The sequence below is a fragment of the Cupriavidus phytorum genome (assembly GCF_003254285.1).
Taxonomy (GTDB): Bacteria; Pseudomonadota; Gammaproteobacteria; order Burkholderiales; family Burkholderiaceae; genus Cupriavidus; species Cupriavidus phytorum.
The window spans coordinates 168,433-224,819 of record NZ_QKZN01000009.1 but is presented as its reverse complement, the minus strand read 5'-3'; the positions used below and the strand labels follow the sequence as shown (position 1 = coordinate 224,819).

The window sequence follows — 56,387 nt, the reverse complement described above, 5'->3', positions numbered from 1 at the left end:
CGCCTTCCTTCTTCGACTTCATGGCGCGGTATTCGAACGCGATGCCGATCGGGAACTCGCCCTGCGCGGCCATCTTGCACGGCTTGGAACCCGAGTGGGTGTACAGGCCGATGTTCTTGTGCAGGGCATCCATGTACTGCCAGCCCTTCTGCTCGCCCATCATCTGGAGCCATGCGCTGACGTCGAGGAAGCCCGTGCCGGACGACGCCGGATGCGGCATCACCACCTTGCCGGCATAGATCGGCTTGGTCAGGTCGGCCCACGAGGCGGGCCTGGGCAGGCCCTGCTTCTGCGCCTCGACCGTGTTGAAGCAGATCGCCGCGCCCCACACGTCCATGCCGACCCATGCCGGCGGGTTGGCCGGGCTGCGGTACCTGGCATCGATCGCGGCCAGGTTCTTCGGCGCGTACGGTTCGAGCATGCCTTCCTTGTCCAGGATCGCCAGGCTGGAGCCGGCCAGGCCCCACACCGCGTCGGCGCGCGGCGCGGCCTTTTCCGCCAGCAGCTTGGCGGTGACGATGCCGGTGGAGTCGCGCACCCACTTGATCTCGATATCGGGATGCACCTTCTCGAACGCGGCCTTGTAGGCGGCGATCTGGTCGGCTTCGAGCGCGGTGTAGACGGTCAGCACGGTGGCGGCGGCGGCGTGGCCGGCCAGCAGCGGCAGCGTGGCAGCGGCCACGGTGGCAATGGCCGCGGAAAGGCGGATGATGCGGGACATGGTTTCCTCCTGTGGAATCGATCGATGTGTAGCAGTGCAGCGGGATGACAAAAAGGGAAGGCTCAGCCGGCACGCCAGCGCTGCGCGCGGCGCAGCCAGCCGGCCGAGAGCGCGTGCAGCAACAGCGCCGCCAGCACGGCGGTCAGCAGGATCAGCGTCGACATCGCCGCGGCGGGCGCGGTATCGCCCGCATCGTCCATGTTCAGCACCGAGATCGCGGCCAGCACGGTGTCGGGGCTGTAGAGGAAGATCACCGCCGAGACCGTCGTCATCGACGACACGAACAGGTAGCGGAAGATGTCGAGCAGCGCCGGCAGGCACACCGGCACGGTCACGCGCCAGCACGTCAGCAGCGGCGCCACGCCCAGCGACAGCGCCGCGGCCTCGAACTCCTGGTCGAGCTGGCGCAGGGCGGCGGCAGCGGTCAGGTGGCCGGTGGTGTAGCAGTGCGCGACATTGCACAGCACCAGCAGCGCCATGGTGCCGTACAGCGCGTGCAGCGGATTGCCGGGTGCGTTGAAGAAAAACACATAGCCCAGCCCCAGCACCAGGCCCGGCACCGCCATCGGCAGAAGGAAGCCGGCACGCAGCACGCCATGCAGCCAGGCCGGCCCGCGCGTGCGCAGCGTCAGCCAGGCGCCGAGGAAGATCGCCACGGTGCCCGCCAGCGCGGTCAGTACGGACAGCTTCAGGCTGTTGCGGTAGGCCAGCCAGCCGCCGCCGTCCATGTTGTCGAAGTCGTAGTGCGCCAGCGTCAGGCTCAGGTTGTACGGCCACAGCTTGACCAGCGACGCGCCCACCGCGGTGATGACCACCGCCAGCAGCGCGGCGCTGACGGCCAGCACCAGCAGCAGGCAGGCGCTGTCGCGGCCGCGCTCGGGCGCCGGCACATACACCTGCGCGCGGCTGCCCAGCTGCATGCGCTGGCGCCGCTGCAGCGCCATGTCGACGGCAAAGGTCAGCAGCGCCGGCGCCAGCAGCAGCATGCCGATCAGCGCGCCGCGGTCGAACTGCTGCTGCCCCACCACGGCCTTGTACGCCTCGAGCGCCAGCACCGGGTAGCCGCCGCCCACCACCTTGGGCACGCCGAAGTCCGTGATCACCAGCGTCAGCACCAGGCATGCCGCGGCGAACAGGCCGTGGCGGGCGCTCGGCAGCGTCACCGTGCGGAAGGTGCGCCACGGGCCGGCGCCCATGGCGCGCGCCGCTTCATAGAGGCGCGCATCGGCCAGCGACAGCGTCGCCACCAGCACCATCAGCGCATGCGGGAAGGTGTAGAAGGCCTCGCCCAGCACGATGCCCCAGAAGCCATAGATGCCGCCCGGGCCGAAGGCGCCGCGGAAGATGCCCTGGTTGCCGAACAGGTAGACCAGCGCGATCGCCGGCAGCAGCGACGGCGCGAACAGCGGCAGCAGCGCAATGCCGCGCCACAGCGGCCGCAGCGCGATGCAGGAGCGCTGCAGCGCATAGGCAAAGCCGAACGCCAGCGGCACCACCAGCGCCACCACCGTCAGCGACACCGCCACGCTGCGCCCCAGCATCGGCAGGAAGTTGGGGCCGGATACCAGCGCGGCCATGCGCGCGCCCAGCACCCACTGGCCCGCGCCATCGAACCAGGCCTGGCGGAACAACGCCAGCAACGGCAGCAGCAAGCCCACGGCAAGCCCGGCGAGCCACAGCCACTTCATTGCGGCGGGGGCGCCGTGCGCCAGCCGCGCGGCCAGGCCGGTGCCGCGCTGCCGGGACGCCGGTGCCTGCGCCGGCAGCAATGCGCTGGCGACGCGCATCATGCGAACACCCGCAGCGCCGGCGCCGGCAAGGCAATCCAGAACTTGTGGCCGCCCGCCTGCGGCAGCCGGTGCCGCGCCTCGCGCGCCACGTCGGCAAACAGCGTCAGGCCGGGCAGGCGGTCGGCTTCCAGCGCCAGCCGATAGCGATTGCCGAGGTAGGTCTGGTCGACCACGCGCGCCAGCAGCCGGTTGGGCTCGGCGGGGTCCGGGTCCAGCCGCACGGCCTCCGGGCGGCAGCACAGCCGGCCGGCGCCCGCCAGCGGCTGCTGCGCGTCGACCTGCAACTCAACCGCCTGGCTGCCTTCGCCGATGGTGAAGCGCCCGGCCGGCCCGCCGTGCCCGGGCAGCCAGTTGGCCTGCCCGACAAAGCCTGCGACAAAGGCCGATGCCGGCTGTTCGTAGATCTCGGCAGGCGTGCCCGCCTGCACGATGCGCCCGCCATCCATCACGGCGATGCGGTCGGCCATGGTCATGGCCTCTTCCTGGTCGTGCGTGACCATCACGGTGGTGATGTTCAGGCGGCGCTGCAGCTGGCGCAGTTCCGCGCGCAGGTGCTCGCGCACGCGTGCATCGAGCGCCGACATCGGCTCGTCCAGCAACAGCAGCGACGGCGCCGGCGCGAGTGCGCGGGCCATCGCCACGCGCTGCTGCTGGCCGCCGGAAAGCTGCCCCGGGAACTTGCGTTCGCTGCCGGCCAGGCCGACCAGGTCGAGCATTTCGGCCACGCGCGCGTCGCGGTGCGCGCGCCCCATGCCGCGCCCGTACAGGCCGTAGGCGACGTTCTGCGCGACGGTCAGGTTGGGGAACAGCGCGTAGGACTGGAACAGGATGCCGTAGTCGCGCGCCTGCGGCGGCAGGCCGGTCAGCTCGCGCGCGCCGGCATGGATGCGGCCGGCGTCCTCGCGCTCCAGGCCGGCGATGATGCGCAGCAGCGTGGTCTTGCCGCAGCCGGACGGGCCCAGCAGGCACAGCAGCTCGCCCTGCCCGACCGACAGCGACACGCCATCAAGAGCGAGGAAGCCGCCGGAGCCGCTGGAGCCCCCAAAGCGCTTGCTGACCTGCTCCACGGCCAGGAACGCCCTGCCCTGCGTTGGCTTGCCTGCCTGCATCACCGAATCTCCCTGCATCTCGATCGAATTGACCGCCAGCATAGGCAGCGCAGATGCCAGCCATATGGCAGATCGGCAAAGGTTTTCGATGGAGGTATCGGGGGATTTGGGATGCGGCGCGCGGCGCGCGAGTCAGGCCTGCTGCGGTGTGGAGGCGGTGGACATGTCAGTGTCGGGCACCGTCAGCGGCTTGCGTAGCACCTCGCGCAGCGCCTGCAGCGGCACGCCCTGGCTGAACAGGAAGCCCTGCAGCCCGTCGCATCCCTGCGCGCGCAGGAAGGCAAACTGCGCCGCGGTTTCCACCCCTTCGGCGATCACCTTGAGATGCAGCTGGTGGCCCAGCGCGATGATGGCCGCGGCCACGGCCTGGTCGTGGCCCGGCGTGGCGACGCCGTCGACGAAGGACTTGTCGATCTTGAGCCGGCTGATCGGCAAACGGGTCAGGTAGTTGAGCCCGGAATAGCCGGTGCCGAAGTCGTCGATCGACAGCCCCACGCCCAGCTCGCGCAGGCGGCGGAAGGTCTCGATGGTGGTCTCGCCGCCATCGACCAGGATGCCCTCGGTGACTTCGATCACCAGCCCCTGCGCCGGCAGGCCGGCCTGCTGCAGGCAGCGCGCCACGGTGTCGGGGAAGTCGGCCTGGCGCAGCTGCAGCGGCGAGATATTGACCGCCACCTCGAGCTCGCGGCCCAGCTCCGTGCGCAAGGCCTGGATCTCGCGGCAGGCGGTGGCCAGGGCCCATTCGCCGAGCGGCACTACCAGGCCGCTCTGCTCGGCAATGGGGATGAACTCGGCCGGCTGCATCACGCCGCGCTCCGCGGTCTCCCAGGTGATCAGCGCCTCGACTGCGGGGATGGCCAGCGTGGCGGTATCGACGATCGGCTGGTAGCGCAGCCGGAATTCGTTGCCGGCCAGCGCGCGCCGCAGCAGGCCTTCGATGGTGAAGCGCGTCAGCGAGGCCTCGGCCATGGCGCTGGCAAAGCGGCACAGGCGCGCGCGTCCGCCCTGCTTGGCGGCGTAAACGGCGGAGTCGGCGGACTTGAGCAGTTCGGTCAGCGTGTCGCCATCGTCGGGGAACACCGCCATGCCGATCGACGGCGTCACGCGCAGCCGCTGGCCGCCGGCGAGCAGCTCTTCATTGATGCGCGCCTGGATCTTGGCGGCAATCAGTTCGGCCTCGCTGTCGTGGCGCAGGCCGGCCAGAACCACGCCGAACTCGTCGCCGCCCATGCGCGCCACCAGGTCGCCCTGGCGCACTGTGCCCTTGATGCGGTCGGCCATGGTGCGCAGCACGTCGTCGCCCACCGGGTGGCCGAGCGAATCGTTGATGCGCTTGAAGTGGTCCAGGTCGAGCAGCAGCAACGCGACGCGCTCGCCGCGGGTGCGCGCGTGCAGCAGCAAGGCCTGGGCGCGCTCGCTCAGTTCGGCGCGGTTGGGCAGGCCGGTCAGCGGGTCGTGCAGCGCCAGGTGGCGGATGTACTCATCCACGCGCAGGCGCTCGGTCAGGTCATGGCCGATGGCCTGGTAGCCGGTCGGCGCGGCGGTTGCAGTGATCGGCAGCGCCGACACCGCCAGCCGCACCGGCATGCGCGAGCCGCCCTTGCGCACCCAGGTCCATTCGCGTTCATCGGTCAGCCCCAGCCGGGGCTTGGCCAGCAGCGCGGGCAGTCCTGGCGGCACTGGCGCACCCAGCTCGGCGCTCAGCGCGCGCGCGTGGTCGGCCAGCTCAGTGGCGACATGCAGGCCGGTCATGGGCATGTGGCCGACCAGTTCGGTGCTGCTGTACCACAGCATGCGCTGGCCGGCCGCGTTGATGCCGGTGATCAGGCCGTGCTCGTCGAAGGTGATGACGCAGAAGGCGGCGTGGTCGAGCAGTCCGGCATAGCGCGCCGCCTGCACCGCGGCGGCGTCCTGTGCGCGCCGCTCGGGCGCAACGTCGGTGACAGCCCACAGCCAGTGCGGCGCGGCGCCGTCGCCGGCGGGCAGGGGCGCGGCGCTGACGCGCAGCGCGAAGCTGTCGCCGTCGGCACGCACGCCCGCCAGTTCGCGATGGATCGCGGAACCCGCCGCGGCGTCGGCGGGCACCACGCCGGTGGCGCCGGGAATCAGCGCGTCCAGGCTGCGTCCGGCCAGGCGCCTGGCATCGGTGCCCAGCAATTGCCCGGCGCGCTCGCTGGCGCGCACCACCACGCCCTGCGCATCGGTCACGACGAAACCGTCGGCGGATTGCGTCAGGCAGGCCTGCAGCATGGCGCTGTCGTCTTCCCAGGCGTGCACGGCCCGTGCCTCGCGCAAGCGCGCTGCGCGGCCCTGGCGCGCCAGCGCATGGGTCAGCCAGGCCAGCAGCAGCGTCGCCAGCGCACCCGCGGCCGGCACCAGCAGGGCGGGCCGCGGGCCATGCGCGGCTTCGAAGGCCGGACGGGTCGCCGCGCGCAGCGTCCAGCTGCGGCCGCCGTACTGGAACTGGCGCTCGCCCCGCAGCCACGGCGCGCTGCCGTCTTCGCGCAGCTCGCCCTGGGTGGGGCCGCCCGACAGCAGCGTCCCGGCCGCGGCGGGCCCGCCCTCGTACAGCGACAGCTCCAGTTCGTTCGACGCCGAGGCCCCGACCGCGCGCATCAGGTCGCCCAGCCGCAGCGACAGGTAGACGTAGCCCAGCACGGCCTCGCGCCGCTGCGCCACCGTGCTGAGCGGAGCGCCGCCGCCATAGACCGGCAGGAACACCAGCGCGCCGCGCTGGGGCGCCACGGCCCCGGCGGCTTCGACTTCGCCGATCGGATCCAGGCCGGCGCTCAGGCGCGGCTCGCCGCTGTCGCGCGCGGCTTCGAGCGCGGCCTGGCGGGTGGGCTCGGACAGCATGTCGAAACCCGCGACACGCATGCTGCGGCCGTCCAGCGGATCGATGTAGAGGATGGGCGCGTACAGCTCGCGCGCGCCGGCGGGATGGATGGTGTAATCGGCAAGGCCGTCGGCGCGCGCGGCCTGCACCAGCCGGGGCACCTGCTGCGGCGTGGCGAGCGGCGCGTAGCCGATGGCCTGGGTGCCGGCCGGCAAGTCGTCGCGCTGCGCGGTATAGAGGTAGTTGCGCCATTGCGCGCGCGTGGTGCCGGGATTGGCCGTCATTACCGCGGCCACGCCGCGCAGCAGCCGTTCGTTCTCGAGCATGCGCTCGCGCAGCGCGCTGCCGGCCTGCGCCAGCAGCGCATCGAAGTGCTGCTGGGCGGCGCGGCGCTCGAGCCGGTCGGCCTGCAGCCATGCCCCCGCCGTCAGCAGCGCGCCGCCGGCCGCGACCAGCAATGACAACAGGGCGGGAGAAAGCGAAGTCAGTCTCATGGTCGGTGGGTTCCGGCATGCGGCAGGGGCACCGCCCCTGCGCAGGCATGCCGCCACGCGGCCGGCCTTCGCCTTAGCGGGGGACTATACCGTGGCGCAGGCAGCGCGCACAGCCCCGCCGCGGCATGGAGACGGGCGCGGGGGGTGCGGGGGAAATGCCCGATGCCCCACCAAGGCAGGGGTATGGTAGGGTTGCACCCGAGACTCGACCTGCAGTTTGCGACAAGCCTGCGCTCCTCCCCCGCTGCCCTTGCGCCCCCACTGCACCCGACATGCCCGTTTACACGCCCACGTTGAAAGCGCGCATTGCGATCATCACCACCGTGCTGGCCGCGGTGTTCGGCACCGGCATCGTACTGATCGCCCTGTATGACGCGCACAGCGATCTGCACGATGCGCTCGAGGGCCAGCAGGATTCCGTGGTCAAGCTGACCGCCAACCAGCTCGACACGGCCATGAACGACCGTATCCAGCTGCTGTCGCACCAGGCCGACCAGCTCGGCGACCTGATGGCGCAGGCGCACGGCGCGCACGCGGCTGCGGCACGGCAGCGCGCGCTGCAGGCGCTGTCCGCCGCGATCCCGGTGCCGGCGGCGTTCAACGCGCTGCTGGTCGCCGACCGGCACGGCAATGTCCTCAGCGACCAGGGCGACGGCGCCGAAATCCGCGACCGCGATTACTTCCGCGAAGCGGCGCGCACGCTGGCGCCGGTGGTATCGCCGCCAATCCGCTCGCGCACCAGCGGCCAGTTGGGCGTGCTGGTGGCGGTGCCGGTGCTGTCGCCGCAGCGCGGCTTCCTGGGCCTGGTGGGCGGATGGCTGGACCTGTCCAGCGCCAACTTCCTGGTCGACATCCTGCACAACCGGCTCGGCACCACCGGCTACTACTGCCTGGTCTCGGCCGGCCGCGAGCCGGTCTACGTGCGCCATCCCGATCCCGCCCAGGCCCGCCAGCCGGCACGGCCGGTGGCCGACACCTGCGGCGAGGACGACAGCCCCGCGGCGCTGGAATTCCTGACGCCGGCGCGGCCGGTGATCGCGCGCCACCTGATGTCCACCACCGGCTGGGAACTGGTGGCATTGCTGCCGGCGCGCGAAGCCTACGCGCCGCTGCGGCAGATGCAGCAGCGCTTCCTCGGCATGGCGGGGGTGGCGATGGCCGGGGTGGCGCTGCTGATCTGGCTGGCGGTGCGGCGCCAGCTGATGCCGCTGTCGCGGCTGCACCGGGTGGTGCTGGCCAGCGCCAACGACCTGTCCGCGTTCGAGCGCCTGCCCACGCGCCAGCAGCGCGACGAGATCGGCGACCTGACGCGCGCTTTCATCAAGCTGATGCGCGACGTGCGCGAGCGCCGCCAGGCGCTGGACCGCAGCGAGCGGCGGCTGCGCGCGGTGACCGACACGCTGCCGTCGCTGCTGGCCTTCGTCGATACCGAAGCGCGCTATGTGTTCAACAACCTGGCTTATGAGCGCGTGTTCGGCCTGAAGCCCGAAGAGCTGCGCGGCAAGCCGATGCGCGAGGTGCTGGGCGAGGCCCGCTTCGCGCGCGTGCGGCCGTTCCTGGAACGCGCGCTGGCCGGCAGCGCGGTAACCTTCGAAACCGAGGAAGAGGGCCCCGACTACCACTGCATGGAAACCAGCCTGCGCCCGGAATGGAGCGCCGACGGCAGCGAAGTGGTGGGCGTGCATGTCCACGTGCAGGACATCACCCAGCGCAAGCTCGAGACCCAGCGCCTGGCGCGCATGTCGCGCACCGACCATCTGACGCAGCTGCTCAACCGCAGCGCGTTCGAAGGCCAGCTGCACGCGGCCATGGCGCGCAGCCGCGAGCATGGCACGCTGATGGCGCTGCTGTATCTCGACATGGACCGCTTCAAGGCGGTCAACGATATCCACGGCCACGCCGCCGGCGACCTGCTGCTGCAGGACTTCGCCCAGCGCGTGCGCCGCTGCGTGCGCGACAGCGATACCGTGGCCCGGCTGGGCGGCGACGAGTTCGCCGTGGTGCTCGAAGACCTGGCGCAGCCCGCCGCCGCGCGCCGGGTCGCGCAAGCGGTCCTGCAGGCGATGGACGTTCCCTTCAGCTTCGAGGGCGTGCGCGCCGACGTCGATGTCAGCATCGGCGTGGCACTGTACCGCGGCGGCCCGGCGCAGGACCACGAGCTGATGCGGCTCGCCGACGTGCTGCTATACCGCGCCAAGGGCGCCGGCCGCGGCCGCTACGAGATCGGTCCGCCCGAACTGGCGGACCAACCCAGCCCGCAGCACGCCGGGCCTTCCACGGCTCAGTGAAGCGTGCCCGCCGGCTTGTCCGGCACCGCGCCGGCCGCGCCCTCGGGCTCGAACGGCACGTGCCGGCCGTCGCTCGACTGGTAGCCGAGCTGGGCGTCGGCGCCCAGCATCTTTTCCCAGGCGATCATGGCCTGGGCGACGGCCTCGGGCGCGCCCTTGAACACCACCACGTCGTTGCCGCAGTTCGGGCATTCGCCGCCGAACACCGCGTCGATGCCTGGCAGGCCCGGCACGTCGAGCGCGTCGAACTGTGCAAACGCGGTCTTGCAGTGCCCGCAGACCAGCTGGGCGGGGCGCAAGGCCTCGATCTTTGCGCGTGCCTGTGCCGCACGCTCCTCGGGGGTACCCCGCCGTTTTGCCTCGCCCATGATGTCCTTCCTTCCCCGTGCTGCCGGTGTGTGTGTTTGCAGCGGCCGGCCGCTCTGGCCGGTGCCGTGCCTGTTAGATGCGCAATGCGGGCCGGTGGTGCCCGGACCGTGGCGCAGGTGACGGCCGCGCTGCCTGCGCGCCGGCGCCTGCCTGCCGCGCCTACCTGGCATTGTAACCAGCGCGGCGCTGCAAATACCGGGCCGACAGGAAGCGGCGGCGCCTGCTATTGTGGATAACGATGCCCCGTGCGGGCGCGGATGCGCCGCCTGCCGCACCGCGGGCATGCCGGTTCCATCCACCTACCCCCGAAGGAGGACGTTCCATGATCCGACCCACCGTGCAGGAAAACGCCGCCCGCTACGCCGACTGCATTGCCGCCTGCAATGCCGCGGCGGCGGCCGCCCTCAAGTGCGCGGCCGCCTGCCTGGAAGAACAGGACGTGCGCAAGATGGCGCGCTGCATTGCGCTGGACATGGATTGCGCCGGCATCGCCCAGCTGGCCGCGTCCTACATGCTGCGCAACAGCGAGTTCGCGCCGCTGGTGTGCGAGGACTGCGCAGAGGTCTGCAAGTGGTGCAAGGAGGAATGCGAGCGCCATGATGCCGAGCACTGCCAGGAATGCGCGCGCGCCTGCGCCGTCTGCATGGAGCAGTGCCTGAAGATGACGGCGTAGCGCGAGCGCGCTCGGGCGCCGCCTCGCTCAGTCGCCGCCGGGCGCCTGCCCCGGGGGCGAATCCGCCAGCGCGACGAAGGCATCGATCAGCCGTGCGCCGCGCCGCTCGCGCAGGCAATACAGGTATTCGTGCAGGCACGGCGCGGCATCGGTAAAGCCCAGCACGCGCAGGTCAGGATGGCTCGGCACTTCATGCCGGGCGATCACCGATACGCCCAGGTTGCGGATCACCGCTTCGCGGATCGATTCGCGGCTGCCGATTTCCATCTGCGCGGCGGGGCTGACGCGCGCCTGCGCCAGCATGTCCTCGGTGGCGATGCGCGTGGTCGATCCCAGCTCGCGCATCAGCAGCCGGCAGCCCGCCAGCGCGCTGACCGGCACTTCGGTATGCCCGGCCAGCGCATGGGTGCGATGCACCACCAGCATCAGCGGATCCACGCCCAGCAGCATGCGCGACAGGCGCGCATCGTCGACGCGCTGCGAAGACGTGGCGAGGTCGACGCGGTATTCCTGCAGCGCCTCCAGCACCTCCTGCGAGTTGCCGGTGACCACGCTCACGTCGATGGCCGGGAACCGCTCGCTGAAGCGGCGGATCAGTTCCAGCGCGTAGTACGGCGCGGTGGCGCCCACGCGCAGGCTGCCGGTGCGCAGGTCGCCCGAATGGCGCAGGAAGAAGTCGATCTCGGTTTCCTGCTGCACCAGAGCCTCGACCCGCGGCAGCAGCGCCAGCCCGGCGTCGGACAGCGCCAGCCGGCGCCCGCCGCGATGGAACAGCTCTACCCCGTAGGCCTCTTCCAGCGCGCGGATCTGCGCGGTGATGGTGGGCTGCGACAGGCCCAGGCGCTTGGCCGCCTGCGTGACGCTGCCGATGCGGGCCACCATGAAGAACGATTTGAGCTGGGCGATGAGCATGCGGCGGAAAGAGGTCGCGGGCGCCGGCAACGCGGCAAGATGGCGGTAGGCGGGCACCCGCCATGGCGAAGCGGTATTCTAATGGACCGCACCATGCCCTCCGGCCCAGCCGTCCGCCGCCTTGCCAAGGAGCCAGCCCATGCCAGACCCGTCCAACGCCGCCACCCGCATCGAAAAAGACAGCCTCGGCGACGTGCCCGTGCCCGCCGACCACCTGTGGGGGGCGCAGACCGAACGCTCGCGCCAGAACTTCCGCATCGGCACCGAGAAGATGCCGCCCGCGCTGATCGAGGCCTTTGCCATCCTGAAGCTGTGCGCGGCGCGCGCCAACGGCGAACTGGGCGTGCTGCGGCCCGAGCTGGCGCATGCCATCGAGCAGGCCGCCGCCGAGGTCATCGAAGGCCGCTGGCCCGACGAGTTCCCGCTCTCGGTCTGGCAGACCGGCTCCGGCACGCAGACCAACATGAACCTGAACGAGGTCATCGCCAACCGCGCCATCCAGCTGCTGGGCGGCGAGGTCGGCAGCAAGACCCCGGTGCATCCCAACGACCACGTCAACGCCAGCCAGTCGTCCAACGACAGCTTTCCCACCGCGATGCACATCGCCGCCACGCGCGCGATCCAGCAGGAACTGCTGCCGGCGCTGGAGCAGCTGCAGCAAACCTTCGCGCGCAAGGTCGAAGCCTTTGCCGATATCGTCAAGGTCGGCCGCACCCACCTGCAGGACGCGGTGCCGCTGACGCTGGGGCAGGAGTTCTCCGGCTACATGGCGCAGGTGGCCGATGCGCAGTCGCGCCTGCAGCAGGCCATGCTGCGCGCGATGCCAGTGGCGCAGGGCGGCACCGCGGTCGGCACCGGCCTGAACGCGCCGCACGGCTTTGCCGCCGCCTTTGCGCGCGCGCTGGCGGACTACACCGGCCTGCCGTTCGAGCCCGCGCCCAACCGCTATGCGCTGCAGGCCGCGCACGACGCGCTGGCCGACCTGTCGGGCGCGCTCAACACCACCGCGTCGTCATTCCTGAAGATCGCGCGCGACTTCATGCTGCTGGGCTCCGGCCCGCGCGCCGGCTTTGCCGAGCTGGTGCTGCCGGCCAACGAGCCGGGCTCGTCGATCATGCCGGGCAAGGTCAACCCGACCCAGGCCGAGGCGCTGGCGATGGTGTGCTGCCGCGTGATCGGCAACCACACCACGGTCACGCTGGCGAACGGGCTGGGCACGCTCGAGCTGAACGCCTACAAGCCGGTGATCATCTACAGCCTGCTGCAATCGGTCAGCCTGCTGGCCGGCGCGGCCTCGAGCTTTGCCGAGCATATGGTCGAGGGGGTCGAGGCCGACCGCGAACGCATCGCCGAACTGCTGGAGCGCTCGCTGATGCCGGTGACCGCGCTCAATCCGCATATCGGCTACGACCGCGCCGCGGAAATCGCCAAGCTCGCGGTCAAGCGCAACCTGTCGCTGCGCGAGGCGGCGATCGCGTCCGGGCATGTCACCGAGGCGCAGTTTGCCGAGTGGATCGACCTGAAAGGGATGACGCGCGAGGTGTAGCGCGCGCGGGCTTGAAACAGAGAAGCAGAGGCGCCCGGCGCGGAACCGCGCCGGGGCGGGCCGGCCTCAGCCGACGAAAGCCTTTTCCAGCACGAAATGGCCGGGGTGGCTCATATTGCCTTCGGCAAAGCCGCGCGCTTCGAGGATGGCGCGCACGTCCTTCAGCATATCCGGGCTGCCGCACAGCATGATGCGGTCGTTCTCGGTCGAGAACGGCGCCATGTCCAGGCGCTCGAACAGCTCGCCCGAGGCGATCAGGTCGGTGATGCGGCCGCGGTTGTCGAACTCTTCGCGCGTCACGGTCGGGAAGTACACCAGCTTCTCGCGCACCAGCTCGCCGAGGTGCTCGTGCTGCGGCAGGTGTTCCTGGATCAGCTCGCGGTAGGCCAGCTCCTCGACGAAGCGGCAGGTGTGGGTCAGCACGACCCGGTCGTAGCGCTCGTAGACGTCCGGGTCGCGGATGATCGACAGGAACGGCGCCAGGCCGGTGCCGGTGGCCAGCAGCCACAGGGTCTTGCCGGGCAGCAGGTTGTCCACCAGCAGCGTGCCGGTCGGCTTCTTGCCGACGTAGATCTGGTCGCCTTCGCGCAGGTGCTGCAGGCGCGAGGTCAGCGGGCCGTCGGGCACCTTGATGCTGAAGAATTCCAGCGTCTCTTCATAGTTGGCGCTGGCAATGCTGTAGGCGCGCAGCAGCGGGCGGCCATTCACTTCCAGGCCGACCATGGCGAACTGGCCGTTTTCAAAGCGGAAACCGGGGTCGCGCGTGCAGGTGAAGCTGAAAAGGGTGTCGGTCCAGTGATGGACGGAAAGGATGGATTGCTGGTTCAGATTGCTCATGGCAAGACGCGGAATGCAGCGCGACGGCGCGCCAAAAAAACGGCTGGAAGAAGGCGATCTTAACGCAAGCCCCGGGTCGGCGCAGGCGGAGCCTGCAACGCCAGCAAGGGATTAGCGCCAATCCCGAGCGGATGAGCCGAAGCCATCACGTCGATGAACGTGTGGCGGCTTTTGCTGGCTCAGCGAGGTCCCGGCTTCACCCGCCGGGTGTGAGCGCGCCGGACAGTTCGCAGCGCTGGCGCGCCAGCGCTTCGCGCGAGTAGCCGTGGCGCACCCGCAACTGGTGCTCGACGGCGTCGGCCTGGTCCAGGCACGCGAACACCAGGTCGTCCTTGACGCGTTGCGACACGCCCTTCAGGCGCGGCGCCTCGTACGCGACCTGGCGCGCGCGGCAGCGCAGGAACAGCAGGGTTTCCTGCGAGGCGATGATCAGCTGGTCATGCTCGATCCGCTTGCAATCGACCAGATCCTGGGCGGAGGCGCTGGCGCCGGCAAAGAACAAAGGCAGGCACAGCCATCGGCGCAACGAGCGGTGCATGGCAAACGGGGGCGCAGAAGGCCAGTTGAGGGTCCGGCTCGAATCATTGCCCAGACCCGCGCACAGCGCAAGCCGCAGTGCGCGCAACATCGCATTGCGCGACCGCGCCGGATGGTGCCAATTCGGATTTCAGTGTCCATTTAACGGAACAATCGCCCGCAAAGCCTGATAACTTCGTCGCCACGGGCACCCATGCTGCATTGCAGCATAGCGTGAGGGGTGGGCAGGCCGGCCGGTTGACGCTACGCTGTTGCCAATAGCGCCGCAGTGCGCGCCAGATCACGCCCCAGACCGACGGGCTTGTCGCCCGGCCTGCCCCCGTGTGTTCCCTTGCCGCTTCCCCGCCTACCCGTAAGGCGGCCCCGATTGCGGCATCCCCCGCCCCGTACTGCGCAGCGCGACCCCCGCGGCGGCTTCACCGCCCTGACTGCCAAGACCACAACATGACCGATCTCACCGCTACCCCCGCCCAGACGGCGTCGCCCGACCGTGAAGACGTGCGCAAGCGCGTCTATGCCATCGTCGCCGCCTCGTCGGGCAACCTGGTCGAATGGTTCGACTTCTATGTGTATGCCTTCTGCGCGATCTACTTTGCGCCCTCGTTCTTCCCCAAGTCCGATCCGACCGCGCAACTGCTGAACACGGCCGGCGTGTTCGCCGCCGGCTTCCTGATGCGGCCCATCGGCGGCTGGCTGTTCGGCACCATCGCCGACCGCCATGGCCGCAAGCACTCGATGCTGATCTCGGTGGTGATGATGTGCGCCGGCTCGCTGCTGATCGCCTGCCTGCCCACCCATGCCAGCATCGGCAACTGGGCCCCGGCGCTGCTGCTGCTGGCGCGGCTGATCCAGGGGCTGTCGGTCGGCGGCGAATACGGCACCACCGCCACCTATATGAGCGAGGTGGCGCTGCGCGGCCGGCGCGGTTTCTACTCTTCGTTCCAGTACGTGACGCTGATCGGCGGCCAGTTGCTGGCGGTGCTGGTGGTGGTGATCCTGCAGCAGCTGCTTGACGAGGCACAGCTGAAGGCCTGGGGCTGGCGCATCCCGTTCGTGGTCGGCGCCGCCACCGCGGTGGTGGCGCTGTTCCTGCGCCGCTCGCTGCACGAGACCTCGTCGGCCGCCAGCCGCGGCAGCAAGGAGGCCGGCAGCGTGGCCGGGCTGTTCCGCCACCACAAGGCGGCGTTCTTCACGGTGCTGGGCTACACCGCGGGCGGCTCGCTGATCTTCTACACCTTCACCACCTACATGCAGAAGTACCTCGTCAACACCGCCGGCATGTCGATCAAGACCGCCAGCTACGTGATGACCGGCTGCCTGTTCCTGTACATGTGCATGCAGCCGCTGTTCGGCGCCCTGTCCGACCGCATCGGCCGGCGCAGCAACATGCTGCTGTTCGGCGCGCTCGGCGCGCTGTGCACGGTGCCGATCCTGAGCGCGCTGCGCACCGTCACCAGCCCGGGACTGGCCTTCGTGCTGATCGCCGCGGCGCTGGCCATCGTCAGCTTCTACACCTCGATCAGCGGCATCGTGAAGGCCGAGATGTTCCCGCCCGAGGTGCGCGCGCTGGGGGTCGGCCTGGCCTATGCCATCGCCAACGCGATCTTCGGCGGCTCGGCCGAGTATGTCGCGCTCGGCATGAAGACGCTGGGCCACGAGACCGCGTTCTACTGGTATGTGAGCGCGATGATGGTGATTGCCTTCTGCGTCAGCCTGCGCCTGCCGCGCCAGGCCCGGTACCTGCATCACGAGCACTGACGCACCGCCCGCCGGCGCCATGCCGCCGGCATGGCAATATACGGGGGCTGTCACCGCCCCTGTCTTTCCCCGATCACCCCATGGACCTGAACGCCCTGCGCCTGTTCGTCGACATCGTCGACGCCGGCAACCTGAGCGCGGCCGCGCGCAAGCTCAAGATGACGCGCGCCAATGTCAGCTACCGGCTCAAGGCGCTGGAAGAAGAGCTGGGCGTGCAGCTGCTGCGCCGGACCACGCGCCACGTCGAGCCGACGCCGGTCGGCGCCGGGCTGTACGAGCACGGCCGCAATATCCTGGGCGAGGTCGCGGCGGCCAATGCGCTGATCAGCAACATGGGCAAGAGCCTGCAGGGCCATGTGCGGCTGTCGGTGCCCACGGGCCTCGGCCATTCGCTGCTGTCGCCGCTGCTGGTGCGGTTCAAGCAGCGCTACCCGGACATCACGCTGGATGTCGTGTTCGACAATCGCGTGCACAACCTGGTGTCCGAGGACGTGGAGGTGGCGCTGCGCATCATCTCGACGCCGCCCGATTCGGTGGTCGCCACCGAGATCGGCGCGGTCGACTGGATCGTCTGCGCCGCGCCCGCGTACCTTGCCGGCCACCCGGCGCCGCAGGCACTGGCCGGGCTGCAGTCGCATGCCATCGTGTGCGCGTCGCCGGTGGGGCAGAAGCTCAAGGCTTCGGGCTCGCGCGCAGGCGGCAACGATGGCGAGGTGCGCGAACAAGTGGTGCTCGAGCCCACCCTCAGCTCGGAGAATTTCGCCTTCCTGAAGGAGGCGGTGCTGGCCGGCCTGGGCGTCGGCATCTTCCCGATCTATGCGATCGGCGCGGAACTGGACAGCGGCGCGCTGGTGCCGCTGCTGTCCGACTACCGCATCAGCGTGTTCGGCAGCAAGCTCTACATGCTGACCATGCCCAACCGCTACCAGACCCTGGCCACGCGCTACCTGCTGAATTTTTTGAAGACCGAACTGCAGGCGGTGTGGCCGCGGCTGCACCGCTAGCCGCAGGCCATCGCCATGGCGCCGGCGCACTATATTAGGAACACAAGGATAACCGTCGGCGCATCCGGAACCTAGGAGCAACCATGGCCCTGGCTAGTACGCTCGCTAACTGCCTGAGCAGCAAGAACACCCGCTACGACATCATCCGCCACCCCTACACCCTGAGCAGCATGGCCACGGCAGAGGCCGCGCACGTGCCCGGGGACCGGCTGGCCAAGACGCTGTTGCTGGAGGATGAACGCGGCTACGTTGCCGCTGTGATTCCTTCGAGCCATCACCTGCAGATGGCCGCCATCTGCGAACAGACCGGGCGCGACCTGGTGCTGGCGCACGAGGACGAGATCCGCGAGATATTCAAGGATTGCGACCTCGGCGCGATTCCGCCGGTGGCGATGGCATACGGCATGCAGACCTATGTGGACGACAGCCTGATGCAGCAGCCCGAAGTGTATTTCGAGGGCGGCGACCACCAGGACCTGGTGCACATGAGCGGCGACCAGTTCAAGCAACTGATGTCGGATGCCGGACACGGGCAATTCTCGCGCCGCATGATGTAAGCGGTGCACGGCAACGGCCACCACGCGGGTTGCGGCCCGCGTGGTGGCCGTTTTGCTGTTTTCAGCGGACCTGTGGCGATGCCTCGGCGCCGCCTGCGGGCAGCGCCGGCGCGCTGTCGTCTTTCAGGTCCACGCCTGAGCGCCCGAGCGCCGCCGCGCCGCGCAGCAGAAACACCAGCCGCTCGGCGGCCTGCGCATAGGACAGCCCCTCGGGTCGCACATTGGAGATGCAGTTGCGCTCGGCATCGGTGCGGCCGACGCGCGGCGCATGGGTCAGGTAGATGCCAAGGCTGTCGGGCGAACTCAGCCCGGGCCGCTCGCCGATCAGCATCACCACCTGGCGCGCGCCCAGGCGCTCGCCGATCTCGTCGCCCAGTGCCACGCGCGACTGCTCGGCAACTACCACGGGGCCGATCTGCCAGTCCGGCGGCAGGCGCTCACGCGCCGCCTGAAGCAGCGGCAGCGCATGGCGCTGCGTCGCCAGCGCGGACAGGCCGTCGGCAATCACGAACACCACATCAGGTGCCTGCGGCGGCCGTGCCGCGTCCAGCCGCTTACGGCTGACTTCGTCGAGACGACGGCCCAGGTCGGGGCGGCGCAGGTAGTGCTCGCGGTCAGGCGCCGCGCTGTGCACCGCCGCGTGCGCCAGCCCGGCCGCATCCAGCGCCGCGGTGACCGCGCCCACCTCCAGCGCCAGGTGCACCGCATCGCGCGCCTGCGCGTGGGCCAGGCCGAAGGCCAGCACGGCGTCGGTGGGCTGGCTGTGGCCGGTGCGGCCCAGCGCGATGCGCGCGCGCGTGAAGCGGCGCAGCCGTTGCCACGGGTCGGCTTCGGCCACCGCCGCCGGGTCGGGATCCGGCATGGCGGGAGCCTGGTGTTCGGAGGTCATCGCGGCTCCTTACAAGCTGTGGGCCATCTGCAGCAGCGGCTGGCGCGACGCGGGCTCCAGCAGCCGGCCGGCGCCGTCGGCAATGCCCATGCGCTGCAGCCAGGCCTCGAATTCCGGCGCCGGGCGCAGCCCCAGCACTTCGCGCAGGTACAGCGCGTCGTGGAACGAGGTGCTCTGGTAGTTCAGCATGATGTCGTCGGCGCCGGGCACGCCCATGATGAAGTTGATGCCGGCCACGCCGAACAGCGTCAGCAGCGTATCCATGTCGTCCTGATCGGACTCGGCATGGTTGGTGTAGCAGACGTCGCAGCCCATCGGCACGCCCATCAGCTTGCCGCAGAAGTGGTCTTCCAGCCCGGCGCGGATGATCTGCTTGCCGTCGTACAGGTACTCCGGCCCGATAAAACCCACCACGGTATTGACCAGCAGCGGCGAGAACGCGCGCGCCACCGCATAGGCGCGCGCCTCCATGGTCTGCTGGTCGACGCCGTGGTGCGCATCGGCCGACAGCGCACTGCCCTGCCCGGTCTCGAAGTACATCAGGTTGTCGCCCACGGTGCCGCGCGCCAGCGCCTGCGCGGCGTCGTGCGCCTCGGCCAGCAGCGACAGGCTGATGCCGAAGGCCGCATTGGCGCGCTCGCTGCCCGCCACCGACTGGAACACCAGGTCCACCGGCGCGCCCTGGCCGATCGCGCGCAGCGTGTTGGTGACATGGGTCAGCACGCAGGACTGCGTGGGGATGTCGAAGCGGCTGCGCAGCTCGTCGATCATGCGCAGCAGCGAGACGATCGCGCCGAGGTTGTCCGAGGCCGGATTGACGCCGATGGTGGCATCGCCGCAGCCATAGAGCAGCCCGTCGATGATCGAGGCGGCGATGCCCTTGGGATCGTCGGTCGGGTGGTTGGGCTGCAGCCGCACCGCCAGCCGGCCCGGCAGCCCCACCGTGCTGCGAAAGCGCGTGACCACCTGGCACTTGCGCGCCACCGCGACCAGGTCCTGGTTGCGCATCAGCTTGCTGACCGCCGCCGCCATTTCCGGCGTGATGCCCGGCGCGACCCGCGCCAGCATGGCGCTGTCGGTTTCATGCCGCAGCAGCCAGTTGCGCAGGTCGCCCACGGTGGTGGCATCGATCGCGGCAAAGGCGGCGGCGTCGTGGCGGTCGTGGATCAGGCGCGTGACCTCGTCGTCTTCATAAGGCACCAGCGCCTCGTTGAGGAAGCGCGTCAGCGGCACCTCGGCCAGCGCCAGCCGTGCCGCCATCCGCTCCTGTTCGCTTTGCGCGGCAAGGCCCGCCAGCGCATCACCGGAGCGCGCCGGGCTGGCCCTGGCCAGCAGCGTGCGCAGGTCGGCAAAGACGTGGCGGTGGTTGCCGATGGTATGGGTGTAGGCCATGCGTTGCGTTCCCGGGCTTGGCGACAACTAGGACTACGCGGCGAACCACGGGCCGCGCGCGATTCCCCCTAATATAGACACCCTTTGCGTGTGCCGATATGCCAACATCGGTGCCAGGTCGTGGCGGCCGGGCGACCGAAGCCGCGACTGACGCAGCGATTACATCTGGATCGGCGAGAATCCAGGAATTCTTTTCAGCAAATTGCATGCCGGAGACACCGATGAAAGACCCCGAACCGACCGTCACCCCGCGCCTGCCGCCGGCCGCGTGGTACAGCGTCGGCACCGTCGCCTACCTGCTGACCGCGCTGGCGCTCTGGACCGTGCTGCATGCCAACCTGGTGGCGGCGCTGCTGTCCGGGCTGCTGCTGTATTCGCTGGTGGACGTGCTGGCGCCGCGCCTGAAGCGCCTGCACCAGCGCCACGACGCGCTCGCGGTGGCGATCCTGTCGGCGCTGATCCTGCTGGGCCTGACGCTGGCGGGCTGGCTGCTGGTGCGCTTTGTCAGCGGCGAGGGCAATACCCTGGACGGCCTGCTCAACCACGTCGCCGACATCATCGACCGCTCGCGCGGCCAGCTGCCGCCATGGGTCAGCGACGCGCTGCCCAACGGCGTCGACGAGCTGGCCAACACGCTGATCGACACCCTGCGCGAGCATGCCGCGATGGCGCAGAAGCTGGGCGCCGAGGTGCTGCGCACGCTGGTGCATATCCTGATCGGCCTGGTGATCGGCGCGATGGTGGCGCTGTACCGGGCGGTGGCGCGGCCCAACCGGCGCCCGCTGGCGGCCGCCCTGGTGGCGCGGGCGCGCACGCTGCAGCAGGCGTTCTCGCAGTTCATCTTCGCGCAGATCCAGATCTCCACCATCAACACCGTGCTGACCGCGCTCTACCTGCTGCTGGTGCTGCCGCTGTTCGGCGTGCATCTGCCTTTGAGCAAGACCCTGGTGGTGATCACCTTCGTCGCGGGCCTGCTGCCGGTGCTGGGCAACCTGATCTCGAACACGGCCATCGTGGTGGCCTCGCTGTCGGTATCGCTGCCGATCGCGGTGGGCTCGCTGGTGTTCCTGGTGGTGATCCACAAGCTGGAGTACTTCCTCAATGCGCGCATCATCGGCGCGCGCATCCAGGCGGCGGCGTGGGAACTGCTGATGGTGATGCTGCTGATGGAGACGCTGTACGGCATCCCGGGCGTGATCGCCGGGCCGATCTTCTACGCGTACCTGAAGCGCGAACTGGCCGGCGCCGGGCTGATCTGAAGGCAGTGGCCGGCACGCCGGGCCGGTGGTAGGACCAATAACACGTCCATTACGACCTACGACCTGTATTCAGGCCCCGTCGTGCTCCACGCGGCTGCGCACGAAGTCGATGTGGGTCTGCATCGCCGTGCGCGCCTCTTCCGGACGGCGCGCACAGATCGCCTCGCACAGCGTGCGGTGCTGCAGCAACAGCAGGTCCGAGGCGCCGTCGTCCTGTTCGCGCAGGCCGGTGCCGTTGATGGTGATGTGCTCGCGCAGCATGCCGATCACGCTGGTATGCAGGTGCAGGAACATGGTGTTGTGCGAGGCCTGCGCGATGGCGTCATGCAGCTGCGCATCGGCATCGGCCTCGGCCTGCTTGTCGTCGGCGGCGCGCGCGCGTTCCAGTTCGGCCATCAGCGCGCGGATGCGCCTGACGTCGGCGGCATCCGCGCGAAGCGCCGCGAAGTAGGCCGTGGCGCCTTCCAGCACGCGGCGAAATTCCAGGATGTCTTCGCGCAGCGCGGGATGGTCCGCCACCAGCTGGCCCCACGGCGAGGCAATGCCGGCGCGCAGCTGGTCGGTGGCATAGACGCCAGCGCCGCGCCGGCTCTGCAGCAGGCCGCGCGCGGCCAGGCGCTGGATCGCCTCGCGCACGGTGTTGCGCGCCACCGCGTACTGCTCGGCCAGCACGCGCTCGGCCGGCAGACGCGTGCCGGGCGGCCAGGTGCCGTCGAGCAGGGCCGTCTCCATGCGCCGCATCACCGACTCCACGCGTCCGCGGGTATGCCCGTGCCTGGCTGCCGTCATGCCGTAGTTTCCTCGCTCCTGAACTGGCGCGACCTGCCTGCTGAATTGGTCCAACCAATTTGAAGCGCCGCGCGGAAGCGGGAATTATGCGCCCAAACGTGCGACCCAGCACGTGTGGAGCGAGACATGAAGGATCGTCAGTACCCCAGCGGCCCTGCCCCCACGCAGGCCTACCTGTTTGCCACCTGCCTGGTCGACATGTTCGTGCCGCAGGCTGGCCTCGATGCCGTGCGGCTGCTCGAGCGCGAAGGCCTGACCGTGCATTTCCCGCGCGGCCAGAGCTGCTGCGGCCAGCCTGCGTACAGCAGCGGCAACCCCGACGCGGCCCGTGCGGTCGCGCGCGCCCAGCTCGACCTGTTCGGCCAGCCGTGGCCGGTGATCGTGCCGTCCGGCTCGTGCGCCGGCATGATGCGCCACCACTGGCCGCAGCTGTTCGCCGACGATCCGGTGGCCGGCCCGAAGGCCCGCGAACTGGCCGCGCGCGTCTATGAGCTGGGCGAATTCCTGTTGCACGTGCTGAAAGTGGACTTCGGCGCTGCGGCACCATCGGCCGAGCCGCCGGAGCGCATCGTGCTGCATACCTCGTGCGGCGCGCGCCGCGAAATGGGTACGCGCCAGCACGGCGTGGCGCTGGTCGATGCGCTGCCGGGCGTGACCCGCGTCGAGCATGCGCGCGAGTCGGAATGCTGCGGCTTCGGCGGCACCTTCTCGCTCAAGCATCCGGATATCTCCGGCGCGATGGTGCGCGACAAGGTGGCCTCGGCCTGCGCCACCGGCTGCGACCGCCTGGTCTCGGCCGACTGTGGCTGCCTGCTCAATATCGGCCATACCGCCGCGCACGACCGCGCCCCGCTTCAGGTAGAGCACCTGGCCAGCTTCCTGTGGCGCCGTACCGGAGGTGCCGCATGAGCACGCCCGGCGCCCGCGAACGCATGCTCGGCCGGCTGCGCGCCGCCGCGCCCGTGCCGTCGCCGCAAACCACCGAGCTGGACCGCCGCATCGACGGCCATTTCGAAGCACGCCGCCATGGCACGCCAACGCCTGGCGCACGCGTCGCCGCGATGCAGGCCGCCCTGCAAGGCTTGCATGCCGAAGCCTGGTGCGCCGACGCCAGCGCCTGGCCGGCGATGCTCGCTGCCGAACTGGCCAGCGCGGGCGTGAAGCGCCTGCTGCTCGATCCGGCCTCCACGGCCGGCGCGGCGCTGGCCGCCGCGCTGCCGGCCGGCATCGAAGCCATCGGCTACGACCGCCCGATCGAGGCGTGGAAGGCAGAGCTGTTCGACACCGTCGATGCCGGCTTCACCGTGGCGCGCTCCGGCATCGCCGCCACCGGCACGCTGGTGCTGGCGCCCGATGCGGGCTCGCCGCGCACGGTGTCGCTGGTGCCGCCGCTGCATGTCGCGCTGGTGCGCGCCTCGACCCTGCATGACGACCTGCATATGGCCGCGCGCGCCGAGCGCTGGGCCGACGGCATGCCGACCAACCTGGTGCTGGTCTCGGGTCCGTCCAAGACCTCGGACATCCAGCAAACCCTGGCCTACGGCGCGCATGGTCCGCGCCGGCTGTGGGTCGTGATCGAAACCGACACCGCGGAGGCCGCAAGATGAGCCAGCAGACTTTGCAATTCGTTGCGCCGCGAGAATTCAAGGCGCGCGCCCGCGAGGCGCTGGACGATCCCAAGCTGCGCCAGAGCTTCCGCGGCGCGATGGACTTCCTGCAAGGCAAGCGCCTGGCGCAGTTCCCCGACGCCGACGAGCTCGAACGCCTGCGCGACCTGGGCGAGGCGGTGCGCCAGCACGCGCTGGCCAACTTGCCGGACCTGCTGGTACAACTGGAACAGAAGCTGACCGCGGCCGGCGTCCAGGTGCACTGGGCCGAGACCGCCGACGAGGCCAACGCCATCATCCACGGCATCGCCAGCGCCCGGCAGGCCACGCGCGTGATCAAGGGCAAGTCGATGGCCAGCGAAGAGATCGAGCTGAACCATTACCTGGCCGAGCGCGGCGTCGATTGCATCGAGTCGGACATGGGCGAATACATCGTCCAGCTGGCCGGCGAAAAGCCCTCGCATATCGTGATGCCGGCCATCCACAAGACCAAGGGCGACATCGCACAGCTCTTCTCCGAGCATATCCCCGACACGCCCTATACCGAGGACGTCGACGCGCTGATCCAGACTGGCCGCCGCGCGCTGCGCCAGGCCTTTGTCGAGGCCGACATCGGCCTGTCCGGCGTGAACTTCGCCGCCGCTGACACCGGCACGCTGTGGCTGGTGGAGAATGAGGGCAACGGCCGGCTGTCCACCACCGTGCCCGACGTGCATATCGCCATCATGGGCATGGAGAAGGTGGTGGCCAGGCTCGAGCACATCGTGCCGCTGTCGACGCTGCTGACGCGCTCGGCCACGGGCCAGGCCATCACCACCTACTTCAACCTGATCTCGGGCCCGCGCCGCGCGGGCGAGCGCGATGGCCCGCGTGAAGTGCACCTGGTGCTGCTCGACAACGGCCGCACTCAGGCCTATGCCGACGCGCAATTGCGCGCGACGCTGCAATGCATCCGCTGCGGCGCTTGCATGAACCACTGCCCGGTCTACACCCGTATCGGCGGCCACGCCTACGGCACCACCTACCCCGGCCCGATCGGCAAGATCATCTCGCCGCATCTGCTGGGGCTGGACGCCACCGCCGACCTGGCCACCGCCTCGAGCCTGTGCGGCGCCTGCGGCGAGGTCTGCCCGGTGCGCATCCCGATCCCGCAACTACTGGTGCGCCTGCGCACCGAGTCCAACCGCGATCCCGACGAGAAGGTGGCGCACCCCCTGCGCGGCCAGGGCGCCAAGTACAGCCGTGGCGAGCACCTGGTGTGGCGCTTCTGGAGCGGCGCCTATTCGCACCCGGCGGCCTACCGGCTGTTCCGCTGGGCCGCCACGCGCCTGCGCGCGCTGACACCGGCGCGGCAGCTGGGATGGACGCAGCACCGCACGCCGCTGAAGCCGGCGGCGAAAAGCCTGGCGGACCTGCTGAAGGAAAAGGGGCAGCCGGAGTAGGCGGCGGCAGGCGCGGCGCAGCGCAGCGCTAACGCTTCGAACTCCCGACTGTGTACCCCCTCTCCCGCTTGCGGGAGAGGGTTGGGGAGAGGGCGGGCGCATCGACGAAGTACAACGCTGCCGCATAACCACGGCCTGCCCTCTCCCCCGCCCGTCTCCCGCAAGCGGGAGAGGGGAGCAAACAAGCGGGAACGGGGACGGCCTCGGTACTCGCACACAAAACAAGAATTTTCCCGAACCACCACCAAATCAGGAGACCACCCTTGCAACCCTGGACCCAACTCTACACACCGCTAGGCAGCCTGTGGCTGTCCTCGCTGGCGGCAGCGATCCCCATCGTGTTCTTCTTCATCGCGCTCGCGGTCTGGCGCATGAAGGGCCATGTCGCCGCGGCGGTGACGCTGCTGCTGGCGCTGGCCGTGGCGATCTTCGCTTACGGCATGCCCGCGCAGCAGGCGCTGGCCTCGGCCGGTTTCGGCTTTGCCTACGGCCTGTGGCCGATCGCATGGATCATCGTGACCGCGGTGTTCCTTTACAAGATCGTGGTCAAGACCGGCCAGTTCGACGTGATCCGCGCCTCGGTGCTGTCGATCACCGACGACCAGCGCCTGCAGATGCTGCTGATAGGCTTTGCCTTCGGCGCCTTCCTGGAGGGTGCGGCCGGTTTCGGCGCGCCGGTGGCAATCACCGCGGCGCTGCTGGTGGGGTTGGGCTTCAACCCGCTGTACGCCGCTGGCTTGTGCCTGATCGCCAATACCGCACCGGTGGCGTTCGGCGCGATGGGCATTCCCATCATCGTGGCCGGGCAGGTGACGGGCCTGGACCCGTTCCATATCGGCGCCATGGCCGGTCGCCAGCTGCCGCTGCTGTCGCTGCTGGTGCCGTTCTGGCTGGTGTTCATGATGGACGGCGCCAAGGGCGTGCGCGAGACCTGGCCGGCGGCGCTGGTGTGCGGCGGCAGCTTCGCCGTGACGCAGTACTTCACCTCCAACCATATCGGGCCGGAACTGCCGGACATCACCTCGGCGCTGGTGAGCCTGGTGTCGCTGGCGGCGTTCCTGAAGGTGTGGCAGCCGCGCAGCGCATCGCAGCGCGCCGGCGGCAGCGCCGGCAACGTCAGCGGCGGCACGGTCGCGCTGGCTGGCTTCGGCGGCGATATTGGCGGCGGCTTCGGCGGCGCGATGGCAAGCCGCACGGCATCGCCCTACACGCTGGCGCAAACGCTGCGCGCGTGGGCGCCGTTCGGCATCCTGACCGCCATCGTCACGGTGTGGAGCCTGCAGCCATTCAAGGCGCTGTTCGCCGCCAACGGCCCGCTGGCGGGCACGGTGCTGAAGTTCAAGGTCCCGGGCCTGGACCAGCTGGTGATCAAGGCCGCGCCGATCGTGGCTACGCCCAAGGCCTATGACGCGGTGCTGAAGATCGACCTGCTCTCCGCCGTCGGCACCGCGATCCTGCTGACCGCGCTGATCTCCGCCGTGCTGCTGCGCATGAAGCCGCGCGACCTGCTGGCCACGTTTGGCGAAACGCTGGTGGAACTGGCGCGCCCGGTGCTGTCGATCGGGCTGGTGCTGGCGTTCGCCTTTGTCGCCAACTACTCCGGCATGTCGTCGACGCTGGCGCTGCTGCTGGCCGGCACCGGCGCGGCGTTCCCGTTCTTCTCGCCGTTCCTGGGCTGGCTGGGCGTGTTCCTGACGGGGTCCGACACCTCGTCGAATGCGCTGTTCTGCGCGCTACAGAACACCACCGCGCACCAGATCGGCGTGTCCGACACGCTGATGGTCGCGGCCAACACCACCGGCGGCGTCACCGCCAAGATGATCTCGCCGCAATCGATCGCCGTGGCTTGCGCGGCGACCGGACTGGTGGGCAAGGAGTCGGAACTGTTCCGCTTCACCGTGAAGCACAGCCTGCTGTTCGCGGTGATCATCGGCGTGATGACAATGGTGCAGGCGTATTGGCTGCCGGGGATGATTCCGGGTTAAGCGTTGCTGGGGCCGGCCCGGCGACGCCTATTCGAGGAAATCGTTGCCCGGCGTCAGCGGCGCATACCGGTACGTCGCCGGCGTCCGGCTCAGCTTCACCGGCGCGCCCAGCCCCTGGTACCCTCCTTCCATCTCCACCACCATCTCGCGGTGCCGCGTATGCGGATGCTGCAAGGCATCGGGCACCGACAGCACCGGCGCGCACGGCACGCCCGCGGCCACCAGCGTATCCGCCAGCGCCTTGCCGTCGAGCGTGCGCATGCGCGCTTCCAGCTCGGCCTTCAGCGCGGCGCGATTGACCGAGCGCGCGCCGGCGCTGGCGTAGCGCTCGTCGTCGGCCAGCGCCGGCACCTGCAGGTGCTCGCACAGGATGCGGAACTGCCGGTCGTTGCCCACCGCCAGGAAGACCGGGTCGGTGGCAGTGGCGACGGTGTCGTACGGATAGATGTTGGGATGCGCATTGCCCGTGCGCTGCGGCGTCTTGCCGCTCATGAACCAGTTGGCCGCATGCGGATGCAGCAGCGACAGCCCCGAGTCATAGAGCGCGGCCTCGACGAACTGACCGCGCCCGCTACGTGCGCGCTCCTGCAGCGCCAGCAGCACGCCGATCACGGCGTTGAGACCGGTCACCATGTCGACCACCGGCAAGCCCACGCGCAGCGGATCGCCATCGGCCTCGCCGTTGATGCTCAGGATGCCCGACATAGCCTGGATCGCGGCATCGTAGCCAGGCAGGCCGCCCAGCGGGCCGTCGGCGCCGAAGCCCGACACGCGGCAATGGACCAGCCGCGGGAAGCGCGCCGACAGTTCGTCATAGCCCAGCCCCCACTTCTCCAGCGTGCCGGTCTTGAAGTTCTCGACCAGCACGTCGGCCTCGGCCAGCAGCGCCAGCAGCATCTCGCGGTCGGCTTCGGCGGTCAGGTCCAGCCGCATCACGCGCTTGTTGCGGTTCAGGCCGAAGTAGTAGGAGGCGACGCCGTCCTTGAACGGTGGCCCCCAGGTACGGGTGTCGTCGCCCTGCGGCGGTTCGATCTTAAGCACGTCGGCGCCGTGGTCGCCCAGGATCTGGCCGCAGTACGGGCCGCCCAGGATACGCGACAGGTCGACCACGCGGATGCCGGCGAGCGCGCCGGGACTGGCTTGGGTCATGGCTGCGATTCCCTTGGCGTTGTCAATCGAGCTGGGCGCCGGACTTCTGCACCACGGCGCGCCACTTGCCCACCTCGGCCTTGACGAAGCTGCCGAGTTGCTCCGGCGTGGTCGACGGCGCGAACTCCAGGCCTTGCGCCTGCAGCGTCTTGCGCACGTCGGGCTGCTTCAGCGCCTCGGCAAAGGCGCGGTTGAGCTTGCCGACCACCTCCGCCGGCGTGCCGGCGGGCGCGACCACGCCGAAGAACACCGACACGTCGAACCCGGGCACGCCCTGCTCGGCCACAGTCGGCACGTCGGGCAGCGCCTGCGAGCGGGCCTTGGTGGTCACGCCCAGCGCGCGCACCTTGCCGCTCTTGATGAAGGGCATCGCGGTCAGCACGTCGGTGAAGGTCATGCTGACCTGGCCGCCGAGCAGGTCGTTCAGCGCGGGGCCAGTGCCCTTGTACGGGATATGCTGGAAATCGGTGCCGGTGACGTTGTTGAACAGCACGCCCGCCAGGTGCGACGAAGCGCCATTGCCGGACGAGGCATAGGTCAGCTTGCCCGGATTGGCCTTGCCGTAGGCGATCAGCTCGTTGACGTTCCTGGCCGGCACCGACGGATTGACCACCAGCACATTGGGCAGCTGGCCGATCTGGATCACCGGGGTAAAGCTCTTGACCGGGTCATAGTTGATCTTGCGGTACAGGCTGACGTTGATCGCCAGCGGCGCCGAGGTGCCGAACATCAGCGTATAGCCGTCGGGCTCGGCGCGCGCCACGGCCTCGGCGCCGATATTGCCGCCGGCGCCGGCACGGTTCTCGACCACCACCGGCTGGCCGAGGCTAGTCTTGAGCGCGGCGGCAAGCGTGCGCGCCATGGCATCGGTGGGGCCGCCCGGCGGATAGGTCACCACCATCATGATCGGCTTGGAGGGAAAGTCCTTCTGCGCGAAGGCGGGGGCGATAAACAGCGAACACGCGGCGATGGCCGCGACGCGGTGCCAGAGTTTCATGGCGTTGTCTCCTGGTGTAGGACGTCTCCCGCGGGGTGTGCGGGATGGTTGGGGCGCTGGGGTTGGGGTGCTGCGGGTTCAGGCAATCGATGTCAGAACACGTTGACCGCATCGACCGCGCCGGCCGCGCGCACCGCGCCATCGTCGGCGGGCGCCACCGTTTCGGCCAGCCATGCCGGCTCCTCGCTTGCCGCGAGCGGGTCCTGCGGCAGCACGCGGTGGCGCAGCACCAGCTGGGCCAGCCGCATGCGGCGCACCGAGCCGATGCGCCCGGCCTCCCAGGCCATCGCCACCGCGCTGGTCACGTGGTACAGCGCCGAGGCCGCCTGGCGCGCCAGCAGCTCGCCGTCGGCACCGGCCGCGGCGGCCTGGCCGGCGAGTTGGGCGGCGCTGGCGATGGCGCCTTCGAACACCGCGCGGGCGTCCGCCTGCATCGGGGTATCGGCCAGCAGCCCAGCCAGGTGCGCCTGCAGCACCGGCAATGCGCCCTCGCGCCGGACCGCACGCAGCACGTCGAGCGCGACGATATTGCTGGTGCCTTCCCAGATCGAGCCCAGGTGGGCGTCGCGCACCAGGCGCGGGTCGCTCCATTCCTCGATATAGCCGCAGCCGCCGCGAATCTCCATGGCGTCGCCGGTGACCTTGCGCGCGTCGCGGCAGGCGCGGAACTTGATCAAAGGGGTCAGGATGCGCATCAGCGCGTAGGCGTCGGGCTCGCCCGCGTCGGCGCGGCGCAGCGCCTCGGCGGTCTGGAACACCATGGTGCGCGCCTGTTCGGTCGGCAGTGTCAGCTTGAGCAGCTGGCGGCGCATCAGCGGCATGTCCTGCAGACGCTTGCCGAAGGCCTGGCGCTCGCGCGCGATGAACAGGCCCTCGGTCAGCGCGCGGCGCATCAGCCCGGCGGCGCGCACGCCGTTGGACAGGCGCGAATTGTTGATCATGTCGGCCATCTGCACGAAGCCGCGGCCGGGCTCGCCGACCAGGTAGGCGTGCGCGCCTTCCAGACGGATCTCGCCGCTGGCCATCGAGCGCGTGCCCAGCTTGTGCTTGAGCCGGATGATGCGGTAGTGGTTGGCGCTGCCGTCTTCCAGCTGGCGCGGCAGCAGAAACAGCGACACGCCCTTGTGGCCGGGCACGGCGTTGCCGGCCTCGTCTTCCACGCGCGCCAGCACCATCGCCAGCGCGGCATCGGGGTTGGAGCAGAACCACTTGTCGCCATGCAGCCGCCAGCCGCCCTCGGCCGAGGCATCGCGCACCGCGCGGGTGGCGGTGGCGGCGACGTCGGAGCCGGCGCCCTGCTCGGTCATGAACATCGCGCCCTGGTACAGGTCGTCAAAGACCTGGGTGGTCAGGTTGGGCAGGAAGCGCTCGACCAGCGCCGGGTCACCGAACTTGCGCAGCGTGCGCGTCAGCGAATCGGTCATCGACAGCGGGCAGCACAGGCCGAACTCCGCCTGCACGAACAGATAGGTGAGCGCGTACTTTGCCGCCGGCGGCATGGGCTTGTCCCAGCCCAGCACGCCGCCGCGGTGAGAGGCCGCGGCCAGACCGAATTCTGAGAAGGCCACGCGCTCCATCTCGACATAGGCAGGGTGCTTGTCGATGCGCTGCGCGTCGACGCCGGCGCGGGTGCGGTAAGTCAGTTCCGGCGGGTTGCGGTCGGCCACGCCGGCCAGCTCGTCGAGCACGCCGCCGGCCAGCGCGCCCATGCGCTCGAGGTGGGGCAACAGGTGGTTGAACAGGTCGGGCGGCAGGTACAGCGGCAGCAGCGCGCGCAGGTCCGGGTCGGCGGCGAGCAGGCTGCCGCCCTGGCGGTCAGGCACCGGATGCACGGCGGCCGCCGCTTGCGCGGCGTGGTGTGGCTGGGGGATGTCGCGCACGGCGCTGGAAGGCATGACAGGTCTCCTGGTATGCGGGATGCCGGCTTGCGGCCCCTTTGGCCTCCATTATTCAAACCCCAAGGATTCGCGTCTAATTCTAAAATTGGCTTGATCCATATAATTTCTGTATCGCCATGGAATTCCGCCACCTGCGTTACTTCCTCGTGCTGGCCGAGGAACTGCACTTTGGCCGCGCCGCGCGCCGGCTGGCCATCTCGCAGCCGCCGCTGTCGCTCAATATCCAGCAGCTCGAGGCCTCGGTCGGAGCGCGGCTGTTCGACCGCGACAGCCGCGGCGTGCGGCTGACCGCGGCCGGCCGGGCCTTTCGCGAATCGGCCACGGCGCTGCTGGCGCAGGCCGAGGCCGCGCGGGTGCTGGCGCGCGAGATCGAAGCCGGCGCGGTTGGCCGGCTGCGCGTGGGCTTTGTCGGCTCGATGCTGTACCGCGGGCTGCCGCAGACGCTGCGCGAGTTCGAGGCCGCCTATCCCGGCATCCATGTGGCGCTGACCGAGCTGAATTCGCAGGAACAGATCGACGCGCTGCTGCATGACGAGCTCGACGCCGCCTTTATCCACACCGGCCGGGTCCCGGACACGCTGCAGGCCACGCTGGTGCACGCCGAGCCGTTCGTCTGCTGCCTGCCCGCGGACCATGCGCTGGCCGCGCTGGCGGAGTTGCCGCTGACATCCCTGCGCGGCGAGCCATTCGTGCTGTTCTCGCGCAAGGCCTCGCCCGACTATTACAGCCGGATCTTCGACATGTGCGCCGCGCAAGGCTTCTTCCCGCAGATCCGGCACGAGGTGCGGCACTGGCTGTCGGTGGTGTCGCTGGTGTCGCAGGGCATGGGCGTGGCGGTGGTGCCGGCGGCGCTGGCGCGCTCGGGCATGGCCGGCGCGGCGTTCCGGCCGCTGGCGGAAGCGGCGGTGCGCTCGGAGGTCTATTGCGCATGGAAGACGGCGCCGGACCATCCGGCCCGCGACCACTTCGTCGCCATGGTGGCGGGCAAGGCGGCGCAGCCGAAGCCCGACCATCAGCACAGCCGTAAAGAAAAAGCCACCGGTCCAGGGACCGATGGCTTGTGAAGTACGCGTGGAACGGGGTGTTCAGCGTGCTGTGAGCTTAACGCCGCTGGCTTACGGCAGCCATAACGCAAATGCAGTAATTGCACGCGATGACAGGAATCGCACGGATTCGTGTCTCATTGCCGAACCGCGGTTCTTGCATCGCTTGAATAACGGGCACGTAGGGCCGTATTGCCAAAGCCTGCGCTCAGCCATTCATCCCCTTAGCGGTTATCATTCGCCTCCTGCCGTGCCCGCCGCGGCAAGGCTGACGTGCCCGCCCTTTGAGGGGGCAACGTAAAGCCTTATTTGCGATACAATGAAAACGATTTTCATTTACACACCCCGGCGCGGTCGTACCGACCGCTTGGCGGCAGGCCGCGCCACGGACTGGAAGCATGATGCGGTTGTCTGAACTTCCACGGCGCACGCCCGCCGTAGTGCAATCGGTGGACGACGCCACCCCAGGGGATCCGGTTGCGCGCCGCCTGCGCGAACTGGGCTTCGTTGCCGGCGAAGCCGTGCAGGTCATCGCCTACGGGCCGTTCGGCATGGATCCGCTGGTGGCGCAGGTAGGCTTCACGCGCTTTGCGCTGCGCCGCTCGGAGGCGGCGCGCATCGGCGTGGAAATCGCCAGCGCCTCGGTCACCCGCATCGCCCCCGCCACGCAGGGCGACGAGACTGCCCAACCGTCCGCCAAGCGGACCGCCTGAGCCTTCCCCGGATTATGTCTGCAGCTGCCTCCCCTTCTGCCCTGCGCATTGCGCTGGTCGGCAATCCCAATTGCGGCAAGACCGCACTGTTCAACCGCCTGACCGGCAGCCGCCAGAAGGTGGCCAACTACGCCGGCGTCACCGTCGAGCGCAAGGAAGGCTACTTCGTGTCGCCGGCCGGGCGCCAGGTGCGCATCCTGGACCTGCCCGGCGCCTACAGCCTGCATGCGGCCAGCCTGGATGAAGCCATCACGCGCGATGTCTGCCTGGGCCAGCGCGCCGGCGAAGCGCGCCCGGACCTGCTGGTGTCGGTGGTCGACGCCACCAACCTGCGCCTGCACCTGCGCTTCGTGCTGGAACTGCGCCAGCTGGGGCTGCCGATGGTGGTGGTGCTGAATATGAGCGACGCGGCCGCGCGCCGCGGCATCCAGATCGACCGCGACAAGCTGTCGGCCGCGCTCGGCGTGCCGGTGGTCAGCACCGTGGCGGTCCGGCGCGACGGCGCCGCGGCGCTGGTCAGCCTGCTCGATGCCACGCTGCCGCCGGCCCCGCCGGCCGGCACTGCGTCCGGCCCTGACTTCGACGTGCATGCCGAAGTCAACCGCCTGCTGTCGGCCGCGGTAAGCATGCCGGCGCGCACCGCCGCGCTGGACGACCGCATCGACCGCATCGTGCTGCACCCGGTGTTCGGCCTGCTGCTGCTGGCGGTGCTGCTGTTCCTGATGTTCCAGGCGGTGTTCTCGTGGGCCGAGCCGCTGATGGACGGCATCGAGGGCGGCGTGCACTGGGCCGGCGAGATGCTGGGCGCCTGGCTGCCCGACGGCATGCTCAAGAGCCTGCTGGTCGATGGCCTGGTCGCCGGGCTGGGCAGCGTGGTGGTGTTCCTGCCGCAGATCCTGATCCTGTTTCTGTTCATCCTGACGCTGGAAGAATCCGGCTACCTGCCGCGCGCGGCATTCCTGCTCGACCGCCTGATGATGGGCGCGGGGCTGTCGGGGCGCTCGTTCATCCCGCTGCTGTCGAGCTTTGCCTGCGCCATCCCCGGCATCATGGCCACCCGCACCATCCAGGACCCGCGCGACCGGCTCACCACCATCCTGGTGGCGCCGCTGATGACCTGTTCGGCGCGGCTGCCGGTCTATGCGCTGCTGATCGGCGCGTTCGTCCCCGAGCGCACCGTGATGGGCCTGTTCAACCTGCAGGGGCTGGTGCTGTTCGCGCTCTACGTGGCCGGCATCGTCAGCGCGCTGGTGGTGGCCTATGCGCTCAAGTTCCTGCGCCGCGACCGCACCGACCATCCGCTGCTGATGGAGCTGCCGTCGTACCGTATCCCCAATCCGCGCGACATCGCCATCGGCCTGTGGGAGCGTACCCGCATCTTCCTGTCGCGCGTCGGCAAGGTGATCCTGGCGCTGACGGTGCTGCTGTGGTTCCTGTCGACCTTCCCGTCCGCGCCCGAGGGCGCGACCGCGCCGGCGATCGACTACAGCTTTGCCGGCATGATCGGCCACGCGCTGCAGAAGGTGTTCGCGCCGGTGGGCTTCAACTGGCAGATCTGCATCGCGCTGGTGCCGGGCCTGGCCGCGCGCGAAGTCGCAGTCGGTGCGCTGGCCACCGTCTATGCGCTGTCGGGCAGCGAAGAGACCGTGGCCACGCAGCTGGCGCCGATGATCGCCGCGCAATGGTCGCTGGCCACCGCGCTGTCGCTGCTGGCGTGGTATGTGTTCGCGCCGCAGTGCATCTCCACGCTGGCGGTGATCCGGCGCGAGACCGACTCCTGGAAGGTGATGGCGCTGTCGGCCGCCTACCTGACCGGGCTGGCCTACCTGGCCGCGTTCGTGACCTACCGCGTCGCGCTGCTGTTCAGCTGAAGCGAACCGCCGTCATGAGCCTCTACCACGCCATCGAAACCCTGCTGGTCCCGCTGATCGTGCTGGCGTGCGCGGTATCGGTGGTGGCGCGCTACGCCCCGCGCACGCGCGAGCGCGTCAAGGCGGCGCTGGCGGCGCGCCTGGGCGGCCCTGCCGCCGCCGGCTGGCGCGGCCGCCTGGCCCGCTGGCTGGCCCCACAGGCCGCGGCCGGCTGTGCCAGCGGCTGCGACGACGGCGGCTGCAATACCTGCGGCGCCAATAGCAGCACTCCCACCAGCCAGGACAAGCCTGCCGAGCAGGTGGTGCGCTTCGTGCGCAAGCGCTGACGCGCGCTTTTTCCTCCCCTTATCTTCCACGCAGAAACGGGTACGCCCGCTGCTGCCGCATGGTCGCGGCAGCAGCGGGTTGCGCGCGTCCGGGCCTCGTTGCATGCGGCTGCGTAAGCCTTTTTCTCGCCAATCCTGCTCTTTGCAGGGCTTGCTCCCATGCACGCAGAATTGGGTACGCTTTGCGCGCTCGTCTGCCGGGCCTGCCGGGAAGTGTCGAAAACGGACACGCAGAATCGGGTACGCTTCACCAGTCATGCGCTGCCGCTTGTGTACTCCCTCTCCCGCTTGCGGGAGAGGGGAGCAAACCGGCAGCCCGTCTGCGTCTCCACAGAGCCAAACGCGCAAAACAAAAACGCCCTCCATCCGGAGGGCGTCTCGCCAGTTGCGGGATACCGGCGCTTACCTGACCGTACCGTAGAACACCAGCTTCAGCGGCGTATTGTCGGCGATCGCGGTGCAGGTCGCGGTGATGGTGAAGTCGCCGGGCCCGGTGCCGCTGGCGCGCACCTGGTTGGGCAGCATCACCATGCTCGGGCTCAGCGACACCGGCCCGGTGCTGGACCATGCCCAGTCCTTGCACGCGGTGTATTGCGCATCCCCGCCCAGGTGCTTCATGCGCGCGGTCACCTCGATCGGCATCGGCGCGAGCAGCAGCAGCGTGATCGGGTCCTGGTTGTCGCCCACCAGTGCCCACAGCGGGTTTTCCGTCACCGTCAGGGTGGCGCTGCGGCGCTCGCCCAGCTTGCCGCTGACCGCGGTCACGGTCAGGCTGCCCTGCACCGGACCGGTGTCGCCGGCCAGGCTGGTGCGCACCGTGGCGTCATGCGTACCCGCGGCTTCCGTCGCGGACAGCGTCGCCGAGCTTGCCGTGTAGCTCCAGGTGCCGTCGAAATCCGCGGTCACGTCCTGGCCGTCGTGGCGCAGCACGCGCGCGGTGAAGGTGTCGGGACGATTGCTGAACACCTGCAGCGCGTTGACCTCGCGCCCGCCCTTGGTGGTCACCACGCGATAGGCCGCGGCGCCGTTCTTCTGCACCGTCACCGCGATGACGCCGCTGAGGGCATGTCCATCAGGCGCGGTCACCGACACCGAGACACTGGCCGTGGCCGCGGTCGTCGGCGAGCCGTTGCTGGCCTTCAGCGTGGCGCTGTTCTGGCTGGCCGTGACCTGGACCGCGGTGCCGCTGCTGGACCAGGCCCAGTTGGAGACGCTGGCCGACACATCGCTGCCGTTGCTGTCGAGCAGCGTCACCTTGACCGGCAGCTCCTGGCCGTCGCTCATCGCCAAACTGGTGGCGGGCATCGACAGCGTGTAGCTCAGCGCAGATGCCGGCACCACGGTGATGGTGGCCGTTTGCGCGGGCAGCTGCACGGTGGTGTTGTCGGTGCCCCGGACCGTGGCCACCACCTGTACGGTGGTGGTGCCCGGCGCAACGCCCCTGACCACGGCGCTGCCCGGCGTGCCGGCGCCCGGCGCCACGGTGGCGACGGCGCTGTCGGTGCTGGTCCAGTCGAAGGTGGTATTGCCCGATACGTCGACGCCGTTGCTGTCCACGGCCAGCGCGCTGATGGTCAGCGTGCGGCCGACACCGACCTCGCCCGAGGTCACGCTCATCTTCGCGGTATAGGTCAGCGGCGTGGTGGTGCCGCCCGATGCCGGCGCGGCGGGCGCGCTGCTGCCACCACCACCGCCGCATGCCGCCAGCAACAAGGCCGCGGCCGAACCCGCCAGCCAGGATGCCCACGTTCTCAGTCTCATGATTGTTCCCCCCAGTCGTGTTTTTCCCGCGCTATCAGCCTAGGCACAAAGTGGCCCGCGCAATACCAGCCAGAGGACTGAGGTGCAGCGCACAGAACATCGCCGCGAGTCATCCATTCAGCGCAGTACATCGCCATTCGGCCGAGGGAAAACACGGGCCGCGAGGCCCCTGCCGCAGCCGGCCCCCAACCATTTGGCGCAGCCCGTTTCCACGATCCCCTGATCGGGCCACGACGGTTTGCCGCGCACGACGGCGCGCGCGCAAGGCTTGACCGGCTCGAGACTTGTCGACTAACCTTGCCCTTTCCTATGGACCTGCGCTGCATGCGCACCCACGCCGGAGCGGCCGCGGCCCCTCCCACTCCAGCCACGATGAACCGTTACACCAGCACTCCCTGCCAGGCTGCCGATGCGTCCCGCATCGCTGCCCGCGCACGCGTGCTGGCTGCCCTGGCATCGGGCCGCGCCCTGCGCGCTTCCTCGCTACTGCTAAGCCTACCGATCGGTTGCCGGGCCTAGGGCCCCGTGGCAGTTCGGCAGCCTTGCGCCACCCTTTTCCCGTTTTTCGATTTTTCATCTTCCCTTGCGAGGAAGGAGACCCCGTATGCTCGTCAATCCCGCCACCAAGTACCGCCCCGCCGCTACCGTCGACCTTGCTGACCGCACCTGGCCCGGCCGCACCATCACGCGCGCACCGCGCTGGATGAGCACCGACCTGCGCGACGGCAACCAGGCCCTGATCGAGCCGATGAACCCGGCGCGCAAGCTGCGCTTCTTCGAACAGCTGGTGAAGATCGGCCTGAAGGAAATCGAGGTGGCGTTCCCCGCCGCATCGCAGACCGACTTCGACTTCGTGCGCATGCTGATCGAGGAACGGCGCATCCCCGACGACGTCACCATCGTCGTGCTGACGCAGTCGCGCGAAGACCTGATCCGCCGCACCGTCGAATCCGTGCGCGGCGCGGCACGCGCCATCGTGCACCTGTACAACCCGATCGCGCCGGCCTGGCGGCGCATCGTCTTCAATGCCTCGCGCGACGAGATCAAGGAAGTCGCGGTTTCGGGCACGCGCCTGATCAAGGCGCTGACCGATGCCATGCCCGAGACCGCCTGGACCTACGAGTATTCGCCCGAGACCTTCAGCCTGGCCGAGCTCGATTTCTCGCTGGAAGTCAGCGACGCGGTGTCGGCCGCGTGGCAGGCCGGACCGGGCCGCCAGATAATCCTGAACCTGCCCACCACGGTGGAATGCAGCACGCCCAACGTGTTCGCCGACCAGATCGAATGGATGCACCGCCGCCTTGCGCGGCGCGAGCACATCGCGTTGTCCGTGCATCCGCACAACGACCGCGGCACCGCGGTGGCAGCGGCGGAGCTGGCTTTGATGGCGGGCGCCGACCGGGTCGAGGGCTGCCTGTTCGGCAACGGCGAGCGCACCGGCAACGTCGACCTGGTGACGCTGGCGCTGAACCTCTATACGCAAGGCGTGGCGCCGCAGCTCGACTTCTCCGACATCGATGCGGTGCGCCAGTGCGTGGAGCACTGCAACCAGCTGCCGGTGCACCCGCGCCATCCGTATGTGGGCGACCTGGTGTTCACCGCGTTTTCGGGTTCGCACCAGGATGCAATCCGCAAGGGCTTTGCGCAGCAGCAGCCGGACGCGGTCTGGGAAGTGCCCTACCTGCCGATCGACCCGGCCGACCTGGGCCGCAGCTACGATGCGGTGATCCGCGTCAACAGCCAGTCGGGCAAAGGCGGCATGGCGTACCTGCTGGAACAGGTGCATGGCCTCTACCTGCCGCGCCGGCTGCAGATCGAGTTCAGCCGCGCGGTGCAGGCCATGACCGACGACACCGGACTGGAAGCGAGCGCGGACGACCTGTATGGCCTGTTCCAGCGCGAGTACCTGGCGCGCGAGGCGCCGCTGCGCTATGTCTCGCACCAGCTGGCAAGCGACAGTACCGGCGCCACCGCGATCACGGTGCAGATGGAGCGCGACGGCCAGCCCTGCAGCGTGCGCGGCAGCGGCAACGGTCCCATCGACGCCTTCATCGATGCGCTGGACCTGCCGGTACGCGTGATGGACTACCACGAGCATGCGATGAACGCCGGCGCCGACGCGCGCGCAGCGTGCTATGTCGAAGTCCGCGTGGGCGATTCGCCGACCGGGTTCGGCGCAGGCATCGACGCCAACCTCGTCACGGCTTCATTGCGTGCGGTGCTGTCGGGCGTGAACCGGCACCTGCAGGCGGGCTTTGCGGCCGGCGCTCACAACACGGCCAGCGCCGCCGTGGCCTGATGCCTGTCGTGTAGCGTTGCGCAAGAAAACCGGTGTGCCCCGCCCCCACGGGGCACACCCGGAAAGACGCCCTTGCGGACGCCCACGACATGCCTGGTGCGATCCGGACACGTGTTGCGCGTGCTCGGATCTTTCGCACAGCGTAAGCGGCGGCATCGGGACGCGCTACGAATCATTTCGCATGTGGTTAGAAGCGATGTCCGAGGGCGCGTTGGTTGTGCCGCGTTGTAGCGCGATCGCGACGCCGCGCGCGCCATTTGGTTCCGCTTGTTTTGTGTCAAGGCCCTCGCCGGCCCGCTCGGCCACACTGGGCGCAGCTTCGATAACAAACCAAGCAGACCTCATGAAAACACTGTCTCTTCGCACCGCCACCTGTTCGGCCATCGCCGCCTGCGCCATGCTCGGCGCCTTCGCCACGCCCGCGGCCGCCGCGGACGACGCCCAGGGCAACTGGATGGTGCGGCTGCGCGGCACCTACCTCGACATGGCCCACAGCTCGGATCCCGTTGGCGGCGTCGGCCGCTCAGACCGCATCACGGTCAACAACAAGTGGATTCCGGAACTGGACGTCACCTACTTCTTCACGCCGAACCTTGCCGCCGAACTGGTACTGACGGTGCCGCAGAAGCAGAACGTCTATCTTGACGGCAACAAGATCGGCACCTTCAAGCATCTGCCGCCGACGCTGCTGATGCAGTACCACCTCATTCCCAACGGCACCTTCCGTCCGTATATCGGCGCGGGCCTGAACTTCACCCACATCTGGGGCGAAAACCTCGCCAACAACTCGCTGCAACTGGATAGCTGGAGCGTGGGCCCGGCGCTGCAGATCGGCATGGACTACAAGCTGACCAGGAACTGGTTCCTGAACGCCGACATCAAGAAGATCTGGCTGAAGAGCGATGTGAAGGCGGGGGACGTCAAGGTCTCCAAGGTAAGCCTCGATCCGTGGCTGTTCAGCTTCGGGGTCGGGTATCGGTTCTGATCCTGCCGCGCGATAAAAAAAAGGCCGGCGCCCCTTGGGGCGCCGGCCTTTTGCATTCCACGAGAAGGCGCAGCGCACCGCTACCTGAACGCCGGCTCGTCGAAGCTGCGCAGCTTGCGCGAATGCAGTTGCTCGACGCCGTTCTCGCGCAGGATGCGGATCGCTTCGAGGCCGATGGTCATATGCTGGCTGACGCGCTGTCGATAGAACGCGTTGGCCATGCCGCGCAGCTTGAGTTCGCCATGCAGCGGCTTGTCCGAGACGCACAGCAGGGTGCCATACGGCACGCGCAGGCGGAAGCCGTTGGCGGCCACCGCCGCGCTTTCCATGTCGATGGCGATCGCGCGCGACTGGTTGAAGCGCGCGTACAGCGACTTGGACTTCAGCTCCCAGTTGCGGTCATCGGTCGATACCACCGTGCCGGTGCGCATGCGCGTCTTCATCTCGTTGCCGGACAAACCCGTCACGCGCGCCACGGCTTCCTGCAGCGCCACCTGGATCTCGGCGATCGGCGGCACCGGCACCCACGGCGGCAGGTCGTGGTCGAGCACGTGGTCGTCGCGCACATAGGCGTGCGCCAGCACATAGTCGCCAAGCTGCTGCGAGCGGCGCAGGCCGCCGCAGTGGCCCACCATCAGCCAGCAGTGCGGGCGCAGCACGGCGAGGTGGTCGGTCATGGTCTTGGCGTTGGACGGCCCCACGCCGATATTGACCAGCGTCACGCCCAGCTTGTCGCCGCGCACCAGGTGGTAGGCCGGCATCTGCGGCAGCACGCGCGGACGCGTGGCGTCGTCGGGTTCGGGCGCGCCCAGGTCCTGCACCACGTCGCCGGGCTCGACGAAGCGCGTGTAGCCGCCGCCATCGCCATTGCCGTTGCCGTTACCCATCAGCGCGCGCCCCAGCGCGACGAACTCGTCGACATAGCGCTGGTAGTTGGTGAACAGCACGAAGCGCTGGAAGTGCTGCGGCGCCGTGCCGGTGTAGTGGTAGAGCCGCTGCAGCGCCAGGTCCACGCGCTCGGCGGGGAACAGCGACAGCGGCCAGGCTTCGCCCGGCACCGGCTCGTAGGTGCCGTTGGCAATGCCGTCATCGATGCGGTTCAGCTCCGGCAGCACGAACGACGCTTCCAGCTCGCGCGCCTGGGTGTAGCTGATGTCGGTGGTCGAGGCCTCGATCACGAACGGCAGCGGGATCGGGCGCCGGCTCAGGCCCACCACCACCGGCACGCGGTGATAGCGCATCAGCCGCTCGATCTGGTCGCGGTAGTAATCCGCCAGCAGGTCGGGGCGCGTCACCGTGGTGCCGTAAACGCCAGGATACGCCACCGTGCCCCAGGAGGGCCGGCTGTCGGTGACCATGGTCTCGATGTTGACCGAGATGCCCAGGTACGGATAGCACGCGTGCGCGGCCGAGGGCAGCGGCTTGCCGCCGGCGAAGGCATCGAAGCGCGCGCGCACGGCGCCGACCGATGCATCGTAGATCTCGCGGATGCGGGCAACCGCCGCATCCGCGTCGGTGAACTCGGCGAGCTGGTCGGCCGGATGCGCGGAGGAAAAGACGGGGGCGTTCATGGAGGCCATGATACCGCGCCGGGGCGTCGCCGTGAGCGACGCCCCGCCGAGCCAGGCGCCAAATTGACGCGCCCGCGCACGCTCGCTACACTCCGCCAATTGCGCAGCACGGCTTGCCGTGCCGTTCTCGACTCGCGGCGCCCCTGGTGGCAAGGGGCGGCGAGGGGCCGTACATGCTTTGCTGGGAGAGCCGCCAATGGAAATCCGTAACCTGTTGCCCGACGACCTCGAGGCAGCCAGACAACTACTGATCGCCAATGGCTGGGCCCACCGGGTCGGCGGCCCCGAGAAATTCGCACGGCTGGTGGCCAATTCGCAGCGCGTCGCCGTGGCGGTCGAGAAAGGCGAGGTGGTCGGCTTTGCCCGCGCGCTGTGCGACGACGTCTGCGACGGTTTCCTGTCGATGGTGGTGGTGGCGCCGGGCCACCGCCGGCACGGCATCGGCCGCGCCCTGGTACGGCATATCGTCGGCAGTGACCCCGATATCAGCTGGATGCTGCGCGCGGCGCGCTCGTCCGAAGCCGCCTTCTTCGGCCAGCTCGGCTTTACGCCGTCGATGGTCGCGATGGAGCGGCGCCGGCCCTGAACCATCCCGGCCAGCACCACCCCGGCACAGCGTCAGCGTCCACCCATCTTCTGCCGGAACTCGTCGGCCGTCCCCACCTGCCGGAACAGCGGCCCGCCCGGCGCGAAGCGATCGGCGCTGGCCAGCGGCCCCACCACCACCGGTTCGAAGCCCGCATCGCGCACCAGCTGCGCCGCCACCTGCAGCGCGGCCGGGTCGTCGCCGGCGATCGGCACCGCCACCAGCCCGCCGGGTCGGTGATGCTCGCTGGCAAACTGCGCCGCCCCCATGAAGTTGAAGGCCCTCACCACGCGCGCGCCGCGCAGGTAGCGCGCCGTGGTGAGGCCGATGCCGTCGCGCCTGGCCTCGTCGGCGATAGGGCCGTCGCGGTGTTCGTAGGCGTTGGTGGCGTCGAGCACGATCTTCCCTTGCCAGGCACCGGCATGGTCACGAGCGAGTTGCGGCAGCGCGCCATAGGGCGTGGCAAGGAACAGCACGTCCGAGAACGCAATGGCCTCGGCCACCGTGCCGGCGCGCGCAAGCGTACCCAATTCTTCGACCAGCGGCTTGAGCGCCTCCGGGTGCCGCGACGAGAACAGGACCGGATGCCCGGCCTTGACCCACAAGCCGCCCACGGTGCCGCCGATGCGGCCCGAGCCGATCACGCCGATGCGCTGCGCCGCTGCCTCGCGGGCCGGTGCCGGGCCGGTCTGGGCGCGCACGGCGCGTGGCAGTGGCGCGACCAGCAGCAGCGCCGCGGCGCCGGCGCGCAGCCAGCGGCGGCGGGTCACATTGGCAGGCATGGCAAGTCCTCCGGCAGGCGGGGCCGCCGCCCGGTACGCGCGGTGGCCCCTGGGATGACTCTAGGCGAAAAGCCGCCGCGCGGGGCTAGCGGTCGTTGCGGATCGGGCCATATTCCGCCGGCACCCACGTATAGCCGGCGGTATCGCGGCGCACATGGCCCAGGCCCGGGAACGGCATGTGCGCGCCGCCTACCCACAACCGGCCCCTGGCGGCCTGTTCCAGGATGCGCTTGCGCGTGATCACGGCCTGGTGACTGTCGACGTCGAACTCGATCGCCACCTGCGGCCGGCGCAGCTGCAGCGCGTGGTTGTGCACGATGTCGCCCCACAGCAGTAGGCTGTCGCTGCCCGAGGTGAACAGGTAGCCGCTGTGGCCGGGGGTATGCCCGTTGGCCGGCACCACGCGCACGCCGGGCACGGGCTCGCCGCCCGCGCTGCCATTGAAGGTACGCAGTCGCTGCGCCGCCTGGTACGGCGCGATCGCGGCCCGCGCCATGGCGAACAGGCCCTGCGCCTCCTTCGGCGCGGCGGCGGCGTTGGCATCGCTCAGCCAGTAATCGAGGTCGGCCTTGTCGACATAGACCGTGGCGTTCGGGAACGCGGCCTTGCCGTCGGTGGCCAGGCCGCAGGCATGGTCGCCATGCAGGTGCGTCAGCAGCACGGTATCGACCTGCTCGGGTGCATAGCCCGCGGCGCGCAGGTTCTCGCCGATGCGTCCCAGCGTCGGCCCGAAGCAGCTGGCGGCACCGGTGTCGACCAGCACCAGGCGGCTGCCGGTATGGATCAGGTAGGCGTTGACGGCGGTCTGCATGCCCGGCGTCGAGGCCACGAACATGCGCGCCAGCAGGCTCTGCACCTCGCGCGCGCTGGTGTACTTGAAGATCCCGGGGTCCAGGTCGATGTAGCCGTCATAGAGCGCGGTGACTTCCAGCTGGCCGACCATCATGCGGTAGTAGCCCGGCACCTGGGTCTTTTGCTGCGCCGGTGGCGGGGCAGGCTGCGCGCTGGCCACGCCCGCAGCCAGCACGGCACCGCCCATGGCGATGGCGACGGCGGCGCTCGATACGGCCTGGCGCAACGTCGGGCGCGCGCGCCGGCTGAAGGTGGCATGGCCCACCATGGACTGCAGCTTCATATCCTGATCCTGTTCTGATTGGTGTTGTCGAGGAGCAGGCCGGCGCATTGGGGCGCGCGGCCAGCGCATATCTTAGCCGCGCCTTGCCCGACAAGGCCGAAAGGATCAAAGCGTACCTACTTCTGCGTAAAAAAACGGGGCCAGGCGGTCTCCTATGGGCCCCGTTTTCCATGCATGGGAGCTTGCGCTGCCCGGCTTTTACTCTGGCTGGATATTCGCCGCCTTGATGATGCGACCCCACTTGCCCGACTCCTGCGACTGGAACTTCGCCAGTTCCGCGGGCGTGCTGGTGAAGACCTCCGTACCGGTCGACTTGTAGAAGCCGGCGGCGCTCTCGCTGCGCGCGGCCTTCACCATCATCGCGTTGAGTTTGGCCACCACCGGCTGCGGCGTTCCCGCGGGCGCGTAGGCGGCGAACCAGTAGCTCATCTCGTAGCCCTTGACGCCGGCTTCATCGATGGTCGGCACGTCCGGCGCCAGCGGCGAGCGGGCCTTGCCAGACACGCCCAGCGCGCGCAGCTTGCCGCTCTTGACCTGCGGCAGGCCGGTGGCGGTGTCGGTGATCATCATCTGGATCTGGTTGCCGAGCAGGTCGGTGATGGCCAGCGGGTTGCTCTTGTACGGCACGTGCAGCAGCTGTACCTGCGCCATCTGCTGGAACAGCTCGCCGGCAATGCGCGACGACGAGCTGCCGCTGCCGAAGCTGAGCTTGCCCGGCTGCTGCCGCGCCAGCGCGATGAACTCGCCCACCGTTTTGGCCGGCACCTGCGGATTGACCACCATGATCTGGCCGCCGCGTCCCAGCGCCGTGATGGGCGCGTAGTCCTTGACCGGGTCGTAGGGCAGCTTCTTGAACAGGTGCTCGTTGGCCGCATGCGTGGTGTTGGTGCTGATCAGCACGGTATAGCCGTCCGGCGCCGCCTTGGCCACGTCGGACGCGGCGATAAAGCCGTTGGCGCCGGGCTTGTTGTCGACCACCACGGTGACCTTGCTGTCCACCGTGATGGCCTGGCCGATGGCGCGCGCGAGCTGGTCGGTGGCGCTGCCCGCGGCAAACGGCACCACGAAGCGGATCGGCTTGTCGGGAAACTCGGCCCAGGCCTGGCCGGCGGGCAGGATCAGCGCAAGCGCGGCAACGGCCAGTGGCTTGAAGAACGGATGCATGGAAGTCTCCTGTTGAAATCGTTATCGGGTAAGGCAAGGGTTCAAGGGTGGCCCGACGTCTGTGGCGCGAGCCGCGGCGGCACCGGGATCTCGAGCTGCAGCAGGCGAAACGACAGCGCCTTGCCGTGCGTGTCGAGGTTGAGCGCATCGTTGACGCCGCCATCGAGCACGCCGTCGAGCACGAAGTTCATCGCGTGCAGCGACGGCACCAGGTAGCGCGTGACCGCCGCGGGCCGACGCTCGCGAAATAGCGCGCGCACCGCGTCTTCGGTCACGTGCGCGACCAGGTGGTCGAAGTCGCGCGGGTCATAGGCGATCACGCTGATATTGGAACGGTCGCCCTTGTCGCCGGTGCGGCCATGGGCGAACTGGTAGAGCGCGGCGGTGGCGGTCATGGCGGCCTCCTCAGTCGATGAAGGTAAAGGTGGGCGTGACCGCGGCGCGCGGCACCAGGCACGACACCGCGTTCAGGCGTGCGCGCTGCGCCGTGCGCACGCCACCGCCGCCGGCGGGGCCGCAGGTATAGAGCGCGTTGACCTCGCGTTGCAGCGCCTGCGCCACGGCCTGGTCGTCATGCGCCAGCGCGGCACGCAGGCGCACGTCCTGCGCCTGCGCCTCGTGCGGCTGGGGCTGCGCCAGCATGGCGCCGGCATCGTCGGCGAGCACGCTGAGCACGCCGATCAGGTCGAAGCGGATCGGCGCGTCGTGGCCCAGCATGCGCATGCGCCGGCGCAGGATGTCGGCGGCCAGCCGCGCGCGCGCCGCGGCGTTGGGGCCGGCGTAGGAGATCTCGCCCTCGGCCAGCCAGCCGCCGTGGCTGAACACATTGGCCTTGAGCTGCGCCGGGCGCGGGTGGCCGCGCACATGGCGCACGGACACGCGGTCCGGTCCCAGCTGTGCCACGGTGACGGCGCCGATGTCGGCCACCACGTCCGGGGTCAGGTAGGCGCACGGGTCGTGCACCTCGTACAGCAGCTGCTCCTTGACCGTGCGCAGGTCGACGCAGCCGCCGGTGTCGGCGGCCTTGAAGATCTCGATCCCGCCTTCGGCATCGAGCTGCGCGATCGGGAAGCCCAGCGCGTGCACGTCCGGTACCTCCTTGCGACCCGGGTCGGCAAAGTAGCCCCCGGTGACCTGCGCCCCGCATTCGAGCAGGTGCCCGGCCATGGTCGCGGCGGCAAGCCGGTCCCAGTCGTCCCAGGCCCAGCCGAAGTGCGCCATCGCCGGTCCCAGCGCGAGCGCCGGGTCGGCCACGCGCCCGCACACCACCACCTGGGCGCCGGCGGCAAGGGCGTCGGCAATGCCTTGCGCACCGATATAGGCGTTGGCGCAGACAAAGCGTTCGGCGTCGAAGGCGTCGCCGAGGATGCCGTGCAGGCGCGCGCGCCCGGCCGCGTCGGACAGGTCGTCGCCCTCGACCACCGCCACGCGCGGCGCGGCCAGGCCCAGTTCGCTGGCCAGTTGCAGCACACGTCGCGCCGCGGCGCGCGGATTGGCGGCGCCGAAATTGCCGACGATAGCAATGCGGTGCTGCAGGCACAGGCCCAGCACCGGCGCCAGCAGCGCATCGAGCAGGGGCTCGTAGCCCTGCGCGGGATCGTTGCGCCGCGCCAGTTGCGCCAGCGCCAGCGTGCGCTCGGCCAGGGTCTCGAAGATCAGCGCGGCCGGCTGCGCCGCGGCGATCAGCGTGCGCACCACCGGCAGCGCGGCATCGGTACGGTCGCCGGAGAAGCCGGCGCCCGAGCCGATCAGCAAGGGAGCAGTCATGGTTGGGGGAGGCAGGGGGTGGAGGTCGATCTCATTCTAGGGTGCGCGGGCCCAGCCAAAAAACGGATTATTTGGATTAATCTATCGACTTCCTGGATAGATCCGCTGGCGCCATGAACCTGTCGGTGAAACACCTCCGCGCTTTCGTCGCGCTGGCCACCTACCGCAATTTCACCCGAGCGGCGCGTGCCTGCCACCTGTCGCAGTCGGCCTTCAGCGCGCTGGTGCAGACGCTGGAAGAGCAGGCCGGCAGCCGGCTGTTCGAACGCACCACGCGGCATGTGGAGCTGAGCACCGACGGCGTGCGCTTCGAACAGACCGCGCGCCGGCTGCTGGCGGACTTCGAGACCGCGTTCGAAGACCTGCGCGCGCACGCCGAGCGGCGCAAGGGCCGGGTGTCGATCGCGGCGCTGCCCTCGCTCGCCGGGGGTGACCTGCCGCCGCTGCTGGCGCAGTTCCGCGCGCGCTATCCGGGCATCGTGCTGGAACTGTTCGACCAGCTGGCCGATGGCTGCATCGAGCTGGTGCGGCAGGGCCGCGCCGATTTTGCGCTGGCACCGGCGCCGGCGCAGGACGACGACCTGCGCGTCGAGCCGCTGGTGCGCGACACCTTCCACCTGGTATGCCCGGCGGACCATGCGCTGGCGCGCAAGCGGCGCATCACGCCGGAGATGCTGGCGGGCCTGCCGTTCATCCAGCTGTCGCGCACCACCAGCGTGCGCCAGCACCTGGACGCCGCGCTGCATCCGTTGCGGCTGACCAGCGTGATGGAGGTGGAGCACCTCGCGACGGTGGCCGCGCTGGTGCAGGCGGGCCTGGGAATCAGCGCGGTGCCGTCGCTGGCGCTGTTCCAGTTCCGGCGCGAAGGACTGGCGATCCGGCCGCTGCAACTGCCGTCGCTGGTGCGCGATATCTGCCTGGTGCGGCTCAAGGACCGCGGCGATTCGGCCGCCGCCGCCGCGATGATCGAGGCCCTGCAGGCGTTCTACCGCGCCGGCAAGGCGGCCGCGCGGCGCTGAATCGCGACGCGGACCGGTACGCAGAATTGGGTACGCTTTGGGAAGAAGACCCCGTGCGGCGTCTCAGAAGTGCCCGAGATAGCCGCCGTCGACCGCCAGCACCTGCCCGGTGACATACGACGCCGCCGGCGATGCCAGGAACACCACCGCGCCCGCCACCTCCTGCGGCTGGCCCCAGCGGCCCAGCGAGGTACGCTGGCGCAGCCACTCGGCCACGCTCTCGTCCTCGACCATGGGCTGATTCGGCTCGGTGGCGAAGTAGCCGGGGGCGATCGCGTTGACAGTGACGCCGTGGCGGCCCAGGTCGGCGGCCATGGCGCGCGTGAGCGCGTCCAGTCCGCCCTTGGTGGCGGGATAGAGCACGTCGCCGGCGCGCGCCACCTGGCCCGCGATCGAGCTGACATTGACGATGCGCCCGTAGCCGCCCTGGCGCATGCGCTGCGCGGCCAGGCGGCACAGCGCGTAGGGCGCCACCAGGTTGGTTTCGAGCATGGCGCGCAGGTCGCCGGCATCGAGCTGCGCCATATTGCTGCGGTTGCGCGCGCCGGCGTTGTTCACCAGGATGTCGAGCCGGCCATGCTCGGCATCGATGCGGTCGAAGGCGGCCGCCACGGCGGCCTCGTCGGTGATGTCGAGCACCAGCGCCCCGGCGCTGCCGCCGCGCGCCGCCAGCGTGGCGACGGCCTCGTGCACGCGCGGCGCATTGCGGGCCACCACCAGCACATGGGCACCGGCATCGGCCAGCCCGGCGGCAATCGCCAGGCCCAGGCCCTGCGCGCCGCCGGTCACCAGCGCCACGCGGCCATGCAGCGCGAACGGGGTACGGGAATCGGGGGAGGGGATAGGAGTAGCCATGCGGGCGACTATACCGCAGCGGCCGGCTCCGGGCCCGCCCCCGCGCGCTAGCGGATCAGCTTGCCGGTGGACGACACGATCGACATTTCCACGAACGACGAGCCGGTGTGGCGCGCGGCGCTGTAGCTGATCAGGATGCCGCCGAGGTCATAGTCGCGCATGCCTTCCAGCGCCGCGACCAGCCGCTCGCGAGTCAGGTCGGTGCCGGCGCGGCGCAGGCCTTCGACCAGCACCTTGGCCGACATGAAGCCCTCCATGCCGGCGTTGGATGGCTCCACGCCCTGCTGCTTCGCCAGGCTGCGGTATTCGCTCGCCAGCGTCATCTGGCTGGAGTTGGTGCCCGGCACCACCTGCGTGATGATCAGGCCGCGCGCGTCGTCGCCGAGTTCGCGGATAAAGGCATCGGCGGCGTTGTTGGAGAGCGCGACGAACTGCGCCTCGCTGCCGGCGCGGCGCAGCTCGCGGATGATGCGCGCCGCCTCAGAGCCCGAGCCGATCACCAGCACCGCCTGCGGGTTGGCCTTGTGCATCGCCGCCACGCCCTGGCCGATGTCGCCCATGGGCCGGGCGAAGTTGACCGTCGCCGCGGGCTGCACGCCGCGCGCCTGCAGAGCGGTGTTGTAGCCTTCGAGCACGTCCTGGCCGAAGCCGTCGTTGGCGTAGAAGATGCCGATGCGGCTCATGCCCGACGTCGCCAGGTGGTTGATCGCGCGCGCCACTTCGTCCTGGTACTTGGCGCGCACGTTGAAGACGTAGCGGTTCACCGGCCGGTGCAGCGTGATGGCGCCGGTCAGCGGCGCGATCAGCGGCACCTTCTGCGCGGCAATGATGGGCAGGATGCTTTCGTTCTGCGGCGTGCCGCGCACCATGAACAGCGCGAACACCTTGTCTTCGTCCAGCAGCTTGCGCACGTTGTCGGGCGTGCGCCTGGCATCGAAGCCGTCATCGTAGGTGACCAGTTCGATGCGCCGCCCGGCGACGCCGCCGTTGGCATTGACCGTGCGCAGGTACACCTGCGCGCCGGCGATCTGCTCCTTGACCGAGCCCGCCACCGGCCCGGTAATGCCGGCCGACTGGCCGATGCGGATGGTGTTGCGGGTCACGCCCGGTTCTGCCTGGGCCGTATGCGCGGCCCACCCCAGCGTGGCGGCCAGCACGCCGCACGCGATCCATTTCGCCTTCATTGTCTCGACCCCTCCGCCTGGACGGCTGCTTTCGTTATTTTGTGGCGACGCCGCGGGCATGGCCTGGGCGCCGTCACGCAAGGTACCGCATGCGTCCGGCGTGGGCAAACCGGGAAAACAGGGGGTGTTGCAGCGGCATCACACCGGAACCGGGGACGGTTCCGGTGCGGGCCGCGGCGCGCGGCAGGTGGCGCGCCGGAGCGCGCCGCGCGGGCGCGCGCAGAGAGACATGCGGCGCCACGTGGCGCCAGGGGGCGGCAGGCGCCCGATCAGGGGAACGCCGGAATGGCCGGATCGACGCCGGCGAAACTGGCTTCCGGATGCGCGTTGCGCAGCAGGGTTTCGACTTCCTCGACACGGCTGCGCGGTACGTCGACCATCAGCAGGATCTTGCCCGCCTCGATGTCTTTCTCGAACGCGCGCAGCCGGCTGTTGGGTGCCGAACTGCCGATCATGCTTGCAGCCCAGGCCCCGAACACCGCGCCCAGCACCGCCAGCACGCCGACCAGCCCCCACTGCGGGGTGTCGCTGACGATCGGGAACATCGCCACCACCACGCCGGCCACCACGCCCACGCCGCCGCCGACCATCAGGCCCATCTCGGCCGCGTGGACGATATCGGAAGTCTGGAACAGGTTGGCTTCATGCAGGCCGGTCATGTCGGCACCGTCGCGCGCCACGAAGTGGATGTGGCGGTTCTCGACGCGGGCCAGCAGCAGGTCATCCATGGTGCGTCGGGCACTCGCCAGGTCGGGCAACAACCAGAAGATGCGTTTGCGCATGTCTCTCTCCTTGTTCAGGCCGCACCACCGGTGAGGTTGAGGCTGGTCGGAAAGTACCGCTGGCGGCGCGGGGTTATTTCTTTGTACGCCGTTCATGGGGCCAGCGCAAGGCACGTTTCGGCGCTGGCGCACGGTGCCGGCGGATGTGATGCGCACGCGTGTCCCGCCCGGGCGGGGCACGCGTCACGTCGGCATCATGGCCTTCAGAAAGTGATCGGCAGGCGCACATTGACCTGCAGGTCGGGCGTGTCGCGCGTCAGCCCCGCGCCCACCGACAGGTTGAGCGTATAGCGGTTGTTGAAGCGGTACGAATACCCCACCAGCAAGGTGCCCTGGGTCACGCGCACCGAGCCGGGCACGGTCATGCCGTTCTGCTTGGTCGGCCAGATGATGGCCTGGTCGTAGCCGATACTGAATGACGCCTTCTCGTTGAGCGACAGCCCCATGCCGAAGCTGAACTCGAAGATGTCGCCCGGCGCGATCTTGCCCAGGTTCTCCTTCTCGCCGTTCAGCACGGTGCGGCTGACGTTGTTGCGCGCAAAGTTGTGCAGGTAGCTGAAGGTGCCGAAGAACACCGCCGGATCGGTCGGCAGCAGCCAGGTAATGCCGGGCTGGATCGCCTGGAAGCCGGTGCCGGTGGGCAGCCCCAGCGGCAGGCCGGTGCCGGTGGTATTGCCCACGCAGCGCGTCACGCAATCGGTCACCACCTCGAACGGGTCCTTGCCGGTGGCGGACTTGTAGCGCAGCCAGCCGACAAAGTACGGGATGCGCTCGTTGCCGTAGTTGAGCTGGTAGCGCACCGTCGCCTCGACATCGCCCAGGCCCTTGCCGCTGGAATTGAACACGTTATCGACCGCGGTGCCGGTGAACACCTCGCGGCTGATGGTCGAGCCCGAGGTCTGCACGTACGGCACCTTGGCCTCGATCTCGAACCGCTTGGTGACGCCGTAGCGCAGCGCGATCGATTCGATATAGGTCGAGGTCTTGACCTCGCGCACATCGATCAGCCCGATCAGGATGGCCGGGATGATCGAGTAGCCGACCAGCGCGACGCGGTTGTTCGATGAGTAGCCGTACTGGAAGCCCGGCTCCACCACAAGCTTGCCCTCGGCGGTGAGCACCCCGGGCTGGTCAATCAGCGGTGCCACCTCGGGCGGGCGCCGGTCGCTCTCGGGCGGACGGCCCACGGGCTCTTCCATGGCCACCGTCTGCGGGCTGGCCGATTCGCCCTGCTGCGCGCCGGGCTGCGGTCCCTGGGCCATAACCTGTTGCGGACTGGTGGCCAGACCCGGCGCGCTCTGCGTGGCACTGGCGGCCGCTGCCGCGGTGGCGGCATTGGTGGCGTTGTCGGCCGGCATCACGCCGGGCCCGGAGCGCTGTCCGCCGCGCTTGGCGGCCAGCACTTCGGTGCCGATCACGCTGCGCAGTTCGCGGATCACTGCCTCCTGCTCGGCCAGCGCGCGCTTCATGGCATCGAGCTGGCTGGCCTGGTCGGCGAGTTCCCTCTGCAGTGATTCCAGTCCGGCCGCGGGTGGCCCCGCCTCCGGCGGCGTCTGGGCTTGCGCCAGTCCGCCGAGCAACAGCAACGTCGAGCATCCCGCATTGCGGATGCCCTGCATCGACCGCTTCTTCATCACGTCTTCCTCCCCCGGACGGCAGGCTGTTCTGCAGGAGCCTGCGACCTGTACTGCCGCTACCTCGCTAACGGCTATCTCATGCTTGCGGCCCGCAGCAGCGCATTGTTCAGCGCCGTGTTGGCCAGTTGCGACCGGAAGGCCTGCAGCGTATTGACGCTTGCGTCGATTGTCATCAGGCTCCGGATGCTCTGGTTGTTCAGCGTGTTCTGGATCACGGTCACCGGCGTACCCGCCAGTGCCCCCACCGATGCGGCATTGCCCGGGCCGTTCTGGATCACGTTCAGCAGCCCGTTGGTGACGACCTGGCCCGTGGCAGTGCTGACGGCTGTCGCCGGCAGGCCAGCGCTCGCCCCACCACCGGCACCCGCGGCACCGGCATTTGCAGAAGCAGAAGCACCACCATTGGCCGCCGCCGCACCGCCCGCCTCCGCACCACCCGCGGCCGATGCCGCCGTGCCATTGGCATTCATCGCCGCGGCGGCGTCGGCCGTGACCGGGTTGCCCGCCAGCGCGTTGGCCACCGCGGCATTGGTGCTGGCCACAATGGCGGGCCCCAGCGTCGCAGCGAGCCGCGCGGCCTGGTCGGCAGTGATGCGGCTGACGTCTGGGATGTTAATGCTGGTGGCGACCACCAGGTCGCCGTTGATGTACACCGCGCGTTCGATACCGAACGAAACCTGCAGCCCTGGCATCTCGAAGCCGCCGCGCATGTCGTCGAGCTTTTCATGGGCCACCGGCTTCCAGCCGGCCATGCTGCCGCGCGCGGCAGCCACGGGGTGGGAGTCGCCGCGCTCGCGCGCGGCCATGGCGGCCTGCGCCGGGGGCGCCGCGGCATCGGCTGCCCCAGGCTGCGGCGGCATGCCGGCCTGTGCCGTGCCGGCGCATGCCAGGCCGGCGCCCAGCACCATCGCCGCGGCCGCCGAGGCGGCGCTGCGTGGCACGGCGGGGGGCGGCAAGGAAGTCTGCAACATGATGCGTTCCTCAAAAATCTCCGGCGCCATGGCGGGGCATGACCGTGAAGAACAGGTTGTCCCGGTTGACGCCCATCCAGTAAGGACCGCTGGGCGCGACGCGCCAGTCCGCGGCGACATTGAAGCGCGCGCGGTCGGTGCGGTTATGGATCACGAACAGCAGCTGGCTGTCCCAGATGCGCTCGAACTGTTCGCGCGACATGGCGCGCGTGCCGCGCGCCGGATCGCCGACCAGCACCCGGTTGCCCTTCACGCCCTTGACCACCACGAAATGGTGGTAGCCGTTCTCGACGATCAGCACGATCGCCGGCACCTGCGTTTCTTCCAGCTTCGACAGCGGCAGCTCGAAGCCATCCGCCTCATAGCCCAGCGCCGCCAGGAAGCGCTTCATGTCCAGCAGCGAGAACCCCTCGGCGCGGATCTTCTGCTGGTCGCCGTTGAGGTACATGTTCTGGAACACGGTGGCCTCGTTGATCGGATGGCCGTACTGGTACGTCAGCAGCGTGGCCACCGCGGCCGAGCCGCAGCTGAAATCGAACTGCTGGCGGATGGTGGACTTGAAGCGCGCCTCGCGGAGGCTGGTGACCCTGACGCTGTAGGGTTCGCCGACCGGGCCGTACAGCGCGACGTCGGCGGCGTGCGCGCCGGGCACGTGGGCCGGGGCCAGCAGCCACGGCACGCACGCCAGCAGGATTCGCAGCGGCTTCATCATTTGAACTGGACGTTGACGATGGTGGCGTTCTGGATCAGCACGTTCGATCCCGAGTTCTGGATCGCGGTGGGAATCCCCGCCGCATTCGAGAACGCGCCTTCCGTGATGTGGTTGGTGCCGGACAAGGTATTGACCGCGGCGTTGTCTGCCACGGTGCCGTGCAGCCGCATATCGTTGACGGTGACTTCCGCACCGCCGCGGACATCGTCCAGCCGCGACACGGGCACGGCCCTGGCGGCGCCGGCGAACAGCGCGGCCGCCGCTGGTGCCGGTGCGGTGTCGGCTGGCGCCGCCGCGGTAGGCGCGACAGCGTCCGCGCGCGCCGCGGCCATGGCGGCCTCCAGCCCTGGCGGCTCCGCATGGGCCGGCAATGCTGGCCAGGCGAGTAATGCCGCGGCAAAGGTGCCGACGGCGAAGCGGTCCCGTTGCATGGTGTTCCCCCCTGCCGATGCGCCGACTCTCTCCACTCGGCTGCATGGCGACTTGGCTTGCGTAGGCATGACAGGGCCCGGGCGCCCGCACACAGGATGCGGGCGCCGGTCCTGCCGGCATGACTGCGAAACCGCCGGCCGGCCCCGGGGCAAGCCCGGGGGTCCGGCCGCGTTGCGCGTCTTACCTGCCGCCCACGTTGAGGTTGGCCTGCACGTTCACGCTTTGCTGCACCAGCGAGGCCACGCCGCTGTTCTGGCTGGCCATCATGATGCCCGCCGCCGTCTGACCAACGCTGGTCATGGTGTTGGACATGTTGAAGGTGCCTGCGTCGACCAGGTTGTAGCCGCCGTTGCCGCCGGTACCGCCGGCGCCGCCGTTGCCCACGCCACCCATGCCACCGGTACCGCCAGTGGCCGCGCCGCCGCTGCCGCCGTTGCCGCCGTTGCCGCCGTCGCCGCCGTCACCGGCGGTGGCGCTGCCGTTCGAGGCCATGGTCGTGGCCGCGCCCGAGGTCGCCGCCGCGCCGTTGCCGCCGGCACCGCCGGTGCTGCTCTGCGCGCCGCCGGCCCCGCCGGTCGCCGTGCCGTTGCCGGCCGTCGCGGTCGCGCCCGCGCCGCTGGAGCCGCCCGCGCCGCCGGTGCCGCTGCCGGCGCCGCCGGTCGCGGCCGAGCCGGAGCTGCCGGAGCCGCCCGCACCGCCGGTGGCACCCGCGCCGCCGCCCGTGCCGGTGCCCGCGCCCGCCGTGTTGGTACCGGTCGCGCCGGAACCGCCACCCGCGCCGCCGGCGCCGCCGGCATCCGCACCGCGGCCGTTGGCATCGCCGCCGCTGCCGCCAGCGCCGCCGGCCGAACCGGCCAGGCCGCCGAGGGCACCGCTGGCACCCAGGCCGCCGCCGCCGATCGCGCCGGCGCTGCCGCCACGGCCGCCCGCGCCAAGCGAGGCGCTCAGCGCACCGCCGCCCTTGCCGTAGGCATCACCGCCGCTGCCGCCCTGGCTGCCCGCAGCGCTGAGCGCGCTGCCGCCCTTGCCATAGGCGCTGCCGCCATCGCCGCCCCAGCCGATCGCGGCGCCACCATCGCCACCGTCTCCGCCCACGGCCCTGCCCGTGGTGGCATCGCCGGCGCGCGCGCCGCCGTTATAGGCGAAGGCCTTGGCGCCCACCGCACCGACCGCGCCGGCAGCACCGTTGCCGCCCACGCCACCGGCGCCGGTACCGCCGTTGCCGCCGGTGCCGCCCTTGCCGCCGAAGCCGGTGCCGCCGTTGGCGTTACCCGTGTTCGAGGCATAGTTGCCGATGTTGTGGACGTTGTTGCCGGTCACCGCGCCGTTGAGCTTGCTGACCGCGATCGCCTTGCTGGTGTTGAAGGAATTGGCGATGCTCGACGAGGCGTTGCCGGCGTTGGCGGCGGCATTGCCCAGCCCGCCCTGGTCCAGCGTCAGGCGGGTGCGGTTGTCGGAGTTGGTCTTGCTCTTGTTGTTGGAGTTGGTGCGGTTGTTGGAGTCATTGGTCGACTTGTCGACCGCAACGTCGACCGTGGTGTTGCGGGTGCTGGTGCGGGTGCTGGTGCTGTGATCGGAGTTGTCCTGGTTGGACGTCGAGTTCTCATTGGCGAGCGCCCCGGCGCCGCTCTGGGTTGAATTGGCGGTGGCTGTCTGATGGTTCCAGCCGTCCGTGTTGTTATTGGTCGGGTTACCCCACGCCGAACCAGCAAAGGCGAGGGCAATCGCCGACGCCAGGATTGTCTTGTTCATACGATGCTCCCAGGAGGATTTCACAGTCACAGCGGCTCTGCTCCTGGCCGGCACTCGTCGATGAGCGCAACGGCCGGAGGTTCCGGTCAGGCTTGCTGCCAAACCAGCCTGCCCTGCGCATAATCGGTGCCAGCTTCGTCACCCGCGGCCGCAAGTCCTTGTATTACAAGGGCCACACGGCGTGCCGGCAGGGTTTTGCCCG

At 69.6% G+C, this 56,387-nt stretch carries 48 protein-coding genes (1 of these 48 running past the window's edge); 19 read left to right on the top strand and 29 right to left on the bottom strand.

Annotation, left to right across the window (positions count from 1 at the left end; all coding sequences use genetic code 11):
- The 4 genes from C7416_RS22035 to C7416_RS22020 form a co-directional block, all read right to left on the bottom strand.
- Positions 1-721: the 5' portion of a putative 2-aminoethylphosphonate ABC transporter substrate-binding protein gene (locus C7416_RS22035; protein WP_111520893.1), read on the bottom strand. It extends 314 nt beyond the left edge of the window; only the first 721 of its 1,035 coding nucleotides appear in the window; it begins with the start codon at positions 719-721; the stop codon falls past the left edge of the window.
- A gap of 62 nt (positions 722-783) precedes the next feature.
- Complete coding sequence (locus C7416_RS22030; RefSeq protein ID WP_111520892.1) at positions 784-2,511, bottom strand: putative 2-aminoethylphosphonate ABC transporter permease subunit; 1,728 nt, start codon at positions 2,509-2,511, stop codon at positions 784-786.
- On the bottom strand, positions 2,508-3,620 hold the full coding sequence (locus tag C7416_RS22025) for a putative 2-aminoethylphosphonate ABC transporter ATP-binding protein (RefSeq protein ID WP_111520947.1): 1,113 nt from the start codon (positions 3,618-3,620) through the stop codon (positions 2,508-2,510). The genes C7416_RS22030 and C7416_RS22025 overlap by 4 nt, the downstream gene beginning before the upstream one ends.
- A gap of 132 nt (positions 3,621-3,752) precedes the next feature.
- On the bottom strand, positions 3,753-6,950 hold the full coding sequence (locus C7416_RS22020; RefSeq protein WP_111520891.1) for a bifunctional diguanylate cyclase/phosphodiesterase: 3,198 nt from the start codon (positions 6,948-6,950) through the stop codon (positions 3,753-3,755).
- Positions 6,951-7,222: 272 nt separating this feature from the next.
- Here C7416_RS22020 and C7416_RS22015 point away from each other — a divergent pair, with 272 nt between their 5' ends.
- Positions 7,223-9,238: a sensor domain-containing diguanylate cyclase gene (locus C7416_RS22015; RefSeq protein ID WP_111520890.1), complete on the top strand. Its 2,016-nt coding sequence runs from the start codon at positions 7,223-7,225 to the stop codon at positions 9,236-9,238.
- On the opposite strand, the gene C7416_RS22010 is transcribed toward C7416_RS22015, so the two are convergent.
- Entirely contained in the window at positions 9,232-9,606 is a 375-nt protein-coding gene (locus tag C7416_RS22010) for a hypothetical protein (RefSeq protein WP_062804036.1), read from the bottom strand. The two genes, C7416_RS22015 and C7416_RS22010, sit on opposite strands and share 7 nt — an antisense overlap.
- 323 nt (positions 9,607-9,929) lie before the next feature.
- Here C7416_RS22010 and C7416_RS22005 point away from each other — a divergent pair, with 323 nt between their 5' ends.
- Positions 9,930-10,280: a four-helix bundle copper-binding protein gene (locus tag C7416_RS22005; protein ID WP_012354956.1), complete on the top strand. Its 351-nt coding sequence runs from the start codon at positions 9,930-9,932 to the stop codon at positions 10,278-10,280.
- A gap of 27 nt (positions 10,281-10,307) precedes the next feature.
- On the opposite strand, the gene C7416_RS22000 is transcribed toward C7416_RS22005, so the two are convergent.
- Positions 10,308-11,192 carry a LysR family transcriptional regulator gene (locus C7416_RS22000; RefSeq protein WP_111520889.1) on the bottom strand — a complete coding sequence of 295 codons (885 nt, stop codon included), beginning with the start codon at positions 11,190-11,192 and terminating at the stop codon, positions 10,308-10,310.
- A 139-nt stretch (positions 11,193-11,331) separates the two neighbouring features.
- Between C7416_RS22000 and fumC the strand changes: the two genes are divergently transcribed.
- A complete protein-coding gene (fumC, locus tag C7416_RS21995) occupies positions 11,332-12,738 on the top strand; it encodes a class II fumarate hydratase (RefSeq protein ID WP_111520888.1) in 1,407 nt (468 codons plus the stop codon).
- 66 nt (positions 12,739-12,804) lie between these two features.
- Here the strand turns inward: fumC and C7416_RS21990 are convergent, their stop codons facing one another.
- Positions 12,805-13,575: a ferredoxin--NADP reductase gene (locus C7416_RS21990; RefSeq protein ID WP_018006019.1), complete on the bottom strand. Its 771-nt coding sequence runs from the start codon at positions 13,573-13,575 to the stop codon at positions 12,805-12,807.
- Between the two features lie 196 nt (positions 13,576-13,771).
- Entirely contained in the window at positions 13,772-14,113 is a 342-nt protein-coding gene (locus C7416_RS21985; RefSeq protein WP_111520887.1) for a hypothetical protein, read from the bottom strand.
- A gap of 443 nt (positions 14,114-14,556) precedes the next feature.
- Here C7416_RS21985 and C7416_RS21980 point away from each other — a divergent pair, with 443 nt between their 5' ends.
- The 3 genes from C7416_RS21980 (at position 14,557) to C7416_RS21970 (ending at position 17,431) form a co-directional block, all read left to right on the top strand.
- Positions 14,557-15,870, top strand: coding sequence for an MFS family transporter (locus C7416_RS21980; RefSeq protein ID WP_111520886.1), 1,314 nt, complete (start codon positions 14,557-14,559; stop codon positions 15,868-15,870).
- 80 nt (positions 15,871-15,950) lie between these two features.
- Complete coding sequence (locus tag C7416_RS21975) at positions 15,951-16,874, top strand: LysR family transcriptional regulator (protein ID WP_111520885.1); 924 nt, start codon at positions 15,951-15,953, stop codon at positions 16,872-16,874.
- A gap of 83 nt (positions 16,875-16,957) precedes the next feature.
- Positions 16,958-17,431, top strand: coding sequence for an aminoacyl-tRNA deacylase (locus C7416_RS21970; protein ID WP_111520884.1), 474 nt, complete (start codon positions 16,958-16,960; stop codon positions 17,429-17,431).
- 61 nt (positions 17,432-17,492) lie between these two features.
- Here the strand turns inward: C7416_RS21970 and eutC are convergent, their stop codons facing one another.
- Positions 17,493-18,293 (bottom strand): ethanolamine ammonia-lyase subunit EutC, encoded by an 801-nt coding sequence (eutC, locus tag C7416_RS21965; RefSeq protein ID WP_111520946.1) that lies wholly within the window; start codon positions 18,291-18,293, stop codon positions 17,493-17,495.
- A 36-nt stretch (positions 18,294-18,329) separates the two neighbouring features.
- A complete protein-coding gene (locus tag C7416_RS21960; RefSeq protein WP_111520883.1) occupies positions 18,330-19,712 on the bottom strand; it encodes an ethanolamine ammonia-lyase subunit EutB in 1,383 nt (460 codons plus the stop codon).
- 221 nt (positions 19,713-19,933) lie between these two features.
- Here C7416_RS21960 and C7416_RS21955 point away from each other — a divergent pair, with 221 nt between their 5' ends.
- Positions 19,934-20,971, top strand: coding sequence for an AI-2E family transporter (locus tag C7416_RS21955; protein ID WP_111520882.1), 1,038 nt, complete (start codon positions 19,934-19,936; stop codon positions 20,969-20,971).
- A gap of 69 nt (positions 20,972-21,040) precedes the next feature.
- On the opposite strand, the gene C7416_RS21950 is transcribed toward C7416_RS21955, so the two are convergent.
- Positions 21,041-21,760, bottom strand: coding sequence for a FadR/GntR family transcriptional regulator (locus C7416_RS21950; RefSeq protein ID WP_181461296.1), 720 nt, complete (start codon positions 21,758-21,760; stop codon positions 21,041-21,043).
- Between the two features lie 126 nt (positions 21,761-21,886).
- On the opposite strand from C7416_RS21950, the gene C7416_RS21945 reads away from it, so the two are divergent.
- The 4 genes from C7416_RS21945 (at position 21,887) to C7416_RS21930 (ending at position 26,794) form a co-directional block, all read left to right on the top strand.
- Positions 21,887-22,669 carry a (Fe-S)-binding protein gene (locus tag C7416_RS21945; protein ID WP_111520881.1) on the top strand — a complete coding sequence of 261 codons (783 nt, stop codon included), beginning with the start codon at positions 21,887-21,889 and terminating at the stop codon, positions 22,667-22,669.
- Positions 22,666-23,367, top strand: coding sequence for a LutC/YkgG family protein (locus C7416_RS21940; protein ID WP_111520880.1), 702 nt, complete (start codon positions 22,666-22,668; stop codon positions 23,365-23,367). The genes C7416_RS21945 and C7416_RS21940 overlap by 4 nt, the downstream gene beginning before the upstream one ends.
- Positions 23,364-24,809, top strand: coding sequence for a LutB/LldF family L-lactate oxidation iron-sulfur protein (locus tag C7416_RS21935; RefSeq protein ID WP_111520879.1), 1,446 nt, complete (start codon positions 23,364-23,366; stop codon positions 24,807-24,809). Before C7416_RS21940 ends, C7416_RS21935 begins: the two co-directional genes overlap by 4 nt.
- A gap of 263 nt (positions 24,810-25,072) precedes the next feature.
- The gene (locus C7416_RS21930) at positions 25,073-26,794 is read left to right on the top strand and encodes a lactate permease LctP family transporter (protein WP_111520878.1); all 1,722 of its coding nucleotides are present in this window, start codon (positions 25,073-25,075) and stop codon (positions 26,792-26,794) included.
- Between the two features lie 27 nt (positions 26,795-26,821).
- On the opposite strand, the gene C7416_RS21925 is transcribed toward C7416_RS21930, so the two are convergent.
- The 3 genes from C7416_RS21925 to C7416_RS21915 form a co-directional block, all read right to left on the bottom strand.
- Complete coding sequence (locus C7416_RS21925) at positions 26,822-27,943, bottom strand: CaiB/BaiF CoA transferase family protein (protein ID WP_111520877.1); 1,122 nt, start codon at positions 27,941-27,943, stop codon at positions 26,822-26,824.
- Positions 27,944-27,965: 22 nt separating this feature from the next.
- On the bottom strand, positions 27,966-28,940 hold the full coding sequence (locus tag C7416_RS21920) for a Bug family tripartite tricarboxylate transporter substrate binding protein (RefSeq protein ID WP_111520876.1): 975 nt from the start codon (positions 28,938-28,940) through the stop codon (positions 27,966-27,968).
- 92 nt (positions 28,941-29,032) lie between these two features.
- Positions 29,033-30,835, bottom strand: a complete 1,803-nt coding sequence (locus C7416_RS21915; protein ID WP_111520875.1) for an acyl-CoA dehydrogenase family protein — start codon at positions 30,833-30,835, stop codon at positions 29,033-29,035.
- A gap of 119 nt (positions 30,836-30,954) precedes the next feature.
- Between C7416_RS21915 and C7416_RS21910 the strand changes: the two genes are divergently transcribed.
- The 4 genes from C7416_RS21910 to C7416_RS21895 all read left to right on the top strand — a co-directional run bounded on the left by C7416_RS21910 (position 30,955) and on the right by C7416_RS21895 (position 34,791).
- Entirely contained in the window at positions 30,955-31,902 is a 948-nt protein-coding gene (locus C7416_RS21910) for a LysR family transcriptional regulator (protein ID WP_111520874.1), read from the top strand.
- Between the two features lie 380 nt (positions 31,903-32,282).
- A complete protein-coding gene (locus tag C7416_RS21905) occupies positions 32,283-32,594 on the top strand; it encodes a FeoA family protein (RefSeq protein WP_026164180.1) in 312 nt (103 codons plus the stop codon).
- A 14-nt stretch (positions 32,595-32,608) separates the two neighbouring features.
- The gene (gene feoB / locus C7416_RS21900) at positions 32,609-34,465 is read left to right on the top strand and encodes a ferrous iron transport protein B (protein WP_111520873.1); all 1,857 of its coding nucleotides are present in this window, start codon (positions 32,609-32,611) and stop codon (positions 34,463-34,465) included.
- 14 nt (positions 34,466-34,479) lie between these two features.
- Entirely contained in the window at positions 34,480-34,791 is a 312-nt protein-coding gene (locus C7416_RS21895) for a DUF6587 family protein (protein ID WP_111520872.1), read from the top strand.
- 402 nt (positions 34,792-35,193) lie between these two features.
- On the opposite strand, the gene C7416_RS21890 is transcribed toward C7416_RS21895, so the two are convergent.
- Entirely contained in the window at positions 35,194-36,552 is a 1,359-nt protein-coding gene (locus C7416_RS21890; protein ID WP_111520871.1) for a hypothetical protein, read from the bottom strand.
- Positions 36,553-37,156: 604 nt separating this feature from the next.
- Between C7416_RS21890 and leuA the strand changes: the two genes are divergently transcribed.
- A complete protein-coding gene (leuA, locus tag C7416_RS21885) occupies positions 37,157-38,851 on the top strand; it encodes a 2-isopropylmalate synthase (RefSeq protein ID WP_111520870.1) in 1,695 nt (564 codons plus the stop codon).
- 343 nt (positions 38,852-39,194) lie between these two features.
- The gene (locus C7416_RS21880; RefSeq protein WP_111520869.1) at positions 39,195-39,836 is read left to right on the top strand and encodes an OmpW/AlkL family protein; all 642 of its coding nucleotides are present in this window, start codon (positions 39,195-39,197) and stop codon (positions 39,834-39,836) included.
- A gap of 80 nt (positions 39,837-39,916) precedes the next feature.
- On the opposite strand, the gene C7416_RS21875 is transcribed toward C7416_RS21880, so the two are convergent.
- Entirely contained in the window at positions 39,917-41,416 is a 1,500-nt protein-coding gene (locus C7416_RS21875) for an AMP nucleosidase (protein ID WP_111520868.1), read from the bottom strand.
- Positions 41,417-41,603: 187 nt separating this feature from the next.
- Between C7416_RS21875 and C7416_RS21870 the strand changes: the two genes are divergently transcribed.
- Positions 41,604-41,993, top strand: coding sequence for a GNAT family N-acetyltransferase (locus tag C7416_RS21870; protein WP_012354928.1), 390 nt, complete (start codon positions 41,604-41,606; stop codon positions 41,991-41,993).
- A 32-nt stretch (positions 41,994-42,025) separates the two neighbouring features.
- Here C7416_RS21870 and C7416_RS21865 read toward each other — a convergent pair whose 3' ends face one another.
- The 5 genes from C7416_RS21865 to C7416_RS21845 all read right to left on the bottom strand — a co-directional run bounded on the left by C7416_RS21865 (position 42,026) and on the right by C7416_RS21845 (position 46,841).
- Positions 42,026-42,775 carry an NADPH-dependent F420 reductase gene (locus C7416_RS21865; RefSeq protein WP_111520867.1) on the bottom strand — a complete coding sequence of 250 codons (750 nt, stop codon included), beginning with the start codon at positions 42,773-42,775 and terminating at the stop codon, positions 42,026-42,028.
- Positions 42,776-42,860: 85 nt separating this feature from the next.
- Positions 42,861-43,910, bottom strand: a complete 1,050-nt coding sequence (locus C7416_RS21860) for an MBL fold metallo-hydrolase (RefSeq protein WP_111520866.1) — start codon at positions 43,908-43,910, stop codon at positions 42,861-42,863.
- Positions 43,911-44,108: 198 nt separating this feature from the next.
- Positions 44,109-45,074, bottom strand: a complete 966-nt coding sequence (locus C7416_RS21855) for a Bug family tripartite tricarboxylate transporter substrate binding protein (protein WP_111520865.1) — start codon at positions 45,072-45,074, stop codon at positions 44,109-44,111.
- Positions 45,075-45,115: 41 nt separating this feature from the next.
- Positions 45,116-45,469, bottom strand: a complete 354-nt coding sequence (locus C7416_RS21850) for an AtuA-related protein (RefSeq protein WP_111520864.1) — start codon at positions 45,467-45,469, stop codon at positions 45,116-45,118.
- 10 nt (positions 45,470-45,479) lie between these two features.
- Entirely contained in the window at positions 45,480-46,841 is a 1,362-nt protein-coding gene (locus tag C7416_RS21845) for an acyclic terpene utilization AtuA family protein (protein WP_111520863.1), read from the bottom strand.
- Positions 46,842-46,954: 113 nt separating this feature from the next.
- Here C7416_RS21845 and C7416_RS21840 point away from each other — a divergent pair, with 113 nt between their 5' ends.
- Positions 46,955-47,860 (top strand): LysR family transcriptional regulator, encoded by a 906-nt coding sequence (locus C7416_RS21840; protein ID WP_111520862.1) that lies wholly within the window; start codon positions 46,955-46,957, stop codon positions 47,858-47,860.
- 63 nt (positions 47,861-47,923) lie between these two features.
- On the opposite strand, the gene C7416_RS21835 is transcribed toward C7416_RS21840, so the two are convergent.
- The 8 genes from C7416_RS21835 to C7416_RS21800 all read right to left on the bottom strand — a co-directional run bounded on the left by C7416_RS21835 (position 47,924) and on the right by C7416_RS21800 (position 56,185).
- Positions 47,924-48,715, bottom strand: coding sequence for an SDR family oxidoreductase (locus C7416_RS21835; protein WP_111520861.1), 792 nt, complete (start codon positions 48,713-48,715; stop codon positions 47,924-47,926).
- A gap of 47 nt (positions 48,716-48,762) precedes the next feature.
- Positions 48,763-49,899 carry an ABC transporter substrate-binding protein gene (locus C7416_RS21830; protein ID WP_111520860.1) on the bottom strand — a complete coding sequence of 379 codons (1,137 nt, stop codon included), beginning with the start codon at positions 49,897-49,899 and terminating at the stop codon, positions 48,763-48,765.
- A gap of 269 nt (positions 49,900-50,168) precedes the next feature.
- Entirely contained in the window at positions 50,169-50,681 is a 513-nt protein-coding gene (locus C7416_RS21825) for a hypothetical protein (protein ID WP_018006049.1), read from the bottom strand.
- Positions 50,682-50,884: 203 nt separating this feature from the next.
- Positions 50,885-52,315, bottom strand: a complete 1,431-nt coding sequence (locus C7416_RS21820; RefSeq protein WP_111520859.1) for an acetate kinase — start codon at positions 52,313-52,315, stop codon at positions 50,885-50,887.
- 74 nt (positions 52,316-52,389) lie between these two features.
- Complete coding sequence (locus C7416_RS21815) at positions 52,390-53,289, bottom strand: flagellin (RefSeq protein WP_111520858.1); 900 nt, start codon at positions 53,287-53,289, stop codon at positions 52,390-52,392.
- A gap of 10 nt (positions 53,290-53,299) precedes the next feature.
- Positions 53,300-53,998 carry a C39 family peptidase gene (locus tag C7416_RS21810; protein ID WP_111520857.1) on the bottom strand — a complete coding sequence of 233 codons (699 nt, stop codon included), beginning with the start codon at positions 53,996-53,998 and terminating at the stop codon, positions 53,300-53,302.
- A complete protein-coding gene (locus C7416_RS21805) occupies positions 53,998-54,432 on the bottom strand; it encodes a hypothetical protein (protein ID WP_111520856.1) in 435 nt (144 codons plus the stop codon). Before C7416_RS21805 ends, C7416_RS21810 begins: the two co-directional genes overlap by 1 nt.
- Before the next feature lie 181 nt (positions 54,433-54,613).
- A complete protein-coding gene (locus C7416_RS21800; RefSeq protein ID WP_111520855.1) occupies positions 54,614-56,185 on the bottom strand; it encodes a hypothetical protein in 1,572 nt (523 codons plus the stop codon).
- Positions 56,186-56,387 lie beyond the last annotated feature (202 nt).

What these genes read in the sequence shown, in the direction of transcription:
- C7416_RS22030 (WP_111520892.1), bottom strand. Translation starts at nt 2,511, where the DNA reads ATGATGCGCGTCGCCAGCGCATTGCTGCCGGCGCAGGCACCGGCGTCC.
- C7416_RS22025 (WP_111520947.1), bottom strand. Translation starts at nt 3,620, where the DNA reads ATGCAGGCAGGCAAGCCAACGCAGGGCAGGGCGTTCCTGGCCGTGGAG.
- C7416_RS22020 (WP_111520891.1), bottom strand. Translation starts at nt 6,950, where the DNA reads ATGAGACTGACTTCGCTTTCTCCCGCCCTGTTGTCATTGCTGGTCGCG.
- C7416_RS22015 (WP_111520890.1), top strand. Translation starts at nt 7,223, where the DNA reads ATGCCCGTTTACACGCCCACGTTGAAAGCGCGCATTGCGATCATCACC.
- C7416_RS22010 (WP_062804036.1), bottom strand. Translation starts at nt 9,606, where the DNA reads ATGGGCGAGGCAAAACGGCGGGGTACCCCCGAGGAGCGTGCGGCACAG.
- C7416_RS22005 (WP_012354956.1), top strand. Translation starts at nt 9,930, where the DNA reads ATGATCCGACCCACCGTGCAGGAAAACGCCGCCCGCTACGCCGACTGC.
- C7416_RS22000 (WP_111520889.1), bottom strand. Translation starts at nt 11,192, where the DNA reads ATGCTCATCGCCCAGCTCAAATCGTTCTTCATGGTGGCCCGCATCGGC.
- fumC (WP_111520888.1), top strand. Translation starts at nt 11,332, where the DNA reads ATGCCAGACCCGTCCAACGCCGCCACCCGCATCGAAAAAGACAGCCTC.
- C7416_RS21990 (WP_018006019.1), bottom strand. Translation starts at nt 13,575, where the DNA reads ATGAGCAATCTGAACCAGCAATCCATCCTTTCCGTCCATCACTGGACC.
- C7416_RS21985 (WP_111520887.1), bottom strand. Translation starts at nt 14,113, where the DNA reads ATGCACCGCTCGTTGCGCCGATGGCTGTGCCTGCCTTTGTTCTTTGCC.
- C7416_RS21980 (WP_111520886.1), top strand. Translation starts at nt 14,557, where the DNA reads ATGACCGATCTCACCGCTACCCCCGCCCAGACGGCGTCGCCCGACCGT.
- C7416_RS21975 (WP_111520885.1), top strand. Translation starts at nt 15,951, where the DNA reads ATGGACCTGAACGCCCTGCGCCTGTTCGTCGACATCGTCGACGCCGGC.
- C7416_RS21970 (WP_111520884.1), top strand. Translation starts at nt 16,958, where the DNA reads ATGGCCCTGGCTAGTACGCTCGCTAACTGCCTGAGCAGCAAGAACACC.
- eutC (WP_111520946.1), bottom strand. Translation starts at nt 18,293, where the DNA reads ATGCCGGATCCCGACCCGGCGGCGGTGGCCGAAGCCGACCCGTGGCAA.
- C7416_RS21960 (WP_111520883.1), bottom strand. Translation starts at nt 19,712, where the DNA reads ATGGCCTACACCCATACCATCGGCAACCACCGCCACGTCTTTGCCGAC.
- C7416_RS21955 (WP_111520882.1), top strand. Translation starts at nt 19,934, where the DNA reads ATGAAAGACCCCGAACCGACCGTCACCCCGCGCCTGCCGCCGGCCGCG.
- C7416_RS21950 (WP_181461296.1), bottom strand. Translation starts at nt 21,760, where the DNA reads ATGACGGCAGCCAGGCACGGGCATACCCGCGGACGCGTGGAGTCGGTG.
- C7416_RS21945 (WP_111520881.1), top strand. Translation starts at nt 21,887, where the DNA reads ATGAAGGATCGTCAGTACCCCAGCGGCCCTGCCCCCACGCAGGCCTAC.
- C7416_RS21940 (WP_111520880.1), top strand. Translation starts at nt 22,666, where the DNA reads ATGAGCACGCCCGGCGCCCGCGAACGCATGCTCGGCCGGCTGCGCGCC.
- C7416_RS21935 (WP_111520879.1), top strand. Translation starts at nt 23,364, where the DNA reads ATGAGCCAGCAGACTTTGCAATTCGTTGCGCCGCGAGAATTCAAGGCG.
- C7416_RS21925 (WP_111520877.1), bottom strand. Translation starts at nt 27,943, where the DNA reads ATGACCCAAGCCAGTCCCGGCGCGCTCGCCGGCATCCGCGTGGTCGAC.
- C7416_RS21920 (WP_111520876.1), bottom strand. Translation starts at nt 28,940, where the DNA reads ATGAAACTCTGGCACCGCGTCGCGGCCATCGCCGCGTGTTCGCTGTTT.
- C7416_RS21915 (WP_111520875.1), bottom strand. Translation starts at nt 30,835, where the DNA reads ATGCCTTCCAGCGCCGTGCGCGACATCCCCCAGCCACACCACGCCGCG.
- C7416_RS21910 (WP_111520874.1), top strand. Translation starts at nt 30,955, where the DNA reads ATGGAATTCCGCCACCTGCGTTACTTCCTCGTGCTGGCCGAGGAACTG.
- C7416_RS21905 (WP_026164180.1), top strand. Translation starts at nt 32,283, where the DNA reads ATGCGGTTGTCTGAACTTCCACGGCGCACGCCCGCCGTAGTGCAATCG.
- feoB (WP_111520873.1), top strand. Translation starts at nt 32,609, where the DNA reads ATGTCTGCAGCTGCCTCCCCTTCTGCCCTGCGCATTGCGCTGGTCGGC.
- C7416_RS21895 (WP_111520872.1), top strand. Translation starts at nt 34,480, where the DNA reads ATGAGCCTCTACCACGCCATCGAAACCCTGCTGGTCCCGCTGATCGTG.
- C7416_RS21890 (WP_111520871.1), bottom strand. Translation starts at nt 36,552, where the DNA reads ATGAGACTGAGAACGTGGGCATCCTGGCTGGCGGGTTCGGCCGCGGCC.
- leuA (WP_111520870.1), top strand. Translation starts at nt 37,157, where the DNA reads ATGCTCGTCAATCCCGCCACCAAGTACCGCCCCGCCGCTACCGTCGAC.
- C7416_RS21880 (WP_111520869.1), top strand. Translation starts at nt 39,195, where the DNA reads ATGAAAACACTGTCTCTTCGCACCGCCACCTGTTCGGCCATCGCCGCC.
- C7416_RS21875 (WP_111520868.1), bottom strand. Translation starts at nt 41,416, where the DNA reads ATGGCCTCCATGAACGCCCCCGTCTTTTCCTCCGCGCATCCGGCCGAC.
- C7416_RS21870 (WP_012354928.1), top strand. Translation starts at nt 41,604, where the DNA reads ATGGAAATCCGTAACCTGTTGCCCGACGACCTCGAGGCAGCCAGACAA.
- C7416_RS21865 (WP_111520867.1), bottom strand. Translation starts at nt 42,775, where the DNA reads ATGCCTGCCAATGTGACCCGCCGCCGCTGGCTGCGCGCCGGCGCCGCG.
- C7416_RS21860 (WP_111520866.1), bottom strand. Translation starts at nt 43,910, where the DNA reads ATGAAGCTGCAGTCCATGGTGGGCCATGCCACCTTCAGCCGGCGCGCG.
- C7416_RS21855 (WP_111520865.1), bottom strand. Translation starts at nt 45,074, where the DNA reads ATGCATCCGTTCTTCAAGCCACTGGCCGTTGCCGCGCTTGCGCTGATC.
- C7416_RS21850 (WP_111520864.1), bottom strand. Translation starts at nt 45,469, where the DNA reads ATGACCGCCACCGCCGCGCTCTACCAGTTCGCCCATGGCCGCACCGGC.
- C7416_RS21845 (WP_111520863.1), bottom strand. Translation starts at nt 46,841, where the DNA reads ATGACTGCTCCCTTGCTGATCGGCTCGGGCGCCGGCTTCTCCGGCGAC.
- C7416_RS21840 (WP_111520862.1), top strand. Translation starts at nt 46,955, where the DNA reads ATGAACCTGTCGGTGAAACACCTCCGCGCTTTCGTCGCGCTGGCCACC.
- C7416_RS21835 (WP_111520861.1), bottom strand. Translation starts at nt 48,715, where the DNA reads ATGGCTACTCCTATCCCCTCCCCCGATTCCCGTACCCCGTTCGCGCTG.
- C7416_RS21830 (WP_111520860.1), bottom strand. Translation starts at nt 49,899, where the DNA reads ATGAAGGCGAAATGGATCGCGTGCGGCGTGCTGGCCGCCACGCTGGGG.
- C7416_RS21825 (WP_018006049.1), bottom strand. Translation starts at nt 50,681, where the DNA reads ATGCGCAAACGCATCTTCTGGTTGTTGCCCGACCTGGCGAGTGCCCGA.
- C7416_RS21820 (WP_111520859.1), bottom strand. Translation starts at nt 52,315, where the DNA reads ATGAAGAAGCGGTCGATGCAGGGCATCCGCAATGCGGGATGCTCGACG.
- C7416_RS21815 (WP_111520858.1), bottom strand. Translation starts at nt 53,289, where the DNA reads ATGTTGCAGACTTCCTTGCCGCCCCCCGCCGTGCCACGCAGCGCCGCC.
- C7416_RS21810 (WP_111520857.1), bottom strand. Translation starts at nt 53,998, where the DNA reads ATGAAGCCGCTGCGAATCCTGCTGGCGTGCGTGCCGTGGCTGCTGGCC.
- C7416_RS21805 (WP_111520856.1), bottom strand. Translation starts at nt 54,432, where the DNA reads ATGCAACGGGACCGCTTCGCCGTCGGCACCTTTGCCGCGGCATTACTC.
- C7416_RS21800 (WP_111520855.1), bottom strand. Translation starts at nt 56,185, where the DNA reads ATGAACAAGACAATCCTGGCGTCGGCGATTGCCCTCGCCTTTGCTGGT.